The sequence below is a fragment of the Frankia sp. CcI156 genome, from assembly GCF_001983015.1.
Lineage (GTDB): Bacteria > Actinomycetota > Actinomycetes > Frankiales > Frankiaceae > Frankia > Frankia casuarinae.
Genome location: NZ_MOMD01000031.1, coordinates 1 through 49,625 on the forward strand (window position 1 = coordinate 1; position 49,625 = coordinate 49,625).

Annotated in this window: 45 protein-coding genes, 1 tRNA gene and 1 pseudogene; 19 read left to right on the forward strand and 28 right to left on the reverse strand. The window is 68.4% G+C overall.

The genetic code is table 11. The features are described from left to right. The 5 genes from CcI156_RS12785 to CcI156_RS12810 all read right to left on the reverse strand — a co-directional run. The coding region (locus tag CcI156_RS12785; protein WP_076805909.1) for a type I polyketide synthase at nucleotides 1–5,607 on the reverse strand (5,607 nt) is incomplete at its 3' end. Between the two features lie 1,476 nt (nucleotides 5,608–7,083). Continuing rightward, on the reverse strand, nucleotides 7,084–8,163 hold the full coding sequence (locus CcI156_RS12790; protein WP_235462948.1) for a LuxR C-terminal-related transcriptional regulator: 1,080 nt from the start codon (nucleotides 8,161–8,163) through the stop codon (nucleotides 7,084–7,086). A gap of 1,296 nt (nucleotides 8,164–9,459) precedes the next feature. Continuing rightward, nucleotides 9,460–13,146, reverse strand: a complete 3,687-nt coding sequence (locus CcI156_RS26205) for a LuxR C-terminal-related transcriptional regulator (protein ID WP_254847402.1) — start codon at nucleotides 13,144–13,146, stop codon at nucleotides 9,460–9,462. 144 nt (nucleotides 13,147–13,290) lie between these two features. Next, nucleotides 13,291–13,590 (reverse strand): DUF4193 family protein, encoded by a 300-nt coding sequence (locus CcI156_RS12805; RefSeq protein WP_011435374.1) that lies wholly within the window; start codon nucleotides 13,588–13,590, stop codon nucleotides 13,291–13,293. Between the two features lie 432 nt (nucleotides 13,591–14,022). Next, entirely contained in the window at nucleotides 14,023–14,412 is a 390-nt protein-coding gene (locus tag CcI156_RS12810) for a co-chaperone GroES (protein WP_035908101.1), read from the reverse strand. A gap of 422 nt (nucleotides 14,413–14,834) precedes the next feature. Between CcI156_RS12810 and CcI156_RS12815 the strand changes: the two genes are divergently transcribed. Continuing rightward, nucleotides 14,835–15,500: a hypothetical protein gene (locus tag CcI156_RS12815; RefSeq protein ID WP_011435372.1), complete on the forward strand. Its 666-nt coding sequence runs from the start codon at nucleotides 14,835–14,837 to the stop codon at nucleotides 15,498–15,500. Nucleotides 15,501–16,415: 915 nt separating this feature from the next. Here the strand turns inward: CcI156_RS12815 and CcI156_RS12820 are convergent. Continuing rightward, nucleotides 16,416–16,673, reverse strand: coding sequence for a hypothetical protein (locus CcI156_RS12820; protein WP_023841029.1), 258 nt, complete (start codon nucleotides 16,671–16,673; stop codon nucleotides 16,416–16,418). A 376-nt stretch (nucleotides 16,674–17,049) separates the two neighbouring features. Here CcI156_RS12820 and CcI156_RS27400 point away from each other — a divergent pair, with 376 nt between their 5' ends. The 3 genes from CcI156_RS27400 to CcI156_RS12830 all read left to right on the forward strand — a co-directional run bounded on the left by CcI156_RS27400 (nucleotide 17,050) and on the right by CcI156_RS12830 (nucleotide 19,315). Continuing rightward, nucleotides 17,050–17,178: a hypothetical protein gene (locus CcI156_RS27400; protein WP_023841030.1), complete on the forward strand. Its 129-nt coding sequence runs from the start codon at nucleotides 17,050–17,052 to the stop codon at nucleotides 17,176–17,178. 301 nt (nucleotides 17,179–17,479) lie between these two features. After that, a complete protein-coding gene (locus tag CcI156_RS12825; protein ID WP_011435370.1) occupies nucleotides 17,480–17,908 on the forward strand; it encodes an ATP-binding protein in 429 nt (142 codons plus the stop codon). A 63-nt stretch (nucleotides 17,909–17,971) separates the two neighbouring features. Next, entirely contained in the window at nucleotides 17,972–19,315 is a 1,344-nt protein-coding gene (locus CcI156_RS12830) for a lysylphosphatidylglycerol synthase transmembrane domain-containing protein (protein ID WP_076805879.1), read from the forward strand. Nucleotides 19,316–19,375: 60 nt separating this feature from the next. Here the strand turns inward: CcI156_RS12830 and CcI156_RS12835 are convergent, their stop codons facing one another. Then, the gene (locus CcI156_RS12835; protein WP_011435368.1) at nucleotides 19,376–19,801 is read right to left on the reverse strand and encodes a DUF3618 domain-containing protein; all 426 of its coding nucleotides are present in this window, start codon (nucleotides 19,799–19,801) and stop codon (nucleotides 19,376–19,378) included. Between the two features lie 453 nt (nucleotides 19,802–20,254). Here CcI156_RS12835 and CcI156_RS12840 point away from each other — a divergent pair, with 453 nt between their 5' ends. The 4 genes from CcI156_RS12840 to bcp all read left to right on the forward strand — a co-directional run bounded on the left by CcI156_RS12840 (nucleotide 20,255) and on the right by bcp (nucleotide 23,003). Next, the gene (locus CcI156_RS12840) at nucleotides 20,255–21,025 is read left to right on the forward strand and encodes an SCO family protein (protein ID WP_076805882.1); all 771 of its coding nucleotides are present in this window, start codon (nucleotides 20,255–20,257) and stop codon (nucleotides 21,023–21,025) included. After that, nucleotides 21,022–21,588 (forward strand): MauE/DoxX family redox-associated membrane protein, encoded by a 567-nt coding sequence (locus tag CcI156_RS12845; RefSeq protein WP_023841031.1) that lies wholly within the window; start codon nucleotides 21,022–21,024, stop codon nucleotides 21,586–21,588. Before CcI156_RS12840 ends, CcI156_RS12845 begins: the two co-directional genes overlap by 4 nt. Beyond that, the gene (locus CcI156_RS12850; RefSeq protein WP_011435365.1) at nucleotides 21,545–22,357 is read left to right on the forward strand and encodes a thioredoxin domain-containing protein; all 813 of its coding nucleotides are present in this window, start codon (nucleotides 21,545–21,547) and stop codon (nucleotides 22,355–22,357) included. The genes CcI156_RS12845 and CcI156_RS12850 overlap by 44 nt, the downstream gene beginning before the upstream one ends. Before the next feature lie 154 nt (nucleotides 22,358–22,511). Continuing rightward, a complete protein-coding gene (gene bcp, locus CcI156_RS12855) occupies nucleotides 22,512–23,003 on the forward strand; it encodes a thioredoxin-dependent thiol peroxidase (protein ID WP_076805884.1) in 492 nt (163 codons plus the stop codon). Nucleotides 23,004–23,074: 71 nt separating this feature from the next. On the opposite strand, the gene CcI156_RS12860 is transcribed toward bcp, so the two are convergent. Beyond that, nucleotides 23,075–23,587 (reverse strand): hypothetical protein, encoded by a 513-nt coding sequence (locus tag CcI156_RS12860; protein ID WP_011435363.1) that lies wholly within the window; start codon nucleotides 23,585–23,587, stop codon nucleotides 23,075–23,077. Nucleotides 23,588–24,014: 427 nt separating this feature from the next. Here CcI156_RS12860 and CcI156_RS12865 point away from each other — a divergent pair. Continuing rightward, a tRNA-Leu gene (locus tag CcI156_RS12865) sits at nucleotides 24,015–24,098 on the forward strand. Between the two features lie 700 nt (nucleotides 24,099–24,798). Here the strand turns inward: CcI156_RS12865 and CcI156_RS27755 are convergent. From CcI156_RS27755 to CcI156_RS12925, 13 genes and pseudogenes are all read right to left on the reverse strand, one after another. Continuing rightward, nucleotides 24,799–25,815: pseudogene (locus CcI156_RS27755) on the reverse strand (recombinase family protein); the annotation flags it as partial. Nucleotides 25,816–25,833: 18 nt separating this feature from the next. Next, complete coding sequence (locus CcI156_RS12885; RefSeq protein ID WP_076805886.1) at nucleotides 25,834–26,499, reverse strand: ImmA/IrrE family metallo-endopeptidase; 666 nt, start codon at nucleotides 26,497–26,499, stop codon at nucleotides 25,834–25,836. Nucleotides 26,500–26,549: 50 nt separating this feature from the next. After that, on the reverse strand, nucleotides 26,550–26,915 hold the full coding sequence (locus CcI156_RS12890) for a helix-turn-helix domain-containing protein (protein WP_011435360.1): 366 nt from the start codon (nucleotides 26,913–26,915) through the stop codon (nucleotides 26,550–26,552). An 89-nt stretch (nucleotides 26,916–27,004) separates the two neighbouring features. After that, nucleotides 27,005–27,814 carry a replication-relaxation family protein gene (locus CcI156_RS12895; RefSeq protein WP_083718494.1) on the reverse strand — a complete coding sequence of 270 codons (810 nt, stop codon included), beginning with the start codon at nucleotides 27,812–27,814 and terminating at the stop codon, nucleotides 27,005–27,007. Nucleotides 27,815–27,944: 130 nt separating this feature from the next. Beyond that, entirely contained in the window at nucleotides 27,945–30,242 is a 2,298-nt protein-coding gene (locus CcI156_RS12900) for a type IV secretory system conjugative DNA transfer family protein (protein WP_076805888.1), read from the reverse strand. Between the two features lie 339 nt (nucleotides 30,243–30,581). Next, nucleotides 30,582–31,229 (reverse strand): hypothetical protein, encoded by a 648-nt coding sequence (locus CcI156_RS12905; protein WP_076805914.1) that lies wholly within the window; start codon nucleotides 31,227–31,229, stop codon nucleotides 30,582–30,584. Nucleotides 31,230–31,366: 137 nt separating this feature from the next. Next, on the reverse strand, nucleotides 31,367–31,543 hold the full coding sequence (locus CcI156_RS25650; RefSeq protein ID WP_023841035.1) for a hypothetical protein: 177 nt from the start codon (nucleotides 31,541–31,543) through the stop codon (nucleotides 31,367–31,369). 209 nt (nucleotides 31,544–31,752) lie between these two features. Further along, nucleotides 31,753–31,911: a hypothetical protein gene (locus tag CcI156_RS25655; protein WP_175637581.1), complete on the reverse strand. Its 159-nt coding sequence runs from the start codon at nucleotides 31,909–31,911 to the stop codon at nucleotides 31,753–31,755. Between the two features lie 179 nt (nucleotides 31,912–32,090). Beyond that, a complete protein-coding gene (locus CcI156_RS12910) occupies nucleotides 32,091–32,321 on the reverse strand; it encodes a hypothetical protein (protein WP_076805890.1) in 231 nt (76 codons plus the stop codon). Next, nucleotides 32,318–32,446 (reverse strand): hypothetical protein, encoded by a 129-nt coding sequence (locus tag CcI156_RS27405; protein WP_023841037.1) that lies wholly within the window; start codon nucleotides 32,444–32,446, stop codon nucleotides 32,318–32,320. The genes CcI156_RS12910 and CcI156_RS27405 overlap by 4 nt, the downstream gene beginning before the upstream one ends. Further along, nucleotides 32,439–32,639: a hypothetical protein gene (locus CcI156_RS12915; protein ID WP_023841038.1), complete on the reverse strand. Its 201-nt coding sequence runs from the start codon at nucleotides 32,637–32,639 to the stop codon at nucleotides 32,439–32,441. Before CcI156_RS12915 ends, CcI156_RS27405 begins: the two co-directional genes overlap by 8 nt. After that, the gene (locus CcI156_RS12920) at nucleotides 32,636–32,872 is read right to left on the reverse strand and encodes a hypothetical protein (protein ID WP_011435355.1); all 237 of its coding nucleotides are present in this window, start codon (nucleotides 32,870–32,872) and stop codon (nucleotides 32,636–32,638) included. Before CcI156_RS12920 ends, CcI156_RS12915 begins: the two co-directional genes overlap by 4 nt. Beyond that, on the reverse strand, nucleotides 32,873–33,163 hold the full coding sequence (locus tag CcI156_RS12925) for a hypothetical protein (protein WP_139341492.1): 291 nt from the start codon (nucleotides 33,161–33,163) through the stop codon (nucleotides 32,873–32,875). Between the two features lie 186 nt (nucleotides 33,164–33,349). Here CcI156_RS12925 and CcI156_RS24840 point away from each other — a divergent pair, with 186 nt between their 5' ends. The 4 genes from CcI156_RS24840 (at nucleotide 33,350) to CcI156_RS12940 (ending at nucleotide 38,261) form a co-directional block, all read left to right on the forward strand. Beyond that, nucleotides 33,350–33,892, forward strand: a complete 543-nt coding sequence (locus CcI156_RS24840; protein WP_139341493.1) for a hypothetical protein — start codon at nucleotides 33,350–33,352, stop codon at nucleotides 33,890–33,892. A 43-nt stretch (nucleotides 33,893–33,935) separates the two neighbouring features. After that, nucleotides 33,936–36,749 carry a hypothetical protein gene (locus CcI156_RS24845; RefSeq protein WP_139341494.1) on the forward strand — a complete coding sequence of 938 codons (2,814 nt, stop codon included), beginning with the start codon at nucleotides 33,936–33,938 and terminating at the stop codon, nucleotides 36,747–36,749. 139 nt (nucleotides 36,750–36,888) lie between these two features. Then, nucleotides 36,889–37,326 carry an NUDIX domain-containing protein gene (locus tag CcI156_RS12935; RefSeq protein WP_076805894.1) on the forward strand — a complete coding sequence of 146 codons (438 nt, stop codon included), beginning with the start codon at nucleotides 36,889–36,891 and terminating at the stop codon, nucleotides 37,324–37,326. Nucleotides 37,327–37,328: 2 nt separating this feature from the next. Beyond that, a complete protein-coding gene (locus CcI156_RS12940) occupies nucleotides 37,329–38,261 on the forward strand; it encodes a PfkB family carbohydrate kinase (RefSeq protein WP_076805896.1) in 933 nt (310 codons plus the stop codon). Here the strand turns inward: CcI156_RS12940 and CcI156_RS12945 are convergent. From CcI156_RS12945 to CcI156_RS12955, 3 genes are read right to left on the reverse strand one after another with little or no spacing between them, the layout of a single operon-like run. Next, the gene (locus CcI156_RS12945) at nucleotides 38,258–38,899 is read right to left on the reverse strand and encodes a hypothetical protein (RefSeq protein ID WP_076805898.1); all 642 of its coding nucleotides are present in this window, start codon (nucleotides 38,897–38,899) and stop codon (nucleotides 38,258–38,260) included. The genes CcI156_RS12940 and CcI156_RS12945 overlap by 4 nt on opposite strands. A 13-nt stretch (nucleotides 38,900–38,912) precedes the next feature. After that, nucleotides 38,913–40,055, reverse strand: coding sequence for a radical SAM protein (locus CcI156_RS12950; protein WP_011435349.1), 1,143 nt, complete (start codon nucleotides 40,053–40,055; stop codon nucleotides 38,913–38,915). Beyond that, entirely contained in the window at nucleotides 40,052–40,732 is a 681-nt protein-coding gene (locus CcI156_RS12955) for a hypothetical protein (protein ID WP_035730912.1), read from the reverse strand. Before CcI156_RS12955 ends, CcI156_RS12950 begins: the two co-directional genes overlap by 4 nt. A 197-nt stretch (nucleotides 40,733–40,929) precedes the next feature. Here CcI156_RS12955 and CcI156_RS12960 point away from each other — a divergent pair, with 197 nt between their 5' ends. The 5 genes from CcI156_RS12960 to CcI156_RS24850 all read left to right on the forward strand — a co-directional run bounded on the left by CcI156_RS12960 (nucleotide 40,930) and on the right by CcI156_RS24850 (nucleotide 46,041). Beyond that, nucleotides 40,930–42,441: a helix-turn-helix transcriptional regulator gene (locus CcI156_RS12960; protein WP_083718497.1), complete on the forward strand. Its 1,512-nt coding sequence runs from the start codon at nucleotides 40,930–40,932 to the stop codon at nucleotides 42,439–42,441. 1,044 nt (nucleotides 42,442–43,485) lie between these two features. Beyond that, a complete protein-coding gene (locus tag CcI156_RS12970) occupies nucleotides 43,486–43,833 on the forward strand; it encodes a recombinase family protein (protein WP_011435345.1) in 348 nt (115 codons plus the stop codon). Between the two features lie 8 nt (nucleotides 43,834–43,841). Further along, nucleotides 43,842–44,429 (forward strand): ATP-binding protein, encoded by a 588-nt coding sequence (locus tag CcI156_RS12975; protein WP_076805918.1) that lies wholly within the window; start codon nucleotides 43,842–43,844, stop codon nucleotides 44,427–44,429. Nucleotides 44,430–44,512: 83 nt separating this feature from the next. Then, a complete protein-coding gene (locus CcI156_RS12980; RefSeq protein ID WP_076805902.1) occupies nucleotides 44,513–45,337 on the forward strand; it encodes an alpha/beta hydrolase in 825 nt (274 codons plus the stop codon). A 110-nt stretch (nucleotides 45,338–45,447) separates the two neighbouring features. Continuing rightward, entirely contained in the window at nucleotides 45,448–46,041 is a 594-nt protein-coding gene (locus CcI156_RS24850) for a hypothetical protein (protein WP_139341495.1), read from the forward strand. Nucleotides 46,042–46,060: 19 nt separating this feature from the next. Here CcI156_RS24850 and CcI156_RS12985 read toward each other — a convergent pair whose 3' ends face one another. Continuing rightward, entirely contained in the window at nucleotides 46,061–46,306 is a 246-nt protein-coding gene (locus tag CcI156_RS12985; RefSeq protein WP_076805904.1) for a helix-turn-helix domain-containing protein, read from the reverse strand. 346 nt (nucleotides 46,307–46,652) lie between these two features. On the opposite strand from CcI156_RS12985, the gene CcI156_RS12990 reads away from it, so the two are divergent. Beyond that, nucleotides 46,653–47,753 carry a hypothetical protein gene (locus tag CcI156_RS12990; protein WP_076805906.1) on the forward strand — a complete coding sequence of 367 codons (1,101 nt, stop codon included), beginning with the start codon at nucleotides 46,653–46,655 and terminating at the stop codon, nucleotides 47,751–47,753. 143 nt (nucleotides 47,754–47,896) lie between these two features. Here the strand turns inward: CcI156_RS12990 and CcI156_RS24855 are convergent, their stop codons facing one another. The 3 genes from CcI156_RS24855 to CcI156_RS13000 all read right to left on the reverse strand — a co-directional run bounded on the left by CcI156_RS24855 (nucleotide 47,897) and on the right by CcI156_RS13000 (nucleotide 49,514). Further along, nucleotides 47,897–48,694 (reverse strand): hypothetical protein, encoded by a 798-nt coding sequence (locus tag CcI156_RS24855; RefSeq protein ID WP_139341496.1) that lies wholly within the window; start codon nucleotides 48,692–48,694, stop codon nucleotides 47,897–47,899. A gap of 164 nt (nucleotides 48,695–48,858) precedes the next feature. Beyond that, nucleotides 48,859–49,287 carry a DUF6527 family protein gene (locus tag CcI156_RS26890; protein WP_076805907.1) on the reverse strand — a complete coding sequence of 143 codons (429 nt, stop codon included), beginning with the start codon at nucleotides 49,285–49,287 and terminating at the stop codon, nucleotides 48,859–48,861. After that, nucleotides 49,284–49,514: a hypothetical protein gene (locus CcI156_RS13000; protein WP_217697695.1), complete on the reverse strand. Its 231-nt coding sequence runs from the start codon at nucleotides 49,512–49,514 to the stop codon at nucleotides 49,284–49,286. The genes CcI156_RS26890 and CcI156_RS13000 overlap by 4 nt, the downstream gene beginning before the upstream one ends. Between the last annotated feature and the right edge of the window lie 111 nt (nucleotides 49,515–49,625).

The following is a 49,625-nucleotide window of genomic DNA, read 5'->3' on the forward strand; positions in this document are numbered from 1 at the left end:
CATCTCCACCGGATAACCCGTCTGTTCCCCGATCACCCCCACCACCGCGGCCGACACCGCGGCCCGGTCCAGCACCACCCGACTCGCGGCAGCCATGTCCGGCGCGTCGTCAGACGCGACCCCCGGCCGCGGCGGCACGAAGCCCGGCACGTCGTCAGACACGACCCCCGGCCGCGGCGGCACGAAGCCCGGCACGTCGTCGGACACGACCCCCGGCCGCGGCCGCACAAGGTCCGCCGGCCGCCCCTCGGGGAGCTGGCCGGGCCGGGCCAGGCCGGTCGGGTCGATGCCCAGGTAGCCCAGTACGACGTCACGTTGCGCCGCGACCAGTTCCCGGGTGGTCCGCAGAAACTCCAGCACCACGGCGTCCACCGGTCCGTCACCTCCAAGTTCGGCCAGTCCGGCGGGCCCCGCCGCAGGGTCGTCGGTCGTCTCGCTGTGGTCGGTCACGCCGGCGCGGTCGAACGGGGGAGCCGGCGCCACGGTGTCCTCGACGAACCCGCGCACGCCGACGATCTCGGGCACGGATGCGGCCCCGGGCACGGAGGCGACCCCGGGTGACGTCGTCCGCACCGTCAGCCGGGTCGGCGGCCGCAGCCCACCAGGAAGGAACCGGCCGTCGGGCGTGCGMACATAGGCCCCGTCGATGAGCCAGCCGGGACGGCGCGGCAGGTCCGTCGCGCTGACCACCCGGGCGTCGCGGCCGGTGAACAGCGCGGAGGGGTCGAGCTCGACACCGACGGCGGCGAGCTCGGCGAGGGCCAGCAGCAACCGGCGCAGCCCCGGCTCGCCGGCGACGTCGGTGGCCACCACCCGGTGCGGTCGACCGGCCAGAATTCTGCCGACGAGTTGCGCCAAGACGCGGCCGGGCCCGGCCTCGACGAAGGTCCGCACCCCCGCGGCGTACATCGCCTCGATCTGCTCGACGAACCTGACCGGCGCCGCCACCTGACCGGCGAGCGTCGCCCGCACCTCGTCCGGGCTGCCGGGGTAGGGCCCGGCGGTCGTGTTGGACCAGACCGGCAGGGTCGGCGCCTCGACCTCGACCTCATCGAGCCGGGCGGCCAGCGCCGTCGCCGCTTCCGTCACCACCGGGCTGTGGAAGGCGCACGCGACCGGGATCGGCTTGGCGCTGATGCCGGCCCGGCCGAGAGCCGCCACGGCGGCGGCAACGGCGTCCGTCGGCCCGGAGATCACGCTCTGCCGCGGGGCGTTGTGGTTGGCCACGACGACCCGGCCCGGTCCGGCCTCCCCACCCGTAACGGCCCCGTCGAGCGCGGCGCGGACCTGCTCGACCGACGCGGAGACCGCCGCCATCGTGCCCGGGTCGTCGCCAGCGGCTGCCAGGATCGCCGCGGCACGGGCCTCGCTCAGGCCGATGAGGTCCCGCCGGTCCAGCGCCCCGGCGGCGCACAGCGCGACCAGTTCGCCGTAGGAGTGCCCGGCGACGTGGTCCGGGCGCACCCCGAGGCTGGTCAGCAGGTCGTGGACGGCAAGCCCGGCGAGCCCCAGCGTCGGCTGGGCCGCACGGGTGTCGGTGATCGCGGCCGCCTGGGCGGCCTTCTGCTCCCGGGAGAAGGCCGCCGGCGGGAACATCGTGTCCGCCCACCGGGGGGCGAGGTCCAGCACGGACCGCAGCCGTGGGAAGGCGATGAACAGGTCGGCGAGCATGCCGGGCCGCTGACTGCCCTGACCGGGGAAGAGGAACGCGGTGGCACCCGGATCCGCGTCCTGGTCCCGGACGAACAGACCCGCCCGAGGGTTCGACGTGAACGTGCGCGCCTGGTCGATGGCGGTGGGCAGCGCGTCGAGGTCGTCGGCGACGAACGCGAGCTGGACCGGGCCGCCGCGTTCCGCGCAGACGGTGGAGGCGAGGTCACGCAGGCGGAACGGCCGTCCGGCCGCGTCGTTCGCGACGATCAGCTCGGCCAGCCGGTCCAGCGCCCGGGTGGCCGCCGCCCGGTCGGTGCCGCGGACGACGAACAACTCCGCGGGCCAGCTGTCGAGGCCGTGGGCGGGCTCGGGCCCGCCGTCATAGGCGGACAGCACGACGTGGAAGTTGGTGCCGCCGAATCCGAAGGCCGACACGCCGGCGTGGCGCCGCTCGGCCGGGGCAACCCACGGCTTGGCGACGTCGTCAAAGTAGAACGGGCTGCTCTCGGCGTCCCAATAGGCGTTCGGCGTGTCGATGTGCAGGGTCGGCGGCCGTACCCCGGTCTCGACGGCCTTGGYCATTTTGATCAGACCGGCCAGGCCCGCCGCACACTTCGTGTGCCCGATCTGCGACTTCACCGAACCCACCGCGCACTGGCCCGGCGTCGCACCGTGGTTGGTGAAGACCTCGGTGAGGGTGGCGAGCTCGGTGCGGTCCCCCACGACCGTTCCGGTCGCGTGCGCCTCCAGCAGACCGATCTCGCTGGGCGAGATCCCCGCCCGCCCGTAGGCCCGTTCCAGGGAGAGCACCTGGCCGGCCTTGCGCGGCGCGGTCAGCCCCAGGGCCCGCCCGTCGGAGGAACCGGCGACGGCCCGGATGACGGCGTGGATCCGGTCGCCGTCCCGTTCGGCGTCCGCGAGCCGCTTGAGCACGACGACGGCCACCCCCTCACCGAGGCTGGTGCCGTCGGCGCCCGCGTCGARGCTGCGGCACCGACCGCCCGGAGACAGCGCATGGACGGAGGAGAACAGCAGAAAGTCGTGGGCGCCCGCGTGGGTGTCCACGCCGCCGCACAGCACCATGTCCGAGGTGCCCGCGACGAGCTCCTTGCAGGCGGCGTCGAGGGCGGCGAGCGACGACGCGCAGGCCGCGTCCACGGTGAAGTTCACCCCGCCGAGGTCCAGCCGGTTGGCGACCCGGCCAGCGATGACGTTCGCGAGCATGCCCGGAAACGAGTCCTCGTCCAGCTCCGGCAGGAACTCCTCCAGCTCGGCCGGCAGGTCCCCGAGCAGCGCCGGCCACAGGGAGCGGAAGCTGTAGGCACCGGAGAGATCCGTCCCGGCCTCCGTGCCGAAGACCACCGACGTGCGGGAGCGGTCGAACGCCCGACTCTCGCCGGCGGTCTTCTGGCCCACGTCCTTCTGGCCCGCGTCGTACCCGGCGCCGCGCAGCGCGCGGGCGGCGACCTCCAGCGCGAGGAGCTGGCTGGTCTCGATACTGCGCAGCGACTTCGGCGGGATACCGTAGGCCAGCGCGTCGAACGGCACCTGCGGGAGGAAACCGCCCCATCTCGACGGCGTCCTGCGGCCAGCGTCCCTGAGCACCGCGTCCGGGTGGTAGTAGACCTCGGCATCCCAGCGATCGGCCGGGACCTCGCGGATGGCGTCGTTGCCGGCGACGATGTTCGCCCAGAAGCTGGCCAGGTCCGGGGCGTCCGGGAAGATCGCGGACATCCCGACGATCGCGATGTCGAGCGGCCGGGCGGCCGGGCGGCCGGGCGCCGCGCTCCTGTCGGCGGGCCGCGGCTCGGCGGAGCGCAGCTCGGCGGAGCGGGCGGCGAGCCCGGCCGTGGCCTGCGCGGTGACCTCGTCATGCAGCTCGGCGATGCTCGTCCGCCGCGAACGCAGGGCGGCGACCTGTCCGATCATGTACATGCCGTCCCGGGCCTGGGTCGCGGGATCGACCGTGACGACCTCGCTGCCCTCACGGCGCAGGCCCTTGCTCGCGACCCGCAGCCGGCCGAGGTTGAGCGCCTCGAGCTCCTCCCACATCTGCTGGCGGGAGTTGCCGGCGGCGATCAGCTCACGGCGACGGCCCAGAAAGGTGTGGACGTACGCGGACTCCACGCACCGGGTGGYATGACCGGGAGAGGTCTCGAGCAGCACGRTGCGCTCGCAGTCGAGAGCGGCCTGCTGGAAACCCGGCAGGATCGCCCCGGACGCGACGGCCTCGGCGGTGAACAGGTACGCGGTGCYCATCAGCACGCCGACGCTCGCGCCCCGCTCGGCGAGCGGCCCGGCCGCCGCGGCGACCATCGCAGCGGAACGGGCGTCATGCACGCCCCCGGCGAACAGCAGATGCAGGCCCGCGAAGAAGTCCGGACCGGCCTGATCGGTCGTGCCGAACTCCAGCAGGCCGGCGATCTGCGCCTCCCACAGCGGGAAGCTCGCCCGCGGCCCGACGTGCCCGCCGCATTCACGCCCCTCGAAGAYGAACTTGCGCGCGCCGTCGGCCAGGAAACGGTTCAGCAGCCCCGGGGACGGGACATGCAGGAACGTGTCGATGCCGGCGGCCTCCAGCGGGGCCGCCTGTGCCGGGCGACCTCCGGCGACGATCGCGCAGGCAGGACGCACGTCATGCACGGCGGCGAGTTGGGCGGCCCGCAGCGGCGCCGGGGCGAACCCGAGGACCCCGACCCCCCAGGGCGCGTCCCCGAGCAGGTCCGCGGTCTCCTCCAGCAGGGCGCGGCTGTCCTCGCCGCTCATCAGCGCCAGGGCGAGGAAAGGCAGCCCGCCCTCGTCGGCGACGGCATGAGCGAACGCCGCCCGGTCGCTGACCCGCGTCATCGGTCCCTGCGCGACCGGGTGGCGCAGGCCGCGGGCAGCGGCGAAGGGCGCACCGGGGGCGAGGGGACGGGTACGGGCGGCGGCAGCGATGCCCTCGCGGATGCCCTGACGCACGGCCCGTACGACACCGCCCGCGGTCACGTGGCGGTCGGCGAGATCGGCGGCGAACGCTCCGTCCTGGCCGACCGGGAGAAACTGGTTACGCAGATCACGCGCACCCAGCCGGAACGGGATCGCCGTGGCAGCGCCGGCMATGGCGGCGCCCGTCATGGCGGCGACGGGCAGATCGGGGCGGGTGTACACCCGGTAGCCGGCGAGGAGGGTGGTCTCGCTGCCGTCCATCGCGCGGATCGCCGCCGCGACCTGTGCCGGCAGCTCCATCTCACGCACCAGGGCGAGCTGGGAGTCCAGGACCACACCGGCCGCGCCGCCGGCCACCGCGGCCGCCGCGGTGGCCGGACCGATCCCGCCAGCGGCAAACACGGGCAGCGGCGCGCCCTCGGTGGTGACGAACGCCTGCGCGAGCAGATGTTGCAGGAGGGTGAAGGTGGTGAGGTCGCCCACAGGCCCCCCGGACTCGTTGCCTCGCGCGATCAGTCCCTCGACCCCCGCCGCCACCGCGTCGCGCGCCTGCGCAACCGAGGTGACCTCCGCCCAGACCCGGCGCCGCGCCTCTCCACGCGGCCCGCTCGTCCGCCACCGGCTCGTCAGCGCGCCGATGTCCCAGCGGCTCCCCGGGCCCGGCCCGGCATCCGCCCACGCGACGGGGCCGGATCGGGGATCCGGACCGGATCGGGCGACGAGTACGACGGTCCCGACGCTCGCGGGCAGCTCGTCGGGATCGAGGGGGCAGCCGGGGGCAGCCCGCACCCCGAACCGGCCCGGCGCCCACCGCGCGGCGTCCCGCAGCGCATCACGCGCCGGTCCGGCCAGCAGCCCGAGATCCAGCACCCCGAGCCCTCCGGCCCGCTGCACCGCGGCGACCAGGGACGCGGACGGTTCGGCGAACGGCGTGATCACCACGACCAGCTCGCGGGCGTCGAGCGGATCGCGGTCGGCGGGATTGGCCGGCGAGGCCACGGGTGACGCGCTGGGTGCAGTGGTCATCGGCTGGTCCTCCCGACCGGTCCCCGCCTGAGGCAGGGCGCTGAGGGGGCAGAGGCTGAGGGAGCTGTGCTGGTCCGCATGGGCGGGCAATCGCTGGTCCGGATGGGCGGGTAATCGCTGGTCCGCGTGGGCGGGCACCTCAAGGGCAGGCGGGCAGCCGGYAGACCCGTGGCCGGCAGCGCGTCCGCTGCCGCACGATCGTCGCGGCGGCRCATCGAGGCCATGGAACTCACCCACCGAACCAGCATGATCGACTTGTTTCGGACGACAGGACCGCCCGCACCATCCAGACCTCCTGGTCAGTGCCGTCGGGACGGCAGACATCCGGGAAGCCGCATCCGCCCTGAGTATGCGAAAAACGAACCAACCCCCAACAGGCTGTCGCGGAACTGGTGTCCCCCGGTCCCACGGCGGCCGCATCCGATTAGCCGACACGGGATTGCCAACGTGCGCGGAATACTAGCCGGCTCGGYTGGGATCATTGCGCGGTGCCGGACCACAGCGGTGATCGTGGGCCCATCGGACCACTGGCGCGGTCGCCGTGACCAGGTTCGGACGACATCCAGTCGCCGGCTCGCCCACCGCCGGACATCGATGACGATGTCGCGGATCGGGATTACACAGAGCCCGCAGGGGTGTGCACCGGGCGACGTCATCAATCGCTGCGGCCATCGATGGAGGTTACGAATGAGTATCACGCAGRTCGCTATCCCGGTCGCCGGTCGCGGCGGTTTCTCTTCAGAATCGATCATCTAATGCGGCGATGAACAGATGTGGCTACTTTCCGGCAACACACGCCCGCACGCGCAGGGCCTGGAGAAATCGGATGCGAGGACGACGCCCCGGGAGGTATGGAACCACGGGCGGACACCGTCCTGAAAATCGATCGTGGTCGCCGCCGGCCGGGTCAGGCGCTGACGGACGGAGACTGACTCCTTCAGACCCCATGCGGACCAGAAGGGACATCGGCCAACCTAGTCACAGCGCGCCGTCGATCGCAAGCTTATCCGATCAACTTTCCGGCAACGACCTCAATAGGGATGCCAATGGCAACATTTCAGCCACAATAAGCGACAGTCGTCGCGGGGCGTGCAGGACATGACCCTCGGGACCGGTCAGGCGAGGCCAGATCGATTACCACGGACCGGCTTTGTCACCCGGGTGGGATCATCGGCACGCGGCCGTCGGCACCGGGAACGGACACGCAGGGTGTCCGTTCCCGCCACTGCTCGATCATCGGGACCGGCCTCTCGCCTCATCCCTTCGCGCCGAAATGCCGGCGGCCCCGATGGAGAGGTCGATCATGATCGCCGTCATCGGAGGATCAGGTGCCGGCGACCGCGTCCCGCGCGGTGGCGCACCGGGGTTCGCGGCTCGAATCTGAGGTCGTAGATCATCGGCACCGCCGCGGATCCCACGGATCCCACCGATCGAACATCCACGGCAGCGGCCTCATGACCTTATGACRTCACAGTTTCAGGGCCGCGGGTTGCCGGGGGCCGCGAACGCGCTCGTCTCCCGCTGCCACGCGATCGCCAGCTGGGTCCGGTTCGTGCACCCMGTCGCCACGAGCGCATGGGTGAGATGGTGCTTGACCGTGTCGATGCTGATGCACAGCGCCTCGGCGACCTGGCGGTTGGAACGGCCTTCGGCGACGAGACGGACGACGTCGCGCTCGCGCGCCGACAGCTTGCCCGCGACCGACGGGCCCGGGTCCGCCCGGATGTAGAAACGCAGGAGATTACCGAGATGCCGCCCGAGAACTGCCCCGACGGCGCGGTCCCGCGGTCCGAACGCGCCCGGCCGAGAATCCAGCAGGGACACCACGGCGCCCACGTTCGACGGACCGAACAGGCGGATGAGCAGCTTCGCGTGGATGCCGTGTGCCCGCAGAAACCGCTCCAGGCGCATCCGCACCTCCGGGCGTTCCGGGACGCCGAGATCGTCAAGGGTGGCGAGCCCCCGCTCGCGGACCGAACGCAGGCTGTCCGGATTGCTGAGGGCCTCCAGCTCCCGGTAACGCTCCAGGTAGGGGCCCGCGAGTCGAAGCGCCAGCCCGCGACCGGTGGGCCGGGCGTCCTGGAAGGCGGTCTCGAGCGAGGAGCCCAGGAAGAAGGCGGAATGCCGGTAACCGAGATGCCGGGCCATGCCGTCCAGGGCGAGCTCGCGGAAGGATGCCAGCGACGACGCCCGCTCGCAGTCCTCCACCACGCGCAGGATGCCGCGCAGCTCGGCCGCGCCGAGAGCCAGGTCCCGCGGCATCGGCGCGGTACGCGCCACCGGAGCGGACCGGACGGGCGGGCCACCGGCCGGGACCGCGCGGCCGGTGGCGCTCGGCACGTCGCCGCGGCCCATCGGCGAGCCGCCCATCGGCACGCCGCTCCCCGGCGGGCCGGAGCGCTGGTGCAGCGGTCGCCCCGCACCGGCGCCGGTGGCGGCGGAATGCCGGGTGGCCGGCGAGCGGTGCGGCGGGGTCAGCGGTGCGGGTGAGCTCGCGGAGACACGCCTCGCGACCCGGCCCGCCGCAGCGGCCTCGGCGGATGTGTCGACGGTCACGCCAATTCGCGGCCGATGTAGTGCGTCCTCACCGATAACATCATGCGGGCGGGAAACTCGGTCGGTCACACGTGCCTCCGGGGGGGGTCAGAACTCAGAACCGACGCCAGGCCTCGTCCGCTAGGGACGATGCCGCCAGGTTGATTTCCGGCGAAGTTGGACAGGTTCGGCAAGCGTAGGGCCCACCTCCCTCGCTACGCCAGCAGTCGCCCACGCCCCCCCGATCACACTCACCCCGCATCTTCGGCTCAGCCGGGGAAAACGCGACCTTAACGCACGTAAACGTTTGGGATGACGGCGTCCGGCGGCCCCCCGGCAGTGGCTCGAGGTGATTTTTCCCTCCCGCTGGCACCGCCCGTCGGGGCTACCTCACAAGTACGAGATTGGCTCCCCCGGCCTCGATCGCGGCCGCGAAAGAAGYCGGAAAACGTCCTCCGGCGCGGGTGAGCCCTGGATCCCGACCGACATCGACAGCATGAACATTGGTCACGCAGGGTATCCACGGCGGCAGTGCACGGTTTCGCCAGCGGTCCGCRGCCCGCCCCGGAGGGGTGGAGTTCTCCGCTCCCCGCACGGACCACCCATCCMATGGTGCCGCTCCACGACGACGACACATCGAGCGCGGACACCATCGAGCGCGGCCGGGGCGCGATGTGGCCATGCACCGATCATCGACCGGCCGAAGCCACAGGTCGAAGCCACAGCAGGAGACCAAAGCCACGGTAGGAGAGAGGCGGAGGTACGAAGGCGATGACCTTGGGGCGGTCGGTCTTCCTGGTCGTGGTGGGTGCCATCCTGCGCTACGCGCTCACCTGGCACACCACCGGAGTGGATCTCCAGGTTCTGGGTCTGATCCTGATGATCACGGGGATCGTGACATCGATGATCTGCCTGCTCCRCGCCTTCCTGCCGGCACCGGCACGGGCCACCGCACGTACCCGCGGAGCGGGGCRGACACCGATCGGGCCTGGTCCCGGCCCGATCGGGCGGCGCATCGAACGAACGGCGGCGTTCGGCACATACCGGTACGGCCCACCGCAGCCCGGGTCCAACAGGATCCAGAGGGATGCCGGCTACCTCGATGCCGGTCACACGGGCCCCGGTCACACGGAGAGCGACCGCACCGATGCCGGCTATGCGGACGCAGTGGACGACGGACCCGGCTCGGGGGGAGGGTACCCACCCCCGTGCYCGCCGCGATTCACTGAATCACCGTCATCCTGATCGCGGCGCCCCGACCACCGGACCGTTGACCTCCCACCTAAAATTTATTTTTACGATAAACGGTATGACTATTTACAATAGACGCAATTCGCGCGCGCGATGTACAGCGTCGCGACGCCGTGGCACGTCGAGCTTGCGGTAGATGCTCTTCAGGTGCGTCTTCACCGTGTTCACGGAGACGAAGAGCTCGGCGGCGATCTCGGTGGTCGTCAACATCGTCGGCAGATAGCTGAGGACCGCGAGTTCCCGGTCGCTGAGCCGGCCACCCGCACCGGGTCCCCGCCCGTCCCTGGAACCGGGTGAGCGCTCACGCGCCCCCGGCTGCCCTAGGGAGATCGGACTTGTTCCCGTCCCAAGGCCGTAGCCCGCCGGACCGGAGGGGCCGGAGGGGCCGGAGGGGCCGGAGGGGCCGCGCGGGACGTCGGCCCCCTGCCTGTCACGGTCAGGCGGCGCCGAGCGCGCCGCGGGGGTCATGAGGGCCGGACGTGCCATTCGCCCGCTCATGACGGATCGACGTGGGGTGGCCGGYCACGCGGGCGCGGGCACCGCCACCTCTCCGCTCGGCATCCCCCCGCTCGGCGTCCCCCCGTTCGGCACCTCCAGGCCGGCCGCCCCCAGAGGCGGCACCCCCAGAGGCGGCACCCCCGCCCCGGATACGGCCATGACCGGTCCGCCGTCGGTCGGCGTCCGCGGGTTCACCGCGGCGGCGGACTCCGTCGTGGCCATGGCCCGCAAAGTCGACACGAAGAACGGATGTGCGGCGGAGAGGCCGGGATGGGCATCCAAGATCGCCAACGGTTCGCCGCCGAATTCGAGGAACGGGCCAGCGAGTCCCTCGTCCTCGGCGAGCGCGAGGGCACGCGCCAGCAGGTCGGTGGCCCGCGCATGGTCATCACGCCGCGCGGCCGCCACCGCTGCCACCACACATGCCGACACCACCGAACCGCCTCCGCCACCGTCCGCCCGCAGCAGAGCCGCCACCGCGTGCTCCGCTCCCTCTAGATCAGCGCACGCGAGGTTCGCCCGGGCCGCCGCGAGCGCGAGAGCATGGTCCGGCCGGCGGGTGTCGGCCAGCTGGCCCAGCAGCTGCCGGGCAGCCTGGGCGTTCCCGACGGCGATCAGCAGGTCGGTCTCGGCGGCGCGCCACAGCGACAGACACAGCGGCGGTCCGGCCGGCCGTCCTCGCGACGCCAGGAGACGGCGGGCAGCCCGCACATCGTCCGCCTCCCCACGCCGGCATCGCGCCCTCGCCTCCAGCACGACGATCAGATCGAGCAGGTAGGGAGGATGCGCCGGGGTGAAGGCCATCCGCGCGAGGTCGAGATGGTGCGTGACACGCACGTCGTCGACCCGGGCTGCCGCCACCATCGCATGGGCGAGATGCGCCTCGACCAGGCCTGCCGGCATGTCGGTCCGACCATCCGAGGATGCGGGGACGGCCGTGGGATCGACCGGGCTGGCAGTGATCACAGCGGCGGTGGCGACCGCCGCTGCCGCGCTGGACTCGGCCTGCCGCAACCGACCCCGTAGCACGTAGGCGAGAGCCATCGCCCCGGACGCCGATGCCTCGACCGTCCGCAGACCGGTATCCCGGGCCGCCGTCATCGCCTCCCGCAACGCCTCCAGCGCCAGGTCGGGACGGCCGAGCCAGAGCTCCGCCCGCCCGCGCGCACACCAGGCCACGGCTGCCGCGATCCTGTCGGAACCATCCACGCCCCCATCCACGCCACCACCGGTCGATCGCGCGACGATCCCGGCCGGGCGGTCCGGCGGGGCCCCACCGACGACGGAGCCGGGGCGGGCCACGTCTCCCCCGACGTGATCACGTCGAACACCGCCCGGCTCCCGTCCGGGACCTTCGGCGCCCCCGACGGGGCCGGCGGGCAGGAACCGGGGATCTCCCGGCGGCCGCATGTCGGCGGGCGGTCGTGGCCGGCCCTTCCCCGCAGCCTCCGCCCGCCCCGTCACACCGGCAACCACCGGACCAACCGGCTGCGGCACGGCGCCCGGCCTGCCCGGGGACCGTAGCAACCGGCGGGTGATGCTCAGCATCTCCTCGCACGCCCCGGCGAGCTCCGCCCGGCGCAGGTCGACGAGATCGGCCCGGACCGCGAGCGCGCGACGACGGGACACGACCGCCGCGGCGATGCTCCCCCGGGCCACCTGCAGGTATCTGGTGGCCGCCCCCACCTGTCCCCGGCCCAGCCGGCCCACGGCGGYGACCAGTGCGCACTCCGGCGACCACGAGGCCGGGGAGTCCGGCATCCCCGTCATGATCGGGCTGAACCCCGCGACGCCGCCATGCAGGGCGTCCACCATCTCGGTCCCATCGACGAGCAGGCAGGCCGCGTACCACCAATCCCCGGCATGCGCGGCGTGATGTACCGCGTCCGTCGTCCGACGGTGCGCGGCGAACCAGATCGCGGCTCGCAAGTGGAGCTCAGCGGTGTCCTCGTCGCCGTCCGCGRCCAACGCGGAACGCAGCACCGCGGCAAGCAGCCGGTGAAAGCGGAACCATCCGCCGTCGTGGTCGAGCTCGACCACGAAGCCGTCGGCATGCGCGAGTGCCGCCAGAACTTCCTTCCCGCTCACCCGTGCGCCCACCGTGGGTGCCGGCGCGGCACGCGAGCCGGTAGCCGCCGCCAGGACGCCCGCGTCCATCCGCTCGGCCGCGACGGCGTCCGCCAGCGGCCCGGTCATGCGCTCCAGGACACTGGTCCGCAGGAGGAAGCGGCGTACCGGCGACGGCTTACCGGCTAGCACCTCGGCCCGCAGGAAATCGGCGATCGCGGGATGGCCGGCCACGGCGCCGGAGAAACCAGCCGTGTCACCGAGGCCACCGGACGGGGATGCGACGGCCGCTTCCCACCGCCCATCCGCCCCCGGCAGTGGTCGTCGTTCCCGTGCGGCGAGCGCCCCGGCCGCCAGCCGCAGCCCGGCCGCCCAGCCCTCGGTGACGTGCACGAGACCGCTCACCGTCGCGGGCGACGCCGTGATCTCCTGCCGGCCCGTGATCTCCTGCCGGCCCAGGAGCGCGGCGGCCTCCGCCCGGGTGAAGGCGAGATCTGCCGGACCGATCTCGGTGATCCACCCGGCGGCCCGCAGCCGGTGCAGCGCCACGGGCACCATCCGGCCCATCAGAATGATCCGGGCCCGATCCGCGGCCCCGTCGATCAGCAGTTCGAGGCCGTCGAGGTCCGAACGCCGGGTGATCAGATGCACGTCGTCGAGGATCAGTATGAAGGACGTCGGGAGGTCGGCGAGGATGTTGGCGAGCCGTCGGTAACGCCGATCATAAAGATCGTCGGCCGCGGGACCGTACCGGCTCCCAAAGCCCTCACCGGCCGGGAGCAGACCGTGTCGTCCCAGCCCGTGCAGCAGCTGCGGCCACAGTGGGAGGCCCGGCCCCCCGCCACGCGGGCCGGGGACGACCGCCGGATCGACCCGCACCCACACGATCGGCGTCTCCCCCCGCCGGGCCGCGGCCCAGGCCGCGACCAGCACCGTCTTGCCCGAGCCGGCCGGAGCCCGCACCACCGTGAGGGGCAGGACGGTGGCGGCGTCGAGTGCGTCGAGCAGCCGTGGTCGATCGACATGACCCGGCGGGGCCGGCGGGGGGACGAACCGGTTCAGGAGCAGCGGCAGGCTTTCGGGACCGTCCGCGGGATCCTCCTCCCCGGGACGGGGAGCGGCATCCTCCGGGCGGAGGGGCCGTCGACCCTCAAATGCGGCGGGACGGGACCGGACGGAACCGGACATCGGTGACTGTTCGTCGAGCATCCGCACCACCCCCAGCGACAAACTCGCGCTAGGTAGTGGTACGCCTACTCAGACGACCGGGCAACCGGGCAACCGGTCCGCACCGCCCGCCGTCGAGGGACACCCCGCCCCGGGACCCGGCCCTCAGGCCGCGCAGTCCGAACAGACGACGTGACGGACGTCTGCGAGCTGGCTGCGGTGCTGCACCAGGAAGCATCGAGTGCAGGTGAACTCGTCGGCCTGCCGGGGAAGTACCCGCAGCGACAGTTCCTCGTCGCGCACCTCCGCATCCGGAAGGTCCAGCTCGGCCTCGAGGGCGTCCATGTCGTCCCCCAGGTCCGCCGCCGCACCGGCGCGCTGCGCCTTGAGCGTCTCCAGGCTCTGTTCCTGGAGCTCGTCCTCCTCGACATCCGTGCTTCGCCGAGCGTCGAAGTCACGAGCCATGCGTCTCCTTCCTTTCCCTGCCGTCGTTCACCCAATGGGTATGCCAACCCATCGGTCTTGGKTTCGACCGAGCGTGAGGAGCCATGAAACACTGCACCTCAGGACATCGGCTGGTTACAGTACGCAGTGACCCCAAAGATTGAGGTGACGCGATGCCCTGTGTCCGCATTTCCGGGTGCCTCCACCACATCCAAGGGTCCCGGCCGGAACGCGGATCTCCAGAGCCGAGCGAAGGATACGGGGCGGAACCGCGTCAGGCCAGGCAGCGCCTGGCTGGCGCGGTGTCACTCCCGCCACAGCCATGATCAAACATCACGACTCCGGTGGACCGCCCGCATCTCGATCGATGCGGCACCGTACACCACCTGGACGCCGCGCCGTCATCGGATGGTCGGAAAGGGCCACGCAAGCCTGGGGGCCGACCGGCCGGATCTAGAGATACAGACCCGTCAGGCCGTCGTCCAACCGCTCCGCCGCGACGGCGTGCACGTCCCGCTCCCGCAGCAGAACGTAGGTGGTCGAGTGCAGCTCCACCTCGGCCCGGTCCTCGGGGTCGAACAACACCCGATCGCCAACCTGGATGGTCCGCACGGCCGTCCCCACCGCGACGACGTCCGCCCAGGACAGGCGCTTCCCCATATGCGCGGTCGGGGGGATGACGATGCCCGCCTTCGACCGCCGGTCCACGGAATCCTCACGCGGCTCGACCAGCACGCGGTCGTGCAGGAGCCTGATTGGCAGCGCGCCGGACTGCATGACACCCGATTGCGTGCCCACCCCAGCCGCGCCGACCCCGTTGACACCGCCGGACACAACGTTCACAGGGTCGGACACTACCCGCCTTCCAATCACCGGTGACACCCCAGGCGGCATTTCACGACCGCCCGATCGACCGACCACGTCCGCCGGCCGAGACTTTCCACGCCTCCCGGCCGGCATCCACGCACCCCACACCTCCTCACCGGAGGGGCCAGCCCGGCCGTCCTGATTCCCCGCCAACGTTCCGCCCGGGAATGCCCTCGGGTGACGGGACGCGACGAAGAACGCGATACCCCCACTTCGCCTTATCGGAGCAGAGCCAGCCGAACCTCCCCGGATGGGGAATGGTCTCCCAACGCGGTATAAGCTGCCGCCCATCGCCGCCCGGGCTGGCGCTGACGGGGGCGAGCCGGTCACCCCTCGATCGTCCGTTGGCGCCCAGGTAACCGTCGGCACGTAACGAACCTCAGGGATGGGGCACGATCATGGCACTGCGTATCAGCGTCGACCTCGATGGGCTACGGTGGGCCGATCTGTTCCGCTTCGTCGATCTCGCCCGCAGCGGCGGCATCAGCGCGGAGGACCAGGTTGACGTCATCACCTACGGCAGTGACCCGATGTCGGTCAGCCTGTCGGCCCGCATCTACCCGGCATCCGAGGGGTTCCTCTCCACGGAGCAGCCGGACACCTCCGGCGACAGCATGCGCGGCGCCCCGCTCTCGATCAGCCCCGGGGCCGGCAGTCCCAACGGCTCGGGGTTCGCCTACGACGGTCCCACCGACCGCGCGGCCTCGGCCAACGGTGCCCACTACCCGGCGTTCGACAACGCCGCGGACCGTGCGGTCCCGCAGAGCAGCAACGGCCTGCCGTCCTCCTACGGACCCGGGTACGACGGACCCGCCGAGCGGGGCGCTCAGGCGGCGGGGGGTGGGCACTATCCCGCGTTCGACGGCCAGCCCGACCGCATGCCGCCGGGTGCCGGCGGGCAGTTCGCGGGTTTCGAGCCGTTCGACCGGTCCGCGCCGGGCAAGGAGCCCGGAGGTGCCCCCGGGCAGGTCGAAAGTCCCTACATCGAGGAGTTCGCCAGGCTTCAGGAGGGTCTGATGCGGCAGGTCCGCCGCACGGACGAGGTCCGGCCGGACCGGTCCTGATCTGCGATCAGCGCCTCCCCGCGGCCACGCCGTCCGGACTCCGGCTCGGCATGACCATGCGGCCCGTCCCGGCGAACCCACTTCCCGCCCTCACCGCACGTAAGGGAGAGGGAACCATCAGCGGCGTCTGGCACCGCGAGTCAGAAACGGAACGTGAGTCAGCGGTGACGGTGAACCCGAACGGGCTACACCCTTCGTGCCCGCTGGCCCGCTATGGTGCATGCTGCCGGTGATGGAGGATCCGCGCCTTGCTGACGTCGAGCAGTATCACGGGCGACTGCGCTCGGAGCTCGACGTCATCGCCCGTGGGCCGGTCCTGGTCGGCCCGAAGATCGTCGAGCATATTCACTCGCTGATCACCCTCATCGACCTTCATCAGCCGAATGAGTTCGACCTCTGCCTGAGCTGCGACCGTCTCTGGCCCTGCGCGTCGATCATCGCGATCACCGGCATGTCGCCGGGCGCCGCRCCGGACAGCCGGGCGGTTGACGAGGCCAGGATGTTCCCTCCGGCTCGCCCCGCGGCCAGACCGCCCGCACCGCAGTCACCCCCGCCACCACAGTCACCCCCGCCACCACAGTCACCCCCGCCACCACAGTCACCCCCGCCACCACAGTCACCGGTCAGGCCGCCTGTCCCGGTTCCTGGACAGTTCCCCGAGCCGATGCCCGGGGCGGCTGCCCACCTGCCCATGGGGTCCCCGGCAGACTCCGACCACCCGCCGTCCGGCGGATACTCCGACCGTTCGGGCTACCCGCCCCCGGCTGCCCATCCCGCCCAGCGGGGTGCTCCGCGGCCAACCGGTGCCCGGCCACGACTGCCCGGCGGGCGGCAACATGCTCCCAACGGATACTCCTCGGACCGGTATCCGACGGGCGGGTACCCCACGGACCGGGACCGGTCCGCCGCGGACGGCTACCCGCCGGCCGTAAACCCGTCGGTGGCCCGGGACGATGTCGTCGTGCCGTCATCCCGGCCCGCTCCCTCGATCTCCGGTCCGGTCGAGATGGCCACGGCCAGGGTCGAGACGCCGCGCTCGATGACCGGCACCGGAACCGGGCCAGGCGGCCCGTCGGACCCCGGTCCCGCGCTGCCGGGGCCCGGACGCCACCAGGGCCGGCCATCACCCCAGCCGGGGCCGACGCCGCCGGAATCCACCCGGTCGGGATCCATGCAGCCGGGATCCACACACCGCGGACAGCCCGACCGCGGACGGCCGGGCCCGGCCGAGTCCCCGGGACGCCCCGCGGGGAACGGGGCGAGAGCCTGGGCAGACCGTCCCCGAGCACCGCAGCGGCGCGCGGAACCGGGTGGGCAGCCGACGAGGGACCAGCCCGGCCCACGGCCCATCGGCCGTCCCGACCACCCCGGGCCGGCCTTCGATCGGAACCCGACCCCGCCCGACGGGCGCGCCCCGGACGGAACCGGTGGTGTACCGCATGGCTACGGTAGCCGGTACGCGCAACCTGGGATCGACCCGCCGAACTCGTCACACCCCGGTCGGGCTGCCATGCCGCGAACAGCCGCGCGAGCGGATGCGGATGCGGACATGGTGCCGTCCCCCCGCAGCGATCTGTCGGCGGCGGCGGCCCGCATCGACCAGACCGCGGTCGACGAGGTCACGCGGGCCTGGATGGCTCGCCGCGAGTCGGTGCTGGACGGCATCGACGTCATCTGACGCCATCCCCGACGTGGTCACCCGCCCGGCCGTCCCAGCGGGGCAGGCCGACCCGCCCCGCTGGGACGGCCTGCCACCCCGGCCCGGCACCCCGGCGGGGGAAGCGCCGATGCCGTCCTCGGCGCGTCGCGTCGCCCGGACGTCCCGGTCGCGGTATCCAGATGCGTCGCGTGGCCGTTGCCCGGCTCGACGACCACAGAGGGTCAGGTTTGGGGGGGCGGTCATGGTGGCAGTAACGCGACGCGGCAGACCCCCGCACCGGAACGACGACCGTGACTGACAACCCCCCGGAAGGTGAGGCGTGGCCGAAGCTCTCAGCGCACGCTTCGACCTGCCCGCCGATCCCCGCGCCGCCAGCCGAGCCCGCCGGCTGGTCACCGAGCTGCTCGCCGCTTGGGGCCGCCCGGAGACCGTCGAGGTCGCGCAGCTACTCGTCAGTGAGGTCGTGACGAACGCGGTGCGCTTCGTCGGCGCCCGCGCCGCCCTGTGCCTCACACTGTCCCTGCGCGACGACCGGATCCGCATCGCGGTCGACGACGGAAGCTCGCTGTGGCCGGTGCTGAAGCCCGCCCACGACGACGACGAGTCGGGCCGGGGCCTGCATCTGGTCGCCGCGCTGGCAATGCARTGGGGTGTCGTCGAGGTACCGGACACCCGGGGGTCAGGCAAGCAGGTCTGGTTCGACCTGCCACGCCAACAGGATCCGATCGAGGCGGTCTGCGGCTCCTGACCAGGGCCGCCGACCGATTCCTCCCGAAGCGTCGTCGCGCGACTTCCGGTGGCCAGGTTGGCAATGAGACTGCTTCAGCTGCTGTTCAGCCAAGCCGCATACCGTCAAGCCGCGTACCGTGACGTACGTCTCCTCTGCATCACGACCGTGATCGCGCCTGTCGATCCTACGGGGGTAGTCATCGAGACTCCGGTCCTGCTCGGCGCTGTCAGCGCCGAGAGCGCCGCCGCGCCCGCGCCCCCRCTTCCACCGCCGGTGGTGCTGACCCGGCAGCTACTACGACGCCCCGGTGCCCACCCGGACGACAACTCCGACGACGTGGCTGCAACGACACCGAGCTCTACAACGAAACCGAGCTCTACAACGACACCGAGGGGCGAGCTCGTCGCATCCCCGGCCGGTGACGTCCACGTCTTCGCCGAACCGCTCGCGCTCCGTCTCGGACCGGTTCGATCGTCCCGGTCCCGGCGGCGCAACGTCCTGCTCGCCGGCGTGCTCGCCGTGCCCCTCACCATCCTGGCCGTGCGCTTCCGCGGCGACATGGCCTCACGGCTGGCCGGCGTTCCCACGCCCCGCTRGCACTGGCTCGTCATCTGCGCGCTCTCCTCGGTCCTGTTCTACTTCGCCAACGGCCTGTCCACGCGGGCGGCCAGCGGCCWGCGGATCGAGCTACGCACCGTGACCGGCCTGCAGGTCGCGGCAGCGGCGGCGAACCGGATCGTGCCCGCGGGTCTCGGGGCCATCGCGATCCATCTGCGTTTCCTGGAACGGCGCGGGATGACGCGTCCCGCGGCCCTGGCGGCCATCACGTCGATCAAGGTGGCCGGCGGGGTGGCGCACCTCGGGGGCATCGTCCTGGTCGCCGGCACCCTCAGCGACTCGGGCATCGGGGCTGCCGTGGCCAACCCGCTGCGGTCCACTGTCCAGGGGCTCGGGCCGGGGCCGTTCGTGCTCGGCTGTGGGGCGGTCTGCGCGCTCGTGACGGGCACCGTGGCCCATCCACGGATCCGGTCGAAGGCCCGGCCGGCGGTGCGGGCCTTCGACACCCATCTGAAGATCCTCGCCCGTTCCCCGTGCCGGGCTCTGCTGCTGCTGCTGTCCCAAACAGGGACACGCTTCTTCCAGATCCTCGCGCTCGCCTGCACGGTCTGGGCATTCGGCACCAGCATGACGTTGCTGTCCRTTGCCGCGGTCTACCTCATCGGCTCGATGGTAGCCGGCGCGGCGCCGACAGCCGGCGGCATCGGCGCGATCGAACCGGCACTGGCCTTCGGGCTCGCGGCCGCGGGCGGTACGGCGGCGTCCATGTTCACCGCGGTCCTCGTCTACCGCCTGATCAGCTTCTGGCTGCCGGTGCTGCCGGGGATCCTCATGCTGGCCTGGCTGCGCCGCACCGGCGACCTGTAGGCGGGGGCAGGGAGTCGGCGCGACCGGCCCGGGAGCGGCCCAGGCGGGCGGGCGGGCCGCTCACCCGCGCCGGGACGACCGGCGACGACGGCGATGACGGATCCCACCCACCAGGAGCAGCACACCTCCACCCACGAGAACGACCCGCTCCCAGCGCACCACCCGGACCACGGTGGCGCCGCCAGAGGGGCCGGGCACCGCCCTGCCGTCCAGCGCACCCCCGGTCAGCGTGCCCGCATCCCCCCGCCGGTCCACGCCATCGGCTCCGACGCCGGCTTCCAGTTCGGGAAGCGCCGGCCCCGGGCCGATCCCGAGGGCCGGACCGTACCTGTGGCGCAGTTCGGCGGTCTTCACCCGCAGCTGCATCTGGGCCCGCTCGGCGACGCGGCGCGGGCTGACGATCTCCGTGATGGAATCGATCGTCTCCGCCAGTTCGGCGCGGGTCTCTTCGATCTGTTGCTGGATCACGGCCGGGTCCTGCGGCACCKATGTCGCCCTCTCGTCCGTTGCGAATGGCGGACGCGCTCCCGCGGCTGGCGTCGATCGGCGTCGATGGACGCCACKGACATCTCCGTCGGGTGCGACCGGCCTGCAACGATCGTGCCAGACACATCACCGCCCGGCGAGACCAAACCGCCAGTGGCGCGACACGTCACGCGGGCGCCCTGACGCGCGGCGTCTCGCCCCGTCCGGTCCCGGTCTCCGTACCGCGCAGCTGGCGCCGCAGACACCGCGCAGCTGGCGCCACAGGCGGAAGCAACCGCACACCGGAATCCGTCCGGCGGGACATTACGCTGAACGCTGTGCGCGACGGCCAGCGGTGCTCTGGCCCGGGTGGGAGTCGCCCCGGGCGACTCCCACCGTCAGCACCTGCCGCAGTCAGGCGGACACGTTTTCCGTGGCCCCGATCCGTCCTGCCCGGCCCTGCCCTGGAGCGTCATGTCCCCAGTCCACCATCCTCGTCACGACACGGGTTCCCGTCACGACGCCGGTTCCCCGCCTGGACAGTTCCCCCCGTCGCGCTCCCGGCGGCGCCGTCCGGCGCTGGCCGGAACCATTGCCACGGTCCTGGTCGCTTCCTCGATGGCGCTGCTCACCGCCTGCGCCGGCTCGGGAACCGACACCGGAGTGAAGATCGTCGATGTGGGCAACGGCGGCGACGGCAGCCTGCACGGCACCGTCCCGGCCAGGCGGCTGGCCAAGCCGGCCCTCAACCTCACCGACGCCGACGGCCGTCCCTTCGACCTGCGCACACGCACGCAGGGGAAGATCACTATGCTGTTCTTCGGCTACACCCACTGTCCGGACGTCTGCCCGACCACGATGGCGGACCTCGCGTCGGCACTCGGCGAGGTGAAACCGGACGTGCGTGACCAGGTGACGGTCGTCTTCGTGACGACCGACCCTGATCGGGATAYGGGGGCGGTCCTMAGCCGTTGGCTTAAACAGTTCAACGCAACCTTCATCGGCGTCCGCGGCCCGTTCGACCGGATYCGTACCGAGGCCGAGGCCTTGGGCGTTCCCCTGGAGAAACCGGAGGTCCAGGCCGACGGCTCCGTTCTGGTCACCCATGGCGCCCAGGTCATCGTCTTCTCTCGGGATGACAGGATCCGCGCGCTGTACCTGGCGGGGACCAGCGTCCAGGAATACATCGACGACCTGCCCAAACTGACCGCCGAGCGGTCCGGATCAGAAGAAGCACGGTCTTGAATCCGATCACCTACAGCCTTGTCACCCCCATGCAGCCGGCCAGTCGCGCCGTCTCCACAGTGTTGCGCCTCGGCCTCGGCGTGGTCTGGCTGGTCGCCGGGCTGTTGAAGGTCAACGACCCGGACGGGATGGTGCGCTCCGTGCGGGCGTTCCGCATCCTGCCCGATGCCCTCGTGCAGCCGATCGCGTACGGCGTCCCGTTCCTGGAGATCGCCTTGGGGATGCTGCTCGTCGTGGGGCTCGCCGTGCGGCTGTCCGCCGTCGTGTCCGCGGTGATGTTCGCCGTCTACATCGCAGCGATCGCGTCGGCCGCCACCCGGGGGCTGCGGATCGACTGCGGCTGCTTCTCCTCTGGGGGTGATCTCACTGCCGACGCCCCGACGCACTACACCTCCGAGCTGATCCGCGACAGCCTGCTGCTCGCCGCCGCCGGGCTGCTGGCCTGGCGGCCGAGCGGCTACCTGGCGGTGGACCGTCTCCTCGACCAACCAGTGAACGATCTTTCCGGGAGTACCGCTGATGGCTGCGAAGTCGAAGAAGGCACCGTTGACAACCGGCGGTAGGGCCCCTGGCGGCGGCGCAAGGCCCGACGCGACCCCCCCGGCAAGTGGAGGCAAGACGGTCAGCGGACAGGAGCGACGGGCCAAGGCCGCGGCGGCGCGGGCCGCGGCGGCAGCGCGGGAACGGCGACGGCGGCGCGGCATCATCACCGGCGTGGTGCTGGCCGTTCTCGTCCTGGTCGGCGTGATTGGCTTCGCCGTCCAGAACTCCCGCGAGGAGTCGAAGCCGGTGGTCCTGCCAGCGAGCGCCACCGGCACCGATCACGGCATCGTCGTCGGCAAGGCGTCCGCGCCGGTCACCGTCGACCTGTACGAGGATTTCCAGTGCCCCATCTGCGGGACGCTGGAGAAGACAACCGGGCCGACCATCGGCAAGCTCCTTGACGACGGCAAAATCAAGATCGATTACCACATGATGTCGTTCATCGGGCCGGAGTCGAAGCGGGCAGCGAACGCGGCGGCGGCAGCCGCCAACGAGGGCAGGTTCCGGCAGTTGCACGATGTGCTGTACGCGAACCAGCCCGAGGAGCGCACCGGCGGCTTCACCAACGACACGCTCATCACGCTCGGAGCGAAAGCGGGGCTGACCTCGCAGGCGTACCGGAAAGCGGTCAACGAGGGGACCTACGACGGGTACGTCGCCAAGGTTGACGAGGACGCATCGAAGGCCGGCGTCACCGGCACGCCGACCGTCTTCGTCAACGGCAAGCGGCTGTCCGGGGAGCAGCTCACCCCGGAGGGCTTCCGCGCGGCGGTCGACGCGGCAGCCTGACCGGGCTCCTGAGCAGGGCAGCCTGAGCAGATGGGGGACCTGGGCACGGTCCACGGTGCACAGACCGTGCCCAGGTCCCCCGAACCTCGCCACGTTGGGGATCTGTCCGCCGGGGGTTTGCCGTCCCGCGCGGGCCACGGCTACTTTTCGGGCCATGACTGAGACCGCCAACGCCGCCCGTCTGGTCCCCKGCGACATCGCACCCGACTTCACCCTGCCCGACTCCGAGGGGAACGAGGTGTCCCTGGCGTCCTACCGGGGACGGCGGGTCGTCGTCTACTTCTATCCGGCCGCGTCGACCCCGGGGTGCACGAAGCAGGCCTGCGACTTCCGGGACAGCCTCGCCCAGCTCGACAACGCCGGCATCGACGTGCTCGGGATCTCTCCCGACAAGCCCGCCAAGCTGGTGAAGTTCCGCGACACGGAAGCCCTGACGTTCCCGCTGCTTTCCGACCCGGAGCGGAAGGTGCTCGCCGCGTACGGCGCCTTCGGCGAGAAGACAATGTACGGGAAGAAGACCATCGGCGTGATCCGCTCGACGTTCGTGATCGGCACGGACGGCACGATCGAGGTGGCGCAGTACAACGTCCGCGCGACCGGTCATGTCGCCAAGCTGCTGCGCGACCTGGGCCTCGCAGCCGCCTGACCGGGACCGTCCCTGAGGCGCCTGGCCGACCCATCCCGCAGGCTTCGTCGGCCGCTTCGTTGACGGCTTCGTCAGCTCGCCGGCCGCAGATCCCAGCCCAGCAGCACGTTCTCCGGACGGTGCGGATCGACCAGCACGGGGATACGACGCGGGCGGCCCGACGAAGCCGTCGCCGCCTCGCTCAGGTCGACGTCCGGGTCGGGAAGGACCGTGCTGCGCACCACCGGATACACGTTGCCCCACGCGCCGGGGCGTTCGATGAGCAGATGAACCTCGGCGACCGGCCTGCCGTTCACCCGCAGGCCCGTGTCACGGACCGCGCAGACGGCCGCGGTCGTCGCCCGACCGGTGTCGATGAGCTTCAACGCCCGGTTCCGTTCGAGGAGGGCACGCTGGGCGGCGTGGCGGGGGCCGGGGCCGACCAGCCGTTGGGCCTCGTTCCCGGTCTCGTTCCCGGCCCTGACGTTGGCCTCGGCCCTGATCTTGGCCCTGATCTTGGCCGGCGGGCTCTCGACCTGTGCCGGTGCCTCGCCGGTGGGCGGAACATCGGCGGGGGCGGAGCGCGGGACCTCGGTGAGGGTCATATGAATCGTCTCCCAGTCGTCCTGGCCAAACCGGCGCGAAACAACCCTGCCGCCGGTCGGATAGCCGTGCGAGTCAGGCTGACGACAACRGCCCYCTCACGGTTGTCGTCCCGACGACCGCGGGACGAGCCTCGGCGACCGGCGGCGTGAGCCCTCTGGACTGTCGATATCTGTCCGCCCTGGCGTCCACCAAACCCGGCCGATACCGGTAAACCTCGTGAATGGCTCACTACGAAGGTTCGTGGCCGGACTGGGGCAGCCTCCATGGCTACCCGCGGCTGCCCACGGTCGTCCACGGCTGCCCACTGTTGTCCGCGGTTGTCCACTGTTGTCCGCGGTTGTCCGCGGTCCTGGTGAGGATGCGGGGCATAACCCGGCGGGAGGCGGAGCGCCCCCCAGGTGAGGCGATCGCTACTCTGGAGGTGACGCGGGAGTGGCGGAATGGCAGACGCAGCAGACTTAGGATCTGCCGCCTTCGGGCGTGGGGGTTCAAGTCCCCCCTCCCGCACCAGAACCCCCGTACTTGAACACCCGCCCGAAAGAGCAGTGATCAAGAGGTCACGGTCAGAAAGATCATCGAGAGCGGCGTCATCCCCCTGGGGAGCGCCGCTTTGTCGTGCCGGGGCAACCTGGCGCTCCCGATCGGCCAGCACGCCGTCCACGGCTTCGGTGAGACTCCAGGCGCGGTGCGCCGAGACCGTGGCCGCGAACGGCTCCTTGAGGTCATCGGAGGTCACCACCGGCTCGMCTTGTACATCGACGTGCAGCTTGGTGAAGATCGCCATGTTGAGGACCTTGCGGGCACGGACACCCGCGCGCCGGTACAGTGTCTGCGGATCTTCGAGCAGCCGGAGCACGGTGGCCAGCACCTCGTGCCCGGTGTCCAGCGGCCGGTCGCTCTCGGCCAGCCGATCTTCCAGCCGGGTGCGCTCCTCGCGTACGGCACGGATCTTGGCTGTCAACTTCTCTTTGGGCCAGTCGGGATCGCCCACGAGGTCCAGCAGACCGTCCTCCCGGACGTCCAGCTCCTTGAGCTGCCGTTCGTACCGGGCCCGCAGGCGGCGACTGGCGTCCGAAGTGCTGGCCATCATCTCGTCGAGGTGGGCCTGGACCGTCGCGCGGAAGTCGGGCGTCAGCCGGACGTTGACGTAGAAGTCCTCGATGGCCCGTTCGACCCTGCTGACGGCCATGTATGGCAAGTCGCACTGGTGATCGAGCCGGCCCTGGCAGATGTAGTAGAAGTACCGGACGCCGCTCTTGCTCTTGCCAGGCATGATGATCAGCCGCCGTCGGCAACGGTCACACCAGACCAGACCCTTCAAGTAGTGATCATGAGTCCGGTGCCGCGTGCCGGCCCGCCGCTCGGCGTACAGCACCCGCTGTACCCGGTCGAAGAGCTCCTGGGAGATCAGCGGCTCGTRCCGCCCCTCGTACTCCTCGCCGTCGTAGCGGACGTAGCCGAGGTAGTAGCGGTCACGCAGCATCTCGCCAATCTTGTTGATCGAGATCGGGCGACTCGCCCACTGCTTCGTGGGCCGGGTCCTGAAGCCGGCCTCCGTCAGGGCGTCCCGGAGGGTATGGAAGTTGAACTTGCCCGTGGCGTACAGCTCGAAGGCCATGACCACGAACGGCGCGCGCTCCGGATCAAGCGCCACCGTGCGTACCTCGCGGCCCTCGAACTGCTCGCGGACGTTGAGGTAGCCCAAGGGCGCCACGCCGAGCGTGCCGCCCTTCTTGGCCTTCTGGCCCATCTTGTACTTGATGTCTTCGCCGCTGACGCGCACCTGGTACTCGTTGAAGACGGCGATCATGCCGTGCATCGCCTGGCCGGCTGGCGTGGTGTCGAGGTTCTTCTCGGTGGCCGAGTGGAGCTGCACGCCGAGCCGTTCGAGCGTCATCATCATGATCGCATCGTCGTAGCGGTTCCGCGCGAACCGCGACAGGGCGTAGACGAAGACGTGCTTGATGTGCCGGTCGGCCTTGATGCGGGCGATCATCTCCTGGAAGGCCGGCCGCTGGTCAATCGTCTTGCCGCTCTTCCCCGGGTCGATGTACTCGTCCACCAGGACGACGCCCAGCTCTCGGGCGCGCTGCTTACAGGCCACCCGCTGAGCCGGCAGCGAGATGCCTTCCGGGTCGTAGTCGGTATTGACCTGCCCGGAAGATGAGACGCGGTAGTAGGCGATGGCCTGCTCGCCGCGGATCGCTGGTGGTCTCTGGTTGATCACTCTTCCTCCTTTCTGCGATTAGGCTGCCACGTCGGGGCAGTCAGCCCCGAAGATCAAGGACGGTCCGTCCAGCCGGAAGTATTCCGAGGCTGRCCGCTCCTCCTCGTCCGTCAGGCCGAGGTACTTCAGACGAATCTGCATAGCCGACATCGACACCTTGAATTGCTCCGCGAGGGCTTCGAGGTCTTGGAGCCCGTTCACCCAGGCTCGTTTGAGCACCGTCCGCGGCATGAGGAAGCAGGCGGCGAAGTGATCGCACACCCGCTCGATCTGCCGCGCCCGATTCTCGGGCTTCCCGTACCCGAACTTGGCGTACATGATCTCGACCGCGGGATCGTCGATGAGGTGCTTCACCTCATGCGCCAGACTAAAACGCCGCCGGCCCACGGGGTCCTCGCGGTTTATGGTAAAAACCGTTCGACCATCGCGTCGCATATGCGTGACACCACCGACTTCCGAGGTCTCCGGTAGCTCAGCGATGGCCGACATCTCGTATCGCGGCTTCACCTGCACCTCGACGTTCGGCAGTTCGCTGATCTTGAAGACATCGACTGGAACTGCGCGGATGGCGAGGAGCTGGAGCAGTAGCGCTGCCTGCCGCTCCGCCAAGATCAGGGCCTCGCCCTGGGTGAYGGCTCGCACCGGAATGATCTCCCGGACTCGTGTCAGAATGTCCTTGTTCAAGGCTTCCCCCTTTCTTGGTACGCCTTACATGTCAATGCTGGGATAGATAGCTACGTCTCGCGCGGGCCAGCCTCATACCTCTCTGCGATCCGGGTGACCGCGTCTTCGGCCTCCTGGATAGCTTCGTCTGGTAGGCCCGGGTAGGTCGCACGGAGATAGGCATGCAGTGGCGGGATAGCCCGAGGTACGGTCAGGCCGAGGTAGACAAGCAGTTCAGCCTGGTCGAGCTCCAAGGCGTGGGCAATGCGCTGCAACAGCTCAGCCGTTGGAGACGTCGTGTCGCCGTTTTCAATGCGGGAGATGTTGGAGGGGTGAACACCGACACGCCTGGCGAGCTGTACACCAGAAAGCTGTCGGTCAAGACGTGCACGCCGGATACGCTGTCCCAGCGGTTCGCGATGCCCAGCTTCACTCACGCCTCGGCCCTCCTTTCACATTGCCAGTATCCCTCTATCGTTGCAAGCTTGCAATACTTATCGTTGTCAATAGTTGACAATCATCAGGCTCATTCCCGCAGTACCCGCCCCACTTGTTTCACCGCTTCGTCAAAGAGCACAGCGGCAAGGAGCTGATCAGCCGGTGGCGGCAGCCGGGCGAGGATGTCCCGTACCACTTGAAGCCGGCGATCGTGCGGGACGGTCACCAGCACCCGCGGCGTGACGCCGTCCGGCCCGAGCTGACCGGCACCGGCGAAGTCGACGTAGCGCCGCAGCTTCCGGTACAACGTCTCGGGTGACTCGGTGGCCCGGTCCACCTCCACAAGCCAGGAGTCCTCGACGTCACCGAACGCCACGCAGGCCGAGGCGTCCGGCTTCACGAGGCCGCCAGCCCCATCCGGCCACCAGGCCCCAGCCTCGGCCGCGAAACGGGTCAGCGTCAGCCGGCCGGCCCGTTCCGCTTCCACGAGCTGGACGTACAGCTCGGAGATCRCCAGTGTGTGCTTCAGGAAGGACTGGCCGGGCGTCCACGGTCGCCGCGCCCGCGTCGGCAGACCTACCGCATCGGCATGGAGCAACGGCAAGGCCCGTTGGCCGGCGACGCCGAGGGCGTAGACGTATCCCGCGCTGCCGGAACGGGCGCCGCCGACCGCGCGGTCCAGCGGGGCGACAAGGTCATGGCCGGCGAGTCGGGCTAGTACTCCGCGCCGGGTGCGGTCACGCGATGTAGCAGTGAGATCATGAAAATGCAGTCGGGTGAGCTGTGCGCCGCTGAGCACCCGCACCTTGCCGACGTCGTACAGGATGGCTCGGTCCCGGTCGCTGAGCTGATCGACCAGCAGCTCGATCATGGCCGGTGAGTGGCGGGCGGCGGTCATAGGTGACCTCCATAGGGGAGGTCATGTGTCACTGGACGAAGAGGATAAGAATGCCGGCAGGACAGCGGAAACAGCCGGGCTGTGGTCGACGGGATCGGGTGGGCGAGCGGTGGGGCGAACGGGTGGGTGGTCATGCTGTGCCCCCTCGCCGACGGCGGCCGATGGTCCCGCCGGTGCCGGTCTCGTCCGGGCGGCCGACACGGGCGCGCAAAGCCGCTTCGACGTCCTCGCGGGCCGTGCCGAAGCGCTGGCGGCTGGCTTCGGCCAAGTCCCGGCCGTCACGCAGTGCATCCGGTAGCGGCAACGTCTTCCCGGTCACCGGCCGATACGTGGTGTTGTTGATGTTGAGCCGGAGCGCCACCTCGTACGCGCTCAGGCCCATGAGGTCGTCCCGGGTCAGGGGCGCGAACCGTTGGGCCATCTTCTGGGCGTCGTCGTAGTCGAGTTGGAAGACGACCGACGAGCGCACCGTCCCCAGTACCGCCGACTTGATGGCGTCCGAGAGCTGGCCGAGCTGCTGGTTCGCCAGCGTCAGCCCGACACCGAGGCCGCGGGCCTGAGCCAGCATGTCGGCGATGTCCAGTGGCAGCCGCAGGACATCCTGGAATTCATCTACGTGGACCATGACCGGCCGCCGCTGCTCGGCGGGCACGGCGGCCCGTGCCAGGGTGCGCTGCYAGAAGAGGGCCACCAACAGCGCGCCGAGCAACTGCGCCGTGTCGGTGCCGATGACGCCCTTGTACAGCGGGGCCAGCACGATGCGGCGTTTGGTGAACAGTTCGGTGAGGTCGAAGCCCTGGCTCTGCCCCAGCATGAGGCGCAACGGCGAAYGGGTCAGGATGGCCCGCAGCTTGTTCATGGCTGGCCCGATGACCTGCAAGCGCTGGACGTCGCTCATCTCCTCGTAGGCGTGCCAGAAGGGTCGGACCCCGGCCGGCACACTCGGCTGGTTGGTCACGGAGCGGCGAAATGTCGGATTCATTAGCAATTCTGGGACCTCGGCCAGGGTGAAGGCTGAGCCDTCCGCGGCCGTGGTGTGCGTCAATGTCAACAGGGAGCTGCGCAAGACGTCCGTGGTCCGCGGGCCGAACGAGCTGCGCCACAGCTCGGCCATGATGTGCACCACGTTGTCTACGGCCAGTTCCTTGTCCTGCTCCGTGCGCAGGCCCCCGAAGAGGTTGAAGCCCACCGGCCGGGCGGTGGCCGATGGGTCGAGCACTACGACGTCGTCCGCCCGTTCCTCCGGCACGCGGGCCAGGAAGTCGTCCACCAGGTCGCCCTTGGGGTCGATCAGCAGGACGGCGAGGCCGGCGGCGGCATCCTGGAGCGCCACGTTGTCGATCAGGGTGGACTTCCCGACGCCGGTCGGCCCCAAGAGGTAGAGGTGGCGCAGCCGGTCCGGCGTCCGCATCGCCAGGGGTACGGCCTCGCTGCCGTAGTTGCTCTGCGCCAGTATCGTGCCGGTGCGGGGCATCCCCGGTGACGGAGCCAGGAGGCGGCTACCGCCCTGCGGCATGCCCGGCAGCGACACCGAACCCAGCAGAAAACCGACCAGGCTCGGTAGTTCGACACTGCTGAGTAGCAGCGGCCAGCGGGTCAACGGCAGCGCCCGCCGTTCCATCCGCCGGGCCACGATGTCGGCCGGCAGCCAGCGGCGCACCATGCTGACGCCCGGGGCGTTCGGCCCGTGCAGCGTCGACCAGGTACGCGCCAGCAAGGTCTTGGCCCGCCGGTGATCGGCCGCCACGACTCCAACCCGGGCTACGGCGTGCAGCAGCGGATCGGCTTCCTTGGTGCGCTGGGCGCGTACAGCTTCGGCATTGGCCGGCACCGTGCCCTCCACGAGGTAGGTACTCCACCAGCCGTCGCCGGCACGGGCCGAGGCGCTGTGCACCGGAGCGCTGTTCCCGGCGCTGGTCAGCGCCCACTGCACCCGTACTTCCTCGCCCGAACGCAGCGGCTGAAGCGACGACAGGTGGCTGGCCGTGATGCTCTCGGCTCGATCGCGCGACAGCGGCCGGCGGCGGGAGGTCATGGTCAGTTCGCCGGCAATCCGGCAACGCAGCTGGCGGTCCAGGAACTCCGGGGCGGCTTCCAGCCTGGCGCTGGGCAAGCCCGCCCGGATCGTGTTCAGCAGACGGGCCTCGGCAGCCTTCGGCAGCAGCACGTAGTGCGTGATCCCCTGCTGGGTGGCCACGATCTCTAGGCCCAGCGGCGGCAGAACCAGCAGCGACCAGCGCGGCGCTTGGGTTGCTGCGGCAACCAGCGCCAGCCACTGAGCTACGTCGTCGGGCTTGAGGTCGAACGGGATGGTCAAGCGGTAGGCCACCAGGGACGTCCGCCAGCGCCGGGCGTCGAGCGCCCGCATCCCGATGATGGTCCCGAGCACCAAGAGGGTGCTGGCCGCCACGACGATGGCCGGGATCACGGGCGGGCCTCCGTCTCGCTTCGGCCGCTGGCCGTCCCGACCATGAACCGGGCCGCCTGGTTCGGCATCCGGGCGCCGGAACCAATAGCAATGCTGGCCCTGGGTGCACGGCGCACCCGGACTGTTTCTTGTCCTGTCATACGTTTCCTTTACTAACTGGTTGGATTTCAGGTGTCGCGGGCGGCAAACCTGCCGAGGGCGGCCTTGATGCTGGCCGGCAGTGTGGCGACGGACCCTATTTCTCCTTATGCTCGCCGCAAAAGCGGGCTGTCAAGCGCGAAATAGGCCGCCCGGTATTTGTACCTCTGGTAGATCCGTAGCGAATTCCGCAACGTCCGCCTACTGGTTCCGGCGCTCGGCCCGGATGGTCCGGACCAGTTGTCCGGCTACGGCATTGGAGATCCGTAGCTCCTCGCGCAGGGCATCGCGGGTAATCGGCCGCCCGGTGGCCTTGCGGTGCGCGGCATCGGCCTGGCGCGCCCGGCGCACAAGGGCGGGAGCCAGGACCGTCTGCGGACGCGGCCGGTCCGGGACCTCGGCCTCGGTCGTCCCGTCATCGTCCCGGATGKCCGGGACGGCGGGAGATGGACCGTCCGGGACGGCCGGCTGGTGTAGCAGCGCCAAGAGGCGCGGCGCGACCTCGCTCCATCCGATGAGCAGGCCGGGGGCTATAGCGTCGAAGGCTGCCCGTCCCCAAGCACCGTCCAGCAGCGGCYTGGTGGTGTTGAGGGCGAAGGTCATGAGGCCGCAGAGCACGAGCAGGAGCCGGGGACCGACCAATCGTCCCGGTGCGCCGTTGGCCCGCAGATACTGCACCGCGGCCAGCAGCGCCATGACCGACAGATCGACGGCCGGGGCCACCAAGGGTGCCGTCCAGCCGGGGACGCCCAACTGGAGGCCGAGCGACCAGCCGCTGCCGAAGCCAAAGGCGAACGCCAGGACGGCGATGACGAAGACCACGCCCGTGATGCCGTGCCGCACCGCCACAGCCGTCCGTCCGGTGAACGGCGTGGCGCTGCCCACAGAATCCGACCCCGTTTTGGGTTCGGTCCTGTCCATGCTTGTAATGACGCTCCTCTGAAGAGTAGAAAGGAATACATCCGCCAGGAGAATCGGTTCGGCGGTTAGATCGCCGGGCCGTCGGCACTCTGGCCGGTCGCTGGCGGGGGCGGGGTGCGTACCTCGTCCCCTTCTTGTTCCTCGATATCCCGGCACGCCAGCAGAAGCGCCTGGATAAATAGTTCTACATCGATGTCCTTCCGGGGCTTCCCACGTACCCGGATCTTGTCGCCTTTTACCATAGACCTCCTTGTAGTTGCACCTCTTGTTGGCGTCGCGCGAACGGCATACGCGCCGCAAACGATCCGGAAGTCCGACCGGCCATGATGGGCGACACCCCCCCACTTCTCCTTATGCGCGCGACAAGATCGCATTGTCAAGGAAGAAATAGATGACGCCCACGACGACCCCTGCTGAAACTGTGGAAAACACGCTGCCGGCGCCTGGCCGTCTATCGGCGCCGCAGCACGAGCCACACCACGGCTCCCACGGCCGCCRCGATGGCGCCCGGGATGACCAGCGGCTGGATTGCCTCGTAGGCGACCCGTAGGGCGATGCAGAGCACGGTGAACGCCACGATGGCTTTCACCACCGGCGAGTCCCAATCCATCTACGTAGAGTCCTTTCTCTCCCGGTTGGAAATGCGGTACCGCCTACAGCGTCACGTCGCTGTCGACTTCGTCGCCCCAGACCGAAAACTCCTTTCACCTGGCGGCAGGCATGGCTATCGCCAGCCTGCCGCCAGGTGGGACAGGGATTAGTGAATGGGGAATCGGCGAGGGAGCCGGCCTACGCCGGCCGATAATCCTCGTGGTTCTCGGCCATCAGCGGCAGGATGTCCACATTGRCCAGTGCCTCGCCCAGCCGGACGGCCGCGGCCTTCCGGCGGGCCTTCTCTTCGCCGTAGCAGCTCATGAAGAGGGTCTGGTACGAGTCGGTCAGGACCGAAATGGTCTCCGACCGCAGCGCCTCCAGCGGCACGCGGACCACCACCTCGTCGTGGAGCCGGCGCGTGCTCACTGCTTGCCCTTCGAGCGCTTGCGGGACGGAGTGCCCATGGTCGACCGGGCATCCCGAACCCACTGGTAGAGCCGGCCCGCCCAGAAGGCCACGAAGATCAGCACAACCAAGATGAGGTCAGTCATCGGGGTGGCTCCGCTCGTCAGAGTCACGCGGCGTCTCCGAGGCTCGTGCCCGTCGGCGCTCAAGCTCCTTCTGCGCCACGCGAATCGTGTTTTCCCTGTCCAGCCGACTGATCCAGAGGCACTGGACGAACACGACGCACACCAGGAGGAGCAGAACTGCGCCGAGGGCGATCAGGGTGATCTGCGTGATCACTGACCCCACCTGCCACCCTGGTTGCGGGCGTGGAAGAAGGCGGCCCGCCGCATGCGCTCCTCCGCACGCCGCGTCTCCTCCCGGATGTCGTTCATGGCCGCCTGCGCGGTGTCCTGGATGTGACGGGCACGAAGCCAGGGCATCCCGGCCTCCCGCGCCGTCTTCCAGGCGTACGCGATGCCGCAGGCGCCCATGACCGCCAGGACCACGAGAATCACGATCAGCGCGGCCACTCAGCTCACCTCCGAGCCGAAGCGGTGCACGATGCGGGCGAGGTTCATGTTGGTCGTGTTCGCGATGAGGTCCAGGGCCTCCTTCGCGTCCGGCGCAGCCGCCTCCAGCTGACCGCGCACCCGCATCAGGTAGGCCGCCTCCGACATCGCCGCCTCGGTGACGCTGGACACCGCACGCAGCACGKCCTGCTCGTGCACGACCGCGCCGTTGAGCCRCACCAGGGCCTTGGCTGTTTCGCGGGGAATCGGTGTACCGCCTCCACCGCGCGGAACGAGACTGCTTCCGCTCATGTCACTCCCTTTCTCGACGCCGGGACCCATTTCCCAGCAGACGAGAGGAAGCTATGGATCAGCCGCATGTCCGGGAAAGATGGTTACTGGACAAGTTGCCGGACAAGGGGTGTCCGGCAACTCGAAGCTCCATAATTTGAAAGATCATTGACCGCAGCAACCCGCCGTGTTTAAATCAGTAAAGAAATGACCGAATTGSCACCACAGCCCGAATTCTTCGCGCCGTTGCCCGAGCGCGAGTCGGGTTCTGAGCGCCAACTATTTGACCTCGATAGCATGACCGATACCGAGGTTACGGTGCTCGCCGAAGCATTGGGCTGGGCAGGATATGAKATGAGCCCGGAAGGCGAAGCGGCCGCTGACAGACTTACCGCCGTTCTGGTGGGCGCTGTGGTTCAACTTGCGGAGCGTGAACCGTCGCGTGGAAAAGAACTTATTTGCCGCTGGGCAAACAGCGGTAACGGTCATCAACGGACGACTGCCGTGGATTGCGCCGTAGGGCTGGCCGAATTTGACTACCCGTTCGCGAGAAAACTCATCGCCTACGTGGGYGGCACGCCGAGCGCTGGGATTTCCGGTGATTCCGCTATGTTCGCGGCAGCAGAGATTAGGGAACGCGGAAACGCGGAACAGGCTGCCGACCTTGAATCGGAAGCCTCGGGGTCCTTCTCTCGGCTACCTGACGGTGCGAGGTTGACTCCCAACGGCATCCAGATCGGTCAGCCGTAGACAGCCGTTTGCCTTCGGTACGGATGTAGGCCATCATGGGTCGGTGAAGTCAGATAAAGACCAGCTCGCGGACGAACTCAACGAAGTAGCGCGACGCTCGATCCCACACACTTTCACGCGGCACTTCCAAAGTCCGCCGCTTGCGATCCCGATGCTGCGTCGTATCCTCGATAGCCGCGATCCTGGCCTTTTTACACAGAACCCGGGACGCGCGCTGCGGGTCCTTATTGATCAAGCAGTCGCTCAGCTTGAGGCTGCTCCCATGGCACGCCTTCAGGACAAATTCACCTGGCGTGAGCTCGGTGCAGAAATATTTGCAGATAGCAACAAGTCGTACAGCGAAACGTTCCAGGAGATCCGGACGGGTTGCGGCGAGCCCCTCCTATCAGAGAAAACCGTTCAGCGCGCAATTGAAGATCTCCGTGACAGGCTGGCGGCCATCCTGCAGCGGATGGAAATCTCCGATCGGCATTTCGTACTTGCCGAAGATCCGGAATATGTTTCGCGACCGGATCTTGAGAAGAGGTTTTCTGAGGTGCTTTCCTCTGGAGAGCGTCTGGTTCTGATTCACGGTGAGGCGGGTACCGGAAAAACCACACTGGCGCTCCACCTGACTCGGAGTTTCCTTCGGTTTGCGGCGCACGACTGGATTCCGGTCATACCCTTTCAAGAAGGGGGTAAGGGGCCAGTCGAAGATTCATTCCGCGAGATGCTTGATCGTCACGGATTTGCGGTTTCGGATGTCGGCGTAAGTGAGCTAGTTGTAACCTTCAGAAAACTCGTCACCAGTGAAACACCGCCACCGGTCGTTGTACTCGACAACATAGACTCTCGTACTGAACTGGAGAGATTCGTGCCGCCGGGAGTGCGGTCACGGATAATTATTACCAGTCGAAAGAATCTCGACAGCAAAGTGGTAAACATCGCGCCAATCGAAGTCATGAATATGGCGAACGATKAGGCTGTTCAGCTAGTTTCCCTGCACAGTCAAGGGTTGCAGGAGGATGGTAAAAAATATCTTGCTGAGGCGCTAGACTTCAGGCCGCTCGCGATAGTGCACGGATGCGCCTGTCTGATAAACGCTCCTTACAATGGTGATCTCACAGCCTTCCTTGAAAGTCTGCGCGAGAATGTAGCGGTCGTGCTAGAGAGCTACGGCGACGACGAGGATACGACGATCACAGCGATCTACCGCATGATTGTCGACGCCCTGAAGCGCCAGCCGCAGTATGTGCTTCTTGCACTCGACCTGGTGATCCTTGCGTACCCCGTGYGCTCTGTMCAGGAAGCTCTGCGTCTATCGTGGCCGCCATCGGACGTGGTCGAAGGCCAAATCAGCAAAGAGCTAAATCTCGAAGATGAGGCAATCCTTAGCAAAGGCCTGCGAATCATCGAACGCTGGAACCTAGTACACCCAAACGCGCTACCATTCCTCCATATACACAGTCTGACACGTGAACTCGTTGCCTCGATCCGAGGCGACGCACTGGCTGCCGTCGCCGTGCAAGCCTATAGAGTAGCATCACATCGACTTAATTTGTCATCTTGGATGGGCGGTGCACCGATTCCTTCCTCCTGGCCGCAAGAAGTCGAGTACATGCTCGCGAGCTTCGATATTTCGGCTCGCGGCTCGGCGGTCAGAACTGGCATTGCCTTCTCGCAAGGGGACGAGACAGATCCGCTATGCCAAGTGCCGGCACTTTTTCTCCGCCGTGGAAGGCAGCGCGAAGAGATGTCAGCGGAGGCCGTCAATGGCGCCCGGTYGGTCCTATCTGAACCCTGGTCCCGGCGCTTCACGGCCCTTGAGACTGAAGCACTCGAACTCGGAATCCTTGATGAGGTCGGAGATGTTCTCAATACGGTGCGTGCGCGTCGACCTGATGYGTATGTGTACGAGGCGCTTCTATCGAGCGATCTCAGGCCGCTAACCGAGGCTTACACGACCGACGTGATCGAGGATGCTCGCTGGCACATCGACCATCCCTTGGCAACTGAAATGCCTCTTACTCCCGCCCAGCACAGCTATGCCCTTGGCGTGTTCCATTTTCAACGATGCGAGTGGAAGGAGGCCGAAGCCTGCTACATGCAGAGTTCGGAATTCTACAAACTGCTGGCTAGCGAGAAGGCTGAATTCGGCCTGTATGCGCTTGAAGCGGGGCGTCGCCTTGCGGATCTCGACCTTCGCCGAGGCGATTTGAATTCTGCAAATGAACGGATCTATGCACTTCTATCAGAGGTCTTTGAACTTGGCAAGTCCGGCATTGTGGATGCGTTCTTGAGTCGACGTATTACCCAAACCGGCCTGCGGATACAGTCGGAACGGATGTTGCGTGGTGCTCCGAGCGGCGGCAACATCGACCAACTCCTGGCCCTTTATCAGGACCTGATGCTGAAGTTCGCAAAGACTGGCAGTTCTCTGCCTCTTCTTGAGGTGGAGTTTGCTCGGGCGGTGATGACTGCGCTGGTCGACAACAAGCAGGCGAACAGGATGMTCACCGATCTGGGTAGCCGTTGTAGAGACTCTGGCTATAAGGTCGGAACTACGGTCTGTATGGCCACTCAGTTGAAAGTCATAATCGCAGTACATGCCGGCACTGCAAAGCCCGCTCGGTTTGCGCAGCTTGCAGAATGGGCGCTTTCTCTCGCAGAAGATTTTGTCGAGGTCAGCCGTTTCTGGCATGCCGATGTACTATGTTCCGCCTTGGCTTGCGCTATTCTCGGAGATGTACCTGACAGGCGAGCGGAGGAAATACGATCCAGAGCGCAGGAAGCGGCATCGCTGATCAGCCGTCCTGACAAGATGACCGTTGCGGAGAAGGTAGGCGGAGTGCCGCCATATTTTCTCCTCCGAGAATAGCTGCTGGCTCGGGACGAGTGCAGAGTAACGTCTGAATGACGGCGTGGCTTCTCTCHGTCAACCACAGAGGGCGCTCGCTGGATAGGTCTATACCTCAAACGTATGGACATGCTCCACATAGCTCACTACGGTCCGGCACATGACCGCCTCTCACCGTCACCAGCTCACCGCTGACGTCCATCTTCTCCTGCTGGACGGCGATCAAGTGCTCTTCGGCCGCCGCCAGAACACCGGCTACGAAGACGGCGCCTACCACCTCCCGTCCGGCCACCTCGAAGCGGGTGAGTCGGTGATCGCGGCCCTCGTCCGCGAGGCCAAGRAAGAAATCGGCGTGACCATCGAGCCGGAAGCCGTCGAGTTCGCGCACGTCATGCACAATTCGTCGAGCGGCGGCCGGGCGGCCTTCTTCTTCGCCGTGCGCAAATGGGACGGCGAGCCGGACAACCGCGAGCCCGACAAGTGCAGCGAGCTGGCCTGGTTCCCGCTGGACGAGCTGCCCACCCACCTGATCGCCTACTGCCGCACCGCCCTGGAGCACATCGCCGCCGGTCAGCCCTTCTCGACCTACGGCTGGTAGCCGTGGCCACCGATTCCGGCCCGGTGGTTTGCTTCAGCTACCTGGCCGCCGCGTCACTGTGGAACGTCGAGCGCTTCCCGCAGGCCAACCACGGGGCCGAGGTGCAGCGGTCTGAAGCCTCCATCGCTGCCGATGGCCCGATGGTCGCCGCCGTCCTGGCCGCGCTCGACATCCCAGCGCTCGTGATCAGCAACAACATCGGTGACGATGCGCCGGGCGACCAGGTCAGAGCCTGGCTCCACCGGGGCCGTGTGCTGACCACCGTCGAGACGGTGCCCGGCCTGGCGACGCCGCAGATCGTGATCGTGGCGGACGAGGACGGCACGCGCACCTGGTTCCCGTACCTACAAGGAGTCGCCGAGGCCCTGACCGCGGTCGACCTTGCACCGCTGGCCAGGGCCTCCTACGCCTACGTCGACTGCTACAAGGTAATCGAACCGGCCGCGATCCGGGCCATCCAGGCCGCGCGGACGCCCAGCGTGCCACTGCTGGTCAACCTCGGAGGGTCGGTCCTCACACCGATGGTGGCGTCCGTCCTCCGGGACTGCCCGGATCTGATCATCCAGACCAACGTCGACGACGACGCGCACGAAACTGCCYCGGCCGTAGCCGCCACCCTGCTGGGCCAGACCGGAGCTTCGTGGGTGGTAGTCACCGCCGGGGCGGCCGGGGCGTGCGCGGTGGGGGCGGATGTCACTGTTTCCGTGCCGGCCGTCCCGGTCACGGTGCGCCACACCCACTGCGCGGGCGCGGCGTTCTCCGGTGGGCTGCTCTACGGCCTGCTCCACGGCTGGCCGATGCGGGACAGCTTGGCCCTGGCCTCGGCCAGTGGTGGGCTCCGGTGTGCGCGAGCCCACCACGAACCGCTGCCGCATCTCACGGAACTGCTGGCGTGCGGTGAATCGCTGGATCAGCTACCGGCGGCCGTCCGCTAGAAGAGATCCCACTCCCGCAGCAACCCCGTCAGCTCGTCCAGCCGTTCCCTGGTCATCCGCTTACGGGCCGCGTCGCCGGCCGTCTCCTGCTCGGCCCCGTACTGCCACCAGCGCTCGCCGGTCCCCCGGTCCATGACCAGGAAGCGCTCCTTCACGGCCGGCCCGCGGATGACCAGGGACACCGTGTATGGCTCGGCCACTACGGCGTGCACCATGCTGTGGTGCAGGGCGTAGGTGTCGCCGATCTGCTCCTGCCGGACTTGGAGCGCAGTCAGGGAGCCCGGCTCCGGTTCGGCGTCCACGTCGAGGTCGCCGAAGAGGTAGTGCCGGTACTCCCCGCGCACGATGCGGCTGGCGTACGACCAGCGGTGGTTGTGCGGCCGGTCGAAGTAGYCGGGCAGGAAGACATGCAGCCGCACCCGGATGCCGGCGTCATCCTGGTACAGCACGATCTTGTCCAGGATGTCGTAGTGCTCGCACAAGGCCAGCAGCTCCGGCCGGTTCGGTAGTTCGAGGAGCGCGACCCGGATCAGATCCGGGTCGTCGGCGAACTGGGTGAGCGCCTTGCGGGTGGCGTGCTCTACGGCGTCGATGTCGTTCCAGTCCAGCCCGCGCAGTGGCTCGATGACATGTTCCATCTGAATCTTCTCCTCAGTCCTCGGGCTTGGCGCTGGACTTCCACAGCCGGCACACCGGCACGATGTCYGGCTCGGCAGCGCAGGACGAGCCGCCCATGACGATCTCCTCGGCCGGGCAGCCGCCCTGGCAGGCTGATGCCTTGCAGCCGCCACAGGCGCTCGTGACCAGCGGCCGGGTGAAGAGATCGAACTCGTTGTCACCGCGGTTGAGCACCACCTGCCCGTCCTGCATCCGGGCGAAGTACAGGTCGGTGTCGAACAGGTAGGAGCAGACGTAGCACCTGCCGTCGGGAAAGATCGAGATCCGGTCCAGCGTCCGCCCGATGCAGCCCTGGTAGCCCTCGGCGGCGTAGCGGGCCATCTGGTCGCGGCGGGCATACGTCGGCTGGTACCAGACCCGCGTCCGGTAGGCCGGCGCAATTCCGTTCAGGTCGTCGCAAAACGTCACCCACTCCGCGGGTCCGATGGCCATGTCGGCGTTGCCGTGCCCCACGCCGATGGTCGAGAAGACGTGGAACTTCACCAGGGACACGCCGATCTCGTCGGCGATGTCCAGCAACTTCAGGGCGTCGGGCTTGTTGGCCTGGTTGACGGTGCAGATGATCCGGGTGTCGAAGCCACGGCCGGTCAGCTCGGCCGTCGTCTCCAGCGCAGTGGCGAAGGTGTCCGCACCGCGTACCCGGTCGTGGGTCTCGGCGCTGCCGCCGTCGAGGCTGACCTGGACGTAGGCGAAGTCCTCCGGTTCGAGCTGGCGGAACTTGCGGGCCGCCGGCTTCTGGGCGTTGGTCGTCGTGATGACGTCCTCGTAGCCGAGCTGCCGGCCGAGCCGGATGGCGTCCACGTAATTGGGGTGCAGTGTCGGCTCGCCGCCGAGGATGGTCAGCTTGCTGCCGCCCATCCGGCGCCACGTGGCGAGGGTGTCCCGGATCTGCGGCAAGGTCAGCTTGAGCGCCCGGTCCAGCCGTTCGCCCATGTAGCAGTGCTCGCACCGGAGCTGGCACGCCTCGGTGATGTACAGGTACACGTTGCGGAAGCGGCCGTAGGCGATGCGCTCGATCCGATCGGGGGCGGGCAGGCTGGCCCGGCGCGGCATCCGGGCGTGGCCGTAGTCGTCATCCCTCCGCAGGCGTGGCGGATCAAGGTGGACGGTCGTCACGGAGTGCTCCTGCTCGTCAGTAGGGCGGTGATGTCCTCGAAGATCTGGCTGGCGCCGCTAGCAGCGTTGAGCTGGAAGACCGGCACGCCGGCTTCCTGGAAGGCACCGCGGATGCCATCGGCGGTCTGGCGGTAGCGGTTGAGCCGGGCGCGTAGCAGCCGCGGGGCATCGCCCCGGCGGGGGTGCAGGACGCCGCCGCAGCGGGCGCAGGCGTGGGCGTCGTCGGCACGGGCTTCGGCTGGCAGCCGGGGATCACGGATCGGATCGCGTTCGCARCTGTGACACACCCGCCGCCGGGTGGCCCGGCGGTACAAGGTGGTGGTATCGGCCGCCAGCTCCACGGCGCGAACCACACACTCCGGCGCGTGCTGGCGCAGGGCGAGTAGGAACAGCCGCACCTGGGTGCCGTTGCCGGGGAAGTTGTCGAAGAACAGCGTGTGCGCCTCGCCGGCCCGGACCGTGGCGTCGAGGTAACCACGCAGCGCCGTCACCACGGTGAAGTCGTCGATCCAGCCCAGGCGTTCGGCGCTGGTCGCCGTGGCCGCCAGGATGGTCTGCGGCACGTGCTCGCGGAGACGGAAGACGGCCCCGCCGGGGTGCGCGCCGAGCGCCACGGTGAGCGTGGTCTTGCCGGCGGCCGGCGGGCCGAAGACGGAGACAGCCAAGGTGAGGGGCACGGACGAACCCCTTTCGCACGGGGAGTGCCGCCGCTTCGGCGGAACGGTCCCCAGCGTCAGCGCGAGCTGCGTTTGGCACCACGCCGACAAAAGGTGACCGACATACGCGCGGCGCATAGACCCTGCTACAGCGGGTGTTAGCGTCGTAGGTTGACCTTGGTCGTGAACGCGCGCGTGGAACGGGAGGCCGTCCAGCGATGACCGAGCCCCGGCACTGCTCGCGCTGCGGGCACCGGCTGGCGGGCGACAACCCGCGGAAGCTGTGCAGCCCCTGCCAGAGCGCCAACTTGGAGGCTCAGACCCGGCCGCCCACCGTGCCGCCGGACTTCTGGCAGCTCGACAAGATGAGGGATGCCCTGGCGACCTGGCACATGGGCCGGGTGCTCTTCGCCTACCGGACGCATCCGTTCCACGGCCAAACGTTGTCCCAGGAGCTGGTCGGCACCTGGCTCGGCATGACCCAGGCCCAGCTCAGCCGCATCGAGAACGGCCGGGCGCCCGAAGAGCTCACCAAGCTGATCCGCTACAGCCAGATCCTCGGTATCCCGGCCGAGTTGCTGTGGTTCGACCTGCCCGGCGAGCCGCGGACCCGCTCAGCCGCCGACGATCGCCCTTCGGTCTTGCTGCCCGTTCTGCTGGCCGGCCGGGAGGTCATGCTGCCGGTCGATGCCGAAGCCGCTTCCGCGCATGGCCTCGACGCCGTGCTTGGCGACGTGGCGGCCTCCAGAACGAGGAAGATTGAAGCCACGTCCGTTGGACGGCAGGCCGTGCGCGTGCTGCCGTTCGCCGGTTTGGACGAGCTGCAACACATGGCCGCCGCCCTGGAGGACGCCCGCCGCTACCTGGACGGTTCGGTGGTCGGCTTCTTCGCCCGACAGTTCGAGCAGTGCAAGACCGACGACGGTCAGCTGGGACCGCTGCGCGTCTTACCGCTGGTGCTCGGCGTCCTTGGGGCCATTCAGCAGCACGCCCGCGATGTGCAACCAGGCGTCCGTCGTCAGCTGCTGGCGGTCGGGGCGGACGGCGCCGAGTTCGCCGGCTGGCTCTATCGAGACCTCCATGACCCTGGCTCAGCCAGCTACTGGTACGACCGGGCGATGGAGTGGGCGCAGGAAGCCCAAGACGTCCCGATGCAGGCGTATGTACTGGTCAAGAAGTCGCAGATGGCCTACGACAGCCGCGAGCTGGCCCGCATGTTGAACCTGGCTGAGGCCGCGGGCCGGGTCTGTCCCACCGCACCGCCGGCGCTTCGGGCTGAGCAAGTACAGCAGGAAGCGCTGGCGCTGGMCACGCACGGAGGGGCGCTGTCGGTCATCGAGCGAAAGCTGGATATTGCTCGACAGACCCTTGATGCTGAGGTCGAGGCTCCCGCGTCCCGTCTCAGTTCCGTCACACTCCAGTTGCGGGATGCGGCGGTCTACACCGAAGCTGGCGTGCCCGACCAGGCCGCTGGGATCTTCGCCGACATACTGGCCAGAGATGCGCTGTCGCGGCGGGACACCGCGCTGTTCAGCGCCCGGCGGGCAGCGRCGCTGGCGCTGAGCGGGCACCCGGACGAGGCTGCCTCCGTCGCCCTCGATGCCTTGCAGATCGCGCGTGCCACCAACTCCGGACGCACCTCGGCCATCCTGGCGGACGTGGCGCAGAGCTTGACGCCGTGGCGGTCGCGGCCGGGGCCGCGAGAGTTCCGCGAAGCGATGCTGGCGTAACAGGCAGCGCACGTCCTGCTACCTGGGTGAGCCTCGTGGGCGACTCCAGGTCAACAGCGCATACGGGCCGAATCCGAAGGTCGCGGTGCACTACTTCGCTTAGACAATGGATGGCCAACTCGGCTATTGCTTACGTAGCGCGGCAGATCGGACGCTCATTGCATGGTCCGGTTCAGGTGCGGGGGGACTACCCGGCGCGGCACGAGTTGCAGAAATCCCGTCAAGGAGGCCGGCCAGCACTGTCGGCATCACCCGTCGGGGTCGTTCGTTCAGATCAGTGCGCGTCGCAGCACGGCACGCACACCAGCGGGTCCAAGAACCACGTCATCAGCGCCAGGCCGTTCAGCGCCGCCGCCTCCGAACGCTGAGGAGCTGCGGGTACGCTCCGCCGCGGAGTCATTCGGCAGCCTGATCGCCGATCCCAATCTTCGGGAACTCATCATCGGCCGCGCGACCGAGTACGTCAGTGACCAGACGTGGCAACGGCTTACTCGTCACTGGTCAGGACGCCGGTGTAGCGCCCTTGCCAAGCTGGCGCGGACCATCCTGGAGGCGCAAGACCGACTCCGTGAAGGGCTGGTTGAGGTCACCGACCGGACGCTTGAGCTACTAAATCGGTCCTCCGTCGAGCGGCAGTTCGCGGCCGAGCTGGTGAAGCGGCTGCCACTGCCGGCGGTCGGTGAGAACTTGATCGCCACTGCCCGGGGGCTCCAGGTGACGGGCATCGTGGTGTGCGTGGCGCGGAACAGCCCCCTGACAGAGTGCGCATGCYTCACCGATGTCGTGCGCGTGGAGGGCCAGGCCAAGGTCAAGTCCTTGATCACAGCCGGGATGGCGGACTGGGCGGGCTTGGGAACTCTCGACGCTCGCTGAGCGTCGTCGTTCTGCTGCCGAACCGCGCACACCTGGTCCGCGTGCTGCCCATACCTCGGGTGCATAGCCCCACTCCCTCTCCGCGGTCACCGTTGCCGGAGGCGTCCCGGACTGGGTCGAGCCGACTCCTCGGTCCGGGACGTCGCCACCTCGACGGGATGGAGGGGACGTATGTCCGCCACCGTGTTCGGTTACATCCGACTGGAAGATGACGATGAAGCCGAAGAAGATCGCTTCCACGATCTCCTCGTAGCCCATGCCGTAGCCGAGGGCTTGAAGCTGGCCGACGTGTACGTGGACCGGCACATGCCGCCGGCCCGCATCATGCGCCCCGGCCTGACCGAGCTGCTGGCGCGGCTCCAGCGCCCCCCGGGAAGCGGCGTCCTGGTCGTCACGGCGGAGCACCTCTCCACCTCCCCGCAGGTCCGCAAGGCCATCGAGGTGGAGATCGGCAACGCTGGCGGCGCGGTGCTCGTGGTGGAAGCCTCGGACGCCCATTCCATCGGTCCGCGTACGTGAACGGCGCGATGGCCGCGGCCGACCGGGAGACGGCCGCCGCGGTGCCGGTGCATATGGTGCGGCAGTTCGAGGCGGATCACGCCGCGCCGGGCCTCGCTCGCCGGCATGTCGCGGCGGTCTTGCAAGCGTGGAACCTGGCGGACCTGGTCGAGACGGCAACCCTTCTCGCGTCCGAGCTGGTGACGAACGCCTGCCGTGCTTCGGCTGGCCGGGTGYCGGTCATCGCCACCCGCGTGACACGCACCGACGCAGACCTGATCATCGAAGTCTGGGACGCCGACGCTTCCGCGCCCATCCATCGAGAACCGGCCCTCGACGCCGAAGGCGGACGCGGTCTTCTCCTGGTGTCGACCTTGAGCACCCGCTGGGCCTTCTATCGTCCGGCCACCGGCGGCAAGGTCGTGTGGTGCAGCTTCGCCTTGACGATGGTTACGGCGACCGCTTCGCCTGCTCCCGAACTACCTCGCCGGCGAGCGCCCGCCGACCCACCGGCGCCCATCGAGGTCTTCGACGATTTGGCCGTGCTGCAACGGGTCGCCGACGGCTTGCGGGCGCTGGACTGGAACCTCCCGCCCGGTGATCGGTTCCGGTCATAGCTGCCAGGCTGTAGCTCTGGCCAAGGCTGACCGTTCGCCAGAGGATGGCCGTGGCCGACGCCCGTAACGCCAGAAGGAGTGCCATGCCCGTGCACGAGACCGTGATCTCGCTCCGCACGCTGGACGGGTTGCACCTGACGGCCACGTTGGCGACGCCGGACGTGGCTCCCGAACGCGCCGCGGTCCTCGTCCACGGTGGCGGCGTCACCCGCGAGGAGGGCGGCTTCTTCACTCGGCTGGCCGCGGGGCTGGCCGAGGCCGGTGTGGCATCGCTGCGCTTCGATCTCCGCGGCCACGGGGAGAGCGAGGGGCGGCAGGAGGAGCTGACGCTGTCGTCGATCCTCAACGACATCCGGGTGGCCCTGGCCGAGGCGCGGGACGCCACGGACGTTGACCACGTCAGCCTGCTCGGCGCGAGCTTCGGCGGTGGCATCTGCGGCTACTACGCCGCCAAACGACCGGAGGACGTGTCCCGGCTGGTGCTGCTCAACCCGCAGTTCAACTACAAGTGGCGCACGATCGACAGCCGGCCGTACTGGCACGACGACCACATCGACGACGAGGCCGCCCGGACGCTGGACSAGCAGGGCGCGATCACCTTCACGCCGACGCTCAAGCACGGCCGGCCGATGCTCAACGAGGTCTTCTGGTTGCGGCCCGACGAGGCCATCGGGGAGATCGTCGCGCCTACGCTGCTCGTACACGGCACGAAGGACACGCTGGTGCCCATCGAGTCGACGCGCGCAGCCCTGGAAAAGTTCGCCGCCAAGACCCGCCTGGTGGAGGTCGAAGGCTCCCAGCACGGCTTCGCCGTGCACGACGATCCTCGGTATCTCCAGCCGCAGAGCCAGGAGTGGCAGGCGTTCGTGATCCGGACCGTGGCCGAGTGGATGACGGACGGTATGTAGACGGCCGCACTGGACGGYCCTGCTGGCAGGGTGGGCTCCACGGCCGCCTATGATCTCCCAAGCAGCGCGACGCCGATGGAAGAGGGCTCGCGTGAATCGGGGGTACCGGCGTGAGCGCCTTACAGTTCGTTGCGGCAGTCATCTCGTCATTGGCTTGGCCGATGGCTGTCTGCGTCATCGCGCTGGTGGTCCGTCGACCCCTTCTCAGGCTGCTGCCGAGGCTGTCCAATCTAAAGTACAAGGATCTTGAACTCGCCTTTCGGCAAGAGCTGTCAGAGATTGACGAGCAGGCGCAGGCGGCCAGACCTGACACAAGTCCGGAAGTCGGGGACGAGATTTCCGATCTCGTGACTGAAGTCAACGCGGTAGCTGCAGTTTCGCCGGCTGCCGCCATACCTTTGGCATGGACTGCTGTTGAACGGGAAATCGTCGCAGCCCTAGAGCGGACGAATGTTCAGTCAGGTAGACGACGATCACCCCTCGGCAGTGTCCAGCTCCTACAGGAAGCTGGCGCTATCAATCGAGAAGCAGCCGACGCTATTAAGGGTCTTGGGCGCCTTCGGAACGAGATAGTCCACGCACCTCAGCTCGTGCAATTGACCACCGCCTCCGCCCRGGAATACGCCCGCCTGGCCGCAGAGATGATAGGCGTTCTGCAGCAGATACCGCCGCTACCCCGAAGCGAGACCAGCGCCGGGCCGTGATCGCCACCACGAAGAGGGTCTACTCGTTGGATGGCGCCTGCAACCCACGCACCAACTCCGCAGGATCGATCTTCAGCGCGTCAGCCAACTTGAGGATGTTGTGCAAGCTGATGTTCCGCCGGCCCCRCTCCACCTGGCCAACGAACGTCCAGTGCAAGCCGCACTCGTCGGCCAGTTGCTCCTGGCTCAGRCCCAGCTCGTGCCGCTGGGCACGCACCCGTTCGCCGAACGTCTGCGCAGCCGTTGAGAGTGGTGGGGTCGCCATGACGACCCCAAGCCCATACGTCTAGCGTGTCTGCATCCAGAGCGCATACGTCCCATGCATATACGTCCCATGACTTTGCATCTAGCCTGAGTCTCGTCCCGGCGTCAGCCGGGATTGGCGGGGCCGCCAGAGTTGCCGGCCCGGCCGTCGATGACGCGAGTCCCAGGGAGGTGGAGACCGATGACGCTTCGCAGCGGTGGTGACGGAGGCGGCGGCGGGGGTACGGGCGGCTGAGCCGAGTTCCTACGTCACGCGGCGGCACGGCGCTCCGAGTCCAGCGGACAGGAGCGCCGTGCCGTTTGCATACGCGGACAAGATCAACTCATGATAAACTGATCTTGAACCTATGACGCCGCTCCAACGTCTCTACCGCACGAAGCTCACCTTGCTCGCCGTGATCCTCACGGGGTTGGGCGCAGCCTTCCTGATCGCGAGCCGGCAGGCGGACCTCTCCGCAGCCGTCCCGTGGCTGATGTGGCTGCCGCTCTCCGAGATCGGCTCGACCCTCTTCGGTAGCGGCCTGATTGTGGTGGCCTTCAACTACATCAGCGAGGCCGACGCCGACGAACGGGCCAACGAACGCCTTCGCAAGGTGCTCAAGGAAGAGGCTCCAGCTATCCGCGATGCCGTGATCGACGGTTTCGCCTTCGCGCCGGACGCTCTGACCGCCGTAGCGTCGCCGGAGACGCTGGACCGGGTGGTCCGCAACACCTTGGCCATCCAGCTCGGCGACCAAGCCATGGCCGACGACCTCTACGYCGATCTTCGGCACCAGGTCACTACCGCCACCGAGCGGCGGCACGACATGCGCGTCTCGGTCAGCCTGTCGCCGTGGGACAAGGGACCGGTCTCCGGTCACGGCAGCATGTTCGTGGCCACGATCCGCCGGGAGTACCGCGCCGAGCTGGCCGAGACCACCCGCCGTTTCGCTTGCACCTCCAGCCCGGACGAGTACCGGGAGCTGCTGCTCGATCCCACGAACGCGGTGGCGTGGTACTTCGAACCCGTCGCCGGCTTGGACGCTGCCTCTCCCGGAGTCTTCGAGCTACTGGACTTCACCGTCGACGGTCGGCCGCGGCCGACCCGCCGGAGCAAGCGCTCCGGCGGCCAGTCCTTTACGGTCACGCTGGACGCCCAGACTGGCACCGACCACGAGGTCGAAATCGCCTACACCTACCGCGTCCTCGTCCAGCAGCACGGGCACGTGCTCTACCTTGACTTTGGCGCGCCCTGCAAGGGTGTCGACATCGACTTCACCTACGCAGACTGCGGCATCCGGCACGTCAACGTCCTGGATTTCATCGCTGGAGCACAGCCAACACGGATCACCCRCGGCCCGAAGGGCACCAGCTCGCCATCCGTCGGCGTCCGCTACGACGGATGGGTCTTCCCGAAGAGCGGGGTGGCGTTCGGCTGGGTCCTGGACCGGGAGTTGGCCCACTTCTGACTCGATCGGAGCCAGTTCGCGCCCTTCTGAGAATGCGCGGACTGCACATCGAAGGCCGACAAAGCTTCGCAGGATGATCTCCCAGCGCCATCCCGCCCGCTCAATCAGCGCCGCACTATCTCGCCGGACGGCTAACGTAACCACTACGGCAACAGTCGCGAGGCATCAGGAGACAGGCTTTCAGGCRACAACACAGCTCGCCGGTAGTTCGGCATTATCCCGAGCGCGTCACTAAACTCGTCCGCCAACTGCTTACAGGAACGCCAAGCCCAGTCAGCACAGCCATGCCCAAGCGCCTTGTCCGGAAAGTACGGGTTTCYCGACGACACAAGCGGGTTAAGTTGGAATCGATCACCACCTTGCAGCTTCTTAGTTAGATAATGTACGTCATCGTCTCCGAGCGACTGAGGTTTGTAGTGCGTCAGTGCGTTCCGGATCTTGATGACAAGGTCGACCTCTTGCCAGGGACGCCGACTGGTGTCGATCCGCGGCAAGCCAGCCGTGGCCAGAATCATATCGAGCTTCGTCAGGACGTCCGACTTCTCAAGTACCGTCTCGACTCGGCCAGCCTTCTCTTTTCGCCAGAACACCGCAATAACACGCTTGGTGTTGTCGGGGAGGGGTGAAACATAGTCGCTGAAGACTCCGTCTGCGAAACCGTCCGCGATGTCCTCCAGCAACTCGTTAACCATCGCCTCCAGAAACGCACAGGACGCGGTAATAGAACTGATAACGAAGGCCCGATGGCGTGGGTCGAACAGCGGCGATTCGCCTCTTTCTCTCGCTGCCACCTCGATCCGGCCGGCCTCACTGCTGAAGAACTGCGCCGAGTATAGGTAGTGCGAGGAAAAGTAGCTTCGGAGTCTTACTTTCACACTGCCCACTGTTGCAGCCGCTAGGACAGTCTCGACTGCAACGACGGCGTCCTTCTCTTCGCCCACTGCACACCTACATCTCTCCGTCTCGCATCTATGCGAGAGTTTACTGCGATCCAAAAATCACCGATACAGACGCCAAACTATTCACATCTGAGACCTTACGCCTCCGTTGGCCCGTCGCGGCGTCGATCGACGCCGCAAGCATGCTTTCTGGAGGAGGGCGCGACCTACTTGAACCGGCGGCGAAGCCGCGCAAACCAGCCGCGCYACCTCGTTTGGACTGCGGTTGTAGCGCTTTTCGCACCATCGGTTCGTTCAATGTCTTTGTTGATCATTTGCAATGTCCGCGCTCGGCCTTTCTGGATTTTCTCCGCCGTCCACGCCGCGTGCCAGTGGACGCGGTTGCGCTCTATCCAGTAGTGCGACTGGCATGGGAAACTCCAGTTGCCGATCGACGGGTCCAAAGAGATCGATCTTCCATCGAAAGTCAACGCCCACCGGCCAGGCGCCAGCGGTGTGTAAGCCACGTTTCCGCATCCACAGCAGCAACTATGGGCCACAGTGGCATAGGCTATTGACACGTAGACAACACCCTGAATCAGGGTCTCAGGTATACACTCCACGAACTCATGCCGGACTGCGTCCAGCCTGGTCACCCCAGGTCCTCATTGATCAAGGTATTGCCGTTCACAGCATAAGCGCTGTAGTGCTCGCGTTCSAGGTCCAGGTAGAAGCCGGCCAGCTTCTTCCACTTGATCACAGCCAGCGCGGCGTTGAGTGCGTTCAGATCGGCAATCTGAATGTTGYGGTTGTAGTCGTTGGCATCATTCGCTTTCCCGAACGGCAGCCGGTGGTCGGCGTCAAGATGCTTGCGCGAATCCACGGTGCTCAGAGTCGTGGTAGCTGTTCAGCTCGGGTGGTAGGCGGTGCGCTTGGCGCTTATCGGCGTCAGGGCAGGCGGAGCGCCCCGTGCGCGATGCGCACGGGGTTCGTC

What these genes read in the sequence shown, in the direction of transcription:
- CcI156_RS12805 (WP_011435374.1), bottom strand. Translation starts at nt 13,590, where the DNA reads ATGGCTCGTGACTTCGACGCTCGGCGAAGCACGGATGTCGAGGAGGAC.
- CcI156_RS12815 (WP_011435372.1), top strand. Translation starts at nt 14,835, where the DNA reads ATGGCACTGCGTATCAGCGTCGACCTCGATGGGCTACGGTGGGCCGAT.
- CcI156_RS12820 (WP_023841029.1), bottom strand. Translation starts at nt 16,673, where the DNA reads ATGGATCCCGACCGGGTGGATTCCGGCGGCGTCGGCCCCGGCTGGGGT.
- CcI156_RS27400 (WP_023841030.1), top strand. Translation starts at nt 17,050, where the DNA reads ATGGTGCCGTCCCCCCGCAGCGATCTGTCGGCGGCGGCGGCCCGCATC.
- CcI156_RS12850 (WP_011435365.1), top strand. Translation starts at nt 21,545, where the DNA reads ATGGCTGCGAAGTCGAAGAAGGCACCGTTGACAACCGGCGGTAGGGCC.
- CcI156_RS12860 (WP_011435363.1), bottom strand. Translation starts at nt 23,587, where the DNA reads ATGACCCTCACCGAGGTCCCGCGCTCCGCCCCCGCCGATGTTCCGCCC.
- CcI156_RS25650 (WP_023841035.1), bottom strand. Translation starts at nt 31,543, where the DNA reads ATGGTAAAAGGCGACAAGATCCGGGTACGTGGGAAGCCCCGGAAGGAC.
- CcI156_RS27405 (WP_023841037.1), bottom strand. Translation starts at nt 32,446, where the DNA reads ATGACTGACCTCATCTTGGTTGTGCTGATCTTCGTGGCCTTCTGGGCG.
- CcI156_RS12970 (WP_011435345.1), top strand. Translation starts at nt 43,486, where the DNA reads ATGTCCGCCACCGTGTTCGGTTACATCCGACTGGAAGATGACGATGAA.